This is a genomic window from bacterium, from assembly GCA_019912885.1.
Classification (GTDB): Bacteria; Lernaellota; Lernaellaia; order JACKCT01; family JACKCT01; genus JAIOHV01.
The window spans coordinates 1-57,428 of record JAIOHV010000090.1 but is presented as its reverse complement, the minus strand read 5'-3'; the positions used below and the strand labels follow the sequence as shown (position 1 = coordinate 57,428).

The following is a 57,428-nucleotide window of genomic DNA, read 5'->3' as shown; positions in this document are numbered from 1 at the left end:
TCCCAAATTCGTTCACGTTCCGATGGCGCTCGGGGTTCTGATGCCCCTTGTGGCCGGGGGTCTGCTTGTCGCCTGGTGGCGCGGATTTCTCCCCGCGCGCGCCTGGATCGTGGCGGTCGCGTTGCAGGCCACGCTTGTGGCGTCCAGCGTCGCGGCGATGAAAACCGGCGAGCGCGAGGAGGACCGCGTCGAGCGCGTGGTCGCCGAGCGCGTGATCGAGGCGCACGAAGAGGCGGCGGAGATATTCGTCTGGAGCGGCGCGGCGGTGTTTGGCGTGATGCTGCTAGGCTTTGCATTGTCGGCGACGCGCGGCGGGCTTCCGGTTGCGGCTTTGGCGCTTGCGGGAACAATCGTGGTTCTCGGGCTCGGTTACCGCGTCGGTCAGGCGGGCGGCGAACTCGTCTACAAACACGGCGCGGCGAGCGCCTATGCCGGCGCGATCGCGCCCGGCGGCGGTTACCACGACGAAGATGATTAAACGGCGGGCCGCGGCGGTCGCGCGGGGAAAACGCCTCGCCGATCAGTCCGCGGCCTTCAGCCTTGGCGTGAAAAGCGCCCGGTAAACGTGCGACGGGATGCAGATGTGCGTCACGCTGACGAGAGCCGCGACCGAGGCGAGTACGGTGCCGAGCGCGTATCCAGCCGTCATCGCGCCGGCCGAAAACGCGGCGCCGGTCGCGATCAGCCAGACCGTCGCGATCGCGCAGGCGAACCGTCGCGGCGCGCCGTGCGGCGGAAGCGGGCGCGTACCGGTCAAATGCCGGAAACCGAAGTTGTACAGCCAGTCGAAAGGGTGGCTTGGCAAGATCGCGCCCACGAACGCGGTCGCCGCCAGGGTCCAGAGAATCGCGGGCGACGCCAGGGCGGTACCGGCGATCATGAACACCGTGCAGAACGCGGGCGACCAGCGGATCCACGGGCCGAGTTCGGCAAGCGTGGAGTCGTCCAGATCGCCGTACCCTTGGATTTCCAGACGATTCCGGACCTGTTCGGGCGTGGGCATGACACGCTCCGTAGACAAACGGTTGCGGCTCCATGCATTTTATAGCGAGATCCGCGCAACACGATCTGTGAGGGGCACCCATGTCTTTATTCGATGCGTACATCATGGTCGACTGGTCCGCCACGAATAAACCGCGTGGGGGCAAGGCGGATTGCATATGGATCGCGCATGGGAAAAGCGGAGATGAATCGCCGGCCTGCTACAGTCCGAACACGAGAGACTTGGCGACGACGAAAATCGGCGAAGAGTTGGAGAAATACCTAGCGTCATGCATTGGCCGAATTCTTCTCTGCTTTGATTTTCCGTACGGATATCCGGCGGGATTCGCGTCCTTCTTGCGCACGGACGTGGACGCCGGCAAACCCGCGTGGCGCATCGTCTGGGATGCAATTGAAGACGAGCTGGACGACGACATTGGCACGCTTCCGGGCCGTATTGCGACGAATCGAAGCAATCGATTTGCGGTCGCATCGAACTTCAATGCGCGCGTCGCGCGAGGAAATTCGACGGGGCCGTTCTGGTGTCAGGCCAACAAGGGCGAATTCACGAACATTCCCCAGTGCCGTCCCGATCCGCCGTTCGCGGCGCAAAGCCGCGAAACGAAGGACGGCCTGCGGTTGACGGACCGGCGCGCCGAGAGCACCTCGCCATTTCGACTGTTCGGCACGGGTAGCGTGGGAAGTCAGATTCTCACCGGCATCCCGCGCCTCGCGGCGCTTCGATTTGACGAGGGACTTGCCAAATGCTCGTCCGTCTGGCCGTTCGAAACCGGTTGGGCGGCTGGAGAAGATTGGCCCGGCCGGGATATCCGTATCGTGCACGCGGAGATCTATCCGACGATCCGGGAGCAAGACGACGATCTGAACAAGCTGTCATGCGGCGAACCCGGTGAGAAACCGATCAAGGACCGCCGGCAGGTTCGAACGATGTGGCACTGGGCGAAGAGACTCGATAGCGACAACAAGCTCTGGCGCGAGTTCGCGATTCCGCACGGCATCGCACCCGGCTCGCGTGAGGACGAAGCCATCCGCTCCGAAGAGGGCTGGATTCTCGGCTGTCCGCCGCTCGACAGCGATCACCGGTAGCACCGGCGGCTTCGTGGCGCCAACCTCGGCAATCCGTTTATTCCACGATTTCATAAGGTTAACTTGACGCACGCCGGCAATATCCAATAGTGTCCGTAATGTCCCTTACGACCTCTTTGACCGGTGGTGGCGATGGTTTCGTCCTTATCCAGCCCGCGAAAAATGCCTGGCGAGCGCCTGCTTACGACCGGTGACGCGGCGAAATACTGCCGCGTCGATCGCCGGACGATACTTCGCTGGGTCACCGCCGGGCGCCTGCCGGGCCACAAGACCGGCGGGGGACGCACGCGCATCCGCGAGCAGGACCTGATCGACTTCATGAGCGAGTGCGGCATTCCAATGCCGCGCGTCACGGCGCTTCTCGCGCGAAACACCCCGCGCGTCGGCATCGTCGATGACGATCCGCGTGTCGTTCGGGCGCTGGCGAAACTCATCGCACGCCGGTTTCCCGGCGTCGAAATCCGCACCGCCGGTGACGGCTTTGGCGCCGGGATCATGGCCACCACCTTTCAGCCGCACCTGCTGATTCTCGATATCGTCATGCCCGGCCTCGACGGCGAAGATGCCTGCCGGCTGATTCGCTCCAACGAAGCCATGCGTGACATCGCGATCTTCGTCTTGTCCGGACACCTCGACGAAGATCGCCGCGAGCGGCTGATCCGCGCCGGTGTCGATCGTGTCGTCGAAAAGCCGGTCGAGTCGGCGGTTCTCTACGAGGCCGTCGCCACGCTCGCCGTCGCCCGCGCGGGACCGGCCCCCGTGTCCGAAGCGGCAGCGCCCCCCTTCACTGGGCGGCGTTCATGACTTCGGGCGACGCCGAGGCCAGGTTCCGCTCGGTATTCGAGGGTGCGCTTGACGCGATGCTCATCGTCGACGACGACGCCCGCATCGTGGACGGAAACGCATCGGCCCTGTCGCTTCTCGACGTCGGGCGCGAGGGCCTGTTGTCGATGACGGTCGGCGATCTGGCGCCGCCGGAATTTCAGTCCGACCTGGACGCATGGTGGAACAAATTCCTGCTTGACGGGCGCATGGAGGGGCAGTTCGCGCTACAGCGCGCCGGCGGCGAAACGCGCGCGATCGATTTTCGCGCGACCGCGCGCATCATGCCCGGCCGCCACCTTTCGGTCCTGCGGGACATCACCAAGCGCGTGCGGGCGGAAAAGGCGCATCAGGCGGCGCAGCGCGACGCCGAAAAAGCCCGTTCGCAACTGGCCGCCGTGCTTGAGAACATCCCCGATTACGTCGTCGCCGTCGATGCGAGCGGAACGATCCAGTTCGTCAATCGCGCCGTGCCGTTTAACGCCGGAAAGCAGGCGATCGGATCGAACTGGCTCGATTTGTTCCCCACGGAACAGCACCCGGTGATGACGGCCGCGCTCGAAGCCGTGCTGGCCGGCGGAAGCCCGACGAAATTCGAAACGTGCCTGACCGCCCCCGATGGATCGTCGATCTGGTTTGAATGCGGCATCGGCGCGGAACGGCGGGGCGACGAGATCGTCGGCGCGGTGATCATCGCGCGTGACGTCGCCGAAAAAAAACGAACCGAAACGCGCCTTGCCATGACCGACCGCCTGGTCTCCGTGGGCACGCTTGCCGCGGGTGTCGCGCACGAAATCAACAATCCGCTCACGACCGTCATCGCGAATCTCGATTTGATGGCGCAGGACCTCGCGCGGCTTGCGCTCCCGGCTTATAAAAAACGCACTCGCGGCGCCGCCGATTCGCTGATCGCCGAATTTCGCGAATCCCTGGACGACACCCGTGCGGCGGCTTGGCGCATATGCCATATCGTTAGGGATCTGAAGGTGTTTTCGCGGCCCGACGAGAGGCGGCGCGGGCCGGTCGATATCAATCGCGTCATGGAATCCACCTTGCGCATGGCCGCCAACGAAATCCGGCATCGCGCGCGGCTTGTGAAGGAATACGGCGACGTCCCGCCGGTTGACGGCAGCGAATCAAAGTTCGGGCAGGTGTGCCTGAACCTGATCGTCAATGCCGCGCAGGCGATCCGCGAAGGCGACGCCGCCCACAACACGATCCGCGTCGCGACGCGCGTCGACGGCGACGGCCGCGTGGCCATCGAGGTCTCCGACACCGGCGCCGGAATTCCCGCTCGCGCCCTCGCGCGCATCTTCGAGCCGTTTTACACCACCAAGCCCGTCGGCGTCGGAATGGGCCTTGGTCTTGCCATCTGTCACGGCATCGTCGCCGGGCTCGGCGGCGAGATTCAGGTCGAAAGCGTGGTGGGCGCCGGGAGCACCTTCCGCGTGTTGCTGCCGCCGGCGGACCTTTCCCAAGTCGTCGAACCGAACGCGCCGGCGCCGGTCGCGCGGTGCTGTCGGCGCGCGCGCGTTTGCGTCATCGATGACGAGCCGTCGATTTGCGTATTGCTTCGCCGCGCCCTGGCCGAGGAGCACGAGGTCGTCACGGCGAACGAAGCCGGCGAGGCTCTCGCACGCATACGCGGCGGCGAGGTTTTCGACGTCATCCTCTGCGACTTATTGATGCCGCAGATGACAGGCATGGAATTCCACGACGAGCTGCGCCGCCTGGACCCGCTCCAGGCCGCGCGCATCGTCTTTCTCACCGGCGGCGCGTTCACACCGGCGGCACGCTCGTTTCTCGAGGCCATGCCGCATCCGCATATCGAAAAACCCTTCGACCCGCGTCAAATACTCGCACTCGTCAACGGCCGCATTCGTTAGCAAGCCAACATTGATGATCGTCGCGGCATCAAGTCGATGGCGTCCTGATGCACCAATCGTGGTAAAAAGGCACCTTCTATTTTTGGTTCGGAACGGGGCTGCCTTGGGTTGACCCACTTGGCGCGGGTTATGGGAGTGACGGATTGAGGGACGGTATTGGAGCGGCGAATTCATTTTTGCTCGCGATCATTGGCCTTGTCTGGTGGGCGATCGCGTGCGAACCGGGCGCGGGAAATGACGGCGACGATACGGGCGAGCCGGCCGCCGAACCGATTTTCCCGCTCGATTCCGTTGCGGGCTGGCATGAAGGCCGCCCCTGCGGTTTCACGCACGAGCACGAGCTTCGGTACATCCGCGTGGTCACCAATGAAGCGGCGACCACGCCGTATCGCGAGTTGAACGCGGATCACCGCTACGCCATCGGAGCGACGCTCGTGAAGCTCGAATACGAGGACGAAAACTGCACCGAACTGCTTGAGTACACGGCCATGCGGAAGATGGAATCCGGCTACTCGGAATTCGGCAACGACTGGCGTTGGCAGCGCGTGGCGATCGACGGCACGGTGCTCAAGGACGGTGAAATCAAGTCGTGCATCGACTGCCATGCGCATCATTGCACATGGCCGGAGTGCGGTTACGAGGACTGCGGTTTCGATCTCACCTGCGGAATTGAGGAAACGAAATGAACGATCCACGAGTTTCGATCGCCGGTGGCAGACATCTGTTTTGGCTGGTCGCCTTCCTGGCCGCCGCGTTTCTGATCGCGGTCGCCGGCTGCGGCGGCGATGACGACGACGATGACGACGGGGGCGACGGCGACGCCGGTAGCTGCGATCCCGCGGTCGCCTTGTGCACCTGGGCCGGCAACGGCCTGGCCGGTTTCGACGGCGACGGGCATCCGCTCGCCGAGTCGATGCTCTACTGGCCCATCGACGTGACGTTTATGTCAAACGGCGACGCGTATATCGTCGATTGGAACAACCACGCGATCCGCAAGGTCGAGGAAGACGGCACATTGCGCACCGTCATCGGCTCCGGCTTTGTCGGCGACGGCCCCGAGGATCTTTCCGACACGCAGGCCCCCGGCGCGCCCGGGACGAGCGTCGCGCTCAATCACCCGACGCAGTTCGTCGAGAATCCGAACGACGACACAATCGTGCTTGTCTCGTGGCACAATCACAAACTGCGCGCGTTCGATCCGGCAACGGAGATGGTTTCGATAACCTGCGGGAGCAATCCGGGCTACGCCGGCGACGGCGGACCCGCGGGCAAGGCGCTTTTGAACCAGCCGACGCAGGTCGCCTTCTCGCCCGGCGGCAGTGAGTTCATTCTCGATATGCGCAATCAGGTGATCCGCTCCATTTCGCCCGACGGCGTCATCGAGACCGTGGCCGGCACGCCCGCGACACAGGGTTACGATGGTGACGGTGGCACGCCGCTTGAAGCGACGTTCAATTTCCCCGCGGGGTCGAATCCCCCTCCGGGCGGCGCGCTGGCGTTCGACCAGGACGGCCGCCTTTACGTTTCGGACACGCTCAACAACGTCATTCGCCGCATCGATTTCGAAAACGACCTCATCCAGACAATCGCCGGCACGGGCGAAGCCGGATTCGGCGGCGACGACGGGCCCGCGACGGCCGCGATGTTGAACAATCCGCGCGACCTGGAGATGTCATCCGATGGCCGCAATCTTTATATCGCCGATGAGAAAAACCACCGCGTGCGGGCTATCGATCTCGAAACGGGCGTCATCCGCACGGCCGCGGGTAACGGGGACGCGGGCTACGGCGGCGAGGGCTTCTCGCCGACGGAAACCGCGCTGAATCGCCCGGGCGGAGTCGCGTTCGACCTTTCAGGCAGGCTCTACATTGCGGATACGTACAACCATCGCATCCGCGCGTTCACGCCGGGAGATTGAAGATGCTGAAATTCCCGAATTTCCGCGTCATGGTTTTCGCCGCGCTCGCGGCGCTCGCGTTTTGCTTGCCGATCGCGTGCGAATCGGGCGGCGGCGGCGATGACGACGCCAGTGTTTGCGAGGCCGCGCCCGGCGTCATTTGCACGTTCGCGGGCAACGGCGTCGCCGCGCTCGGCGCGGACGGCGTTCCGCCGGAAAAGGTGAGCCTGTATTTGCCGATGGACATGACGTGGGGGCCCGACGGCCTCGCGTATATCATCGACTGGAACAACCACCGCATCCGCCGCATCGTGGGCGGCGAGGTGGAAACCTACATCGGCACGGGCGAGCTCGGCGACGCGCCCGACGGCCCCGCGCTCGAAACGAGCCTCAACCATCCGACGCACATCCGGTTCTCGCCGCAGGGCACGGTGATCCTGTCGGCGTGGCACAATTCCAAGGTGATGGAAATGGACACCGCCACCGGCGCGATGGAAGCAATCTGCGGCGACGGGCAGCGCGCCTTCGCGGGCGAGGGTGTGCCCGCGATCGAGGCGCTCGTCGATCTGCCGGTGTCGACGGCATTCGACGGCCAGGGGCGCATGTACATCATGGATCAGGCGAACCAGCGCATCCGCCGCGTCGATCAGAACGGAGTTATCGACACCGTGGTCGGCCCGGTCGGCACGTTCGTCCCGGACGGCTACGTCGAGGTGTGTGAACCCGTCGAGGGCGGCGGCGAGGAATGCCGCGTCTGCCGCGAGGAGTCGGCCGACGATCCGAACTGCACGCGCGCGCCGTCGAGGCCCCAGGGCTTTCGCGGGGACGCCGTTCCCGGCGCGGAAGTTTACATGAATCAGCCGGTCAGCCAGTCGGCCGCGCCGTCCGCCGGCATGGAGATGGGGCCGGACGACGTGCTGTATTTCACCGACACCGGCAATCATCTCGTTCGCGCGCTCGATCCCGACGGCACCGTACGCACCGTCGCGGGCGTCAATCCCGCGCCCTACGACGCGACGGAACTCGACGAAGGCGCCCCCAAGGGCGCCTTTTCCGGCGACGGCGGCCCGGCGACCGAGGCGCGGTTCTATCAGCCGCGCGATGTCGCGATCGCGCCGGACGGCACGATCTTCGTGGCGGACAAGGAGAATAGCTGCGTCCGGCGGATCGGCCCCGACGGCGTCGTCGACACGTACGCGGGATTGTGTGGAGACGCGGGCGACGAAGGCGACGGCGGCCCGGCGATCGACGCGCGGCTCAGCCGCCCCTACGGCGTCGAACTCGATCCGGCCGGCAACCTCTATATTGCCGACACCTACAATCACCGCATCCGCGTCGTGTACGCGGCTGAATGAGCGCGGCGCGCGCGCCGATGCCAAAAAACCGTCCGGAGATATATGTCGCGGTGTTGCGGGGCATCAACGTCGGCGGCAAACATCGCCTCGCCATGAAGGATCTTGCGGCGATGTTCGAAGACGCCGGCGCAATCGACGTTCGCACGTACATCCAAAGCGGCAACGTCGTCTTTCGCGCGAGCGAAGGCGTGGCCGCGTCTCTTCCCGCCCGCGTCGCCGCGATGATCGAGGAGCGCCTTGGCTTTCGCGCTCCCGTGGTAACGCGCACCGCCGGGGAAATCGACCGCATCGCCAAATCCAATCCGTACCGGGCGGCGGGCGCCGATCCGAAATCCCTGCACGTCGTTTTTCTCGCCGGCAAGCCGGACGCCTCGCGCGTCCGCGCACTCGACCCCGATCGCTCGCCGGGCGACGAATACACCGTCGCGGGAAGCGTGATCTACCTGCTCTGCCCGCACGGCGTCGCGCGTACGAAGCTCACCACCGACTATTTCGACGCAAAGCTTCAGACCACGAGCACGACGCGCAACTGGAACACCGTCCTCAAATTGCGCGAACTCGCGAAGGAATAACGCCCCCCTCCCGCAACGCACGCACGCGGACGGGACGCGGGTTTCGCGCGCGTGTTTACGCGTTGGGGCGGGCGGTCCGATCGGTTTCGATGTGGTCGGCGAGTCCCTTGACGCCGACCTCGCGCGCGCAATTCGAGCAGCAGAAAAGGCGATCGCCCGCCTGCACGCCGTGGCCGACGATGCGCACGCCGCACGCTTCGCATATCGGCGCGAGTCGGTGGATGGCGCATTCGAAGCTGTCGAAATGGAAGGACTCCCCGTTCCACTTCACCTGGAATCCGCCGCCGTATTCGTTTCCGCAGGTATCGCAACGAGCCATGATGGCCTCCTTGATCGTGTTCCCGACGCCCGCGAATCATGACACGGGCGCGCGCCGGCGACGCCCGAATGCCGCCGATCCGTGGGCGCGGGCACACCTTGCGCGCGATCCGGCCGCCGAACGTCTTTGACCGCGCGCGAAAAACGCGCGATGAACGGGGATATGGCAATCCCGGCGCCGAACGGAACGCGTTCGATCTTCACCGCGCAGATCGTTTCCTACCTGCTTGTCATTTTTGCGCTTGCGTCGATCTTCAGCTTTTTCTTTTTCTCGACGGCGCGCGATCACCTGGAGGACGAGGTCGCCCGCAAACTGCGCGACATCGCGAGTATCGCCGCGCGCAACGTGCCCGTCGAGCGGATCGAGTTGATTCGCGCGAGCGACGATGAGTCGCGCATGGTCCGCCGCCTGCTGGAAAAACTCGACGAAATCCGCGAGGCGACGGGCGTGGAGTCGATCGTCGTGTTCCGTCCCGACCTCACCGCGCTTTTGCCGGCGCCAGGGGCGAAAATCGGCGACCGCATCGCCCCGCGCCGCTTCGACGAGGGCGCCTTGGCGAGCCTGTCGGCCGGCCACTCCGTCAGCACCGGCACGTTTCGCGGCACGGGGGGAAACCTCTATATGTCGGTCTGGGCGCCGATCACGACACCGGCGGGCGCCCTGGTGGCCATCGTCGGCGTCAACGCCGGCACGCGCGAGGTGGAGGTGATCGAGTCGATGCGCGCGCGGCTCTACCTCGTCACCGCGCTCGGCGCGATGTTCGGCGTGCTGCTCGCGATCGTTTTGGCGCGCACGCTGACGCGGCCCATCCGCAGCATGGCCGACACGGCCCGCCGCATCGGCCGCGGCGAATACGACGCGCGCGTGCCGCCGCCCGCGGCGTCCGAACTGCGCGTCCTGGCCGAATCGATCAACGGCATGGCCGAGCAGGTGCGCCGGCGTGACGATAGCCTCAAGGAGATCTCCGCGTCCGTCGCGCACGAGATCCGCAATCCCCTCAATTCCATCAAGCTTCTCGTGACGCTTCTCGGTGAGGAACTGCGAGAGAGCGGCGCGCCTCCGTCCCGGACGATCGAAACGCTTCATCGCGAGGTTGGCAAGCTGAATCGGTTCCTCACCGAGTTCCTGACCTATTCGCGCCCGATCCGGCTTTCAGCGCGTCAGGCCGACCCGGGGGATATCGCGCGCGCGGCCGCGGAGATGGCCGCCGGAGAGGCCGAGAGCGCGGGTGTCGCGATCGACCTGCTCGTCGAGGAAGGATTGCCGGGCCTTCGCGCCGATCGCGACCGGTTGGAACAATCCTTGCTCAATATCCTTTTGAACGCCGTTCAGGCGAGCCCGGAGGGCGGGCGCGTCGCGGTTTTGGTGCGCCGCGCGCACGGGGAGGAAGATTTCGTGGAATTCGTCATCGACGACACGGGCCCGGGAATCCCGAAGGACGTGCAAGACAAATTGTTCGATCCCTTCTTCACGACCCGCGAGGCGGGTACCGGCCTTGGCCTTTCGAACGCGGACAAGATCGTTCGCGGCCACGGCGGGTCGATCGCCGGCGAAAACCGCGCGGGCGGCGGGGCGCGATTTGTCGTCCGGATCCCGGCCGCGGGCGGCGAGGCGGAGGCATGAAATGGCAAACTTCCTGATCGTCGACGACAACCGCTCGTCCGCCGATGTCCTGTGCCAGCTCGTCGCCCGGCGCGGGCACAACGCCCGCGCGGCCTACGACGGCCGGAAGGCGCTTCGGGCCATGGAGGACAGCGCCGCGGACGTCCTGGTGACGGATCTGCGCATGCCGGCCATGGACGGCATGGCCCTTTTGTCGAGCGTCCGCGAGCGATGGCCCGAAACCGTCGTCATCGTCGTGACCGCGCATGGCAGCGTCGAGGCCGCCGTCGAGGCAATGAAGCGCGGCGCGTTCGATTTCGTCACGAAACCGCTCGACATGGCCGAGTTGCAGGTCAAGTTCGAAAAGGCGGTCGCCGTGCGCGAGATGTCCGCCCGCATGGAACGCCTGTCCGCGCGCGTCGAAACGTTCGAGGCGGACGACGCTTCGCGTCACGGAAGCGGGGAAATCATCGGCGACAGCGAGCCGATACGCCGCGTATTCGAGATGATCGACAAGGTCGCGCCCTCGGATTCGACGGTTATGATCTTCGGCGAAAGCGGTACGGGCAAGGAGTTGGTCGCGCGCGCCCTGCACCAGAAAAGCGCGCGCGCCAAAGGGCCCTTTGTGAGCGTTCATTGCGCGGCGTACGCCGAGGGCGTGCTCGAATCCGAGCTGTTCGGCCACGAGCGCGGGGCTTTCACCGGCGCCGTCGCGCGCAAGATCGGCCGCTTCGAGCTGGCCGATGGGGGCACGCTGTTTCTCGACGAGGTCGCCGACATCCCCGCCGGCGTTCAGACCAAGCTGTTGCGCGTCATTCAGGAGCGCGAATTCGAGCGCGTGGGCGGCACGCGCACCATCAAGGTGAACATCCGCATTGTGGCGGCGACGAACAAGAATCTCCACGAGGCCGTGCGCGCCGGGCGTTTTCGCGAGGATCTGCTCTACCGGCTCAACGTCTTCGGCATCGAAATGCCGCCCCTGCGCGCGCGCAAAGACGACATCCCGCGGCTTGTCGAGGTGTTCATCCGCCGCGAATCGGCGCGCCTGGGACATCCGGTCAAGGCGCCGGACGCCTCGGCCGTCGCCACGCTCATGGAACACGACTGGCCGGGCAACGTGCGCGAGCTCAAGAACGTCATCGAACACGCGGCGGTGCTTGCCGGATCGGAGCCGATCGCCGCCGCGCACCTGCCGTCGTCGCTGTCGTCGCGCGGATCGTCGTACGTGGCGCTGCCCGACGAGGACGTCGATTTTGACGGCGCCATGGAAAACTTCGAGCGCCGGCTGATCCTGCACGCGTATGAACGATCGGGCCGCGTCAAGGCGCGCGCCGCCAAGGCGCTCGGCATCGACCGCAACCGCTTTCGCTACAAGCTCGAAAAATTCGGAATCGAGGACTGATGCCGCCCCCGCGACGCCAACCACTTGCCGCCGCCGCGATGATCCTCGCGGTGCTCGCGGCGCTGGGAGCGCACGCGGCCGATCCGGATTTGGCCCCCGCCGCGTGGAAAAGCTGGACGAGCATCGACGCGGCGATCGCCATTCGGGAACTGGACGGGCCAGAGGATATCATCGAAAAAGCGGAGATCATCGAGGATCGCGTGGACGCGCTCGCCCGGGAACGGGAGCGCGTAAAGGCCGAGGAAACGGAAATCGCGGAGCGCACGGCCTCGCTGCGCGAGCAGCGTCAGGCGTTGCGCGAAATCGCGGACTTGCAGTTCGGCGGCGACGTGCGCGCGCGGCAGCGCTTGCGCGACCTGGCCGAGCGTATCCGCGGCGGGGAAGCCGCCGTCGCGGCACGCCGCGCGTCGGCCGCCGAGATCGAAACCGAACGGAGCCGGCTGGCCGCGCTTGCGGAAGAATACCGCCGGAAGGCCGAAACCCTAAGGAAGCGCGAGGGGAAACGATGAAACGCGCGGCCATACGAATCCTTGAATGGCTTGCGATCCCGCTTTTTGCGTGCGTGCTGCTTCCGGCGCGCGCGCCGGCGCAGGACGGCACGGAAGGCCCGTTCTCCGGAGCGGTCGGCATCGCCGCGAAATACGATTCCAATGTCGATCTGGGAAGCGGGAGCGCGCCGCCCGGCGCCGAGGAAGACGACGAAATCGAGGATGCGTGGATCGCCGAATTGACCGCGCTCCTCGCGTACGTATCGCCGTGGGATTCCCCCTGGCACCTGGACCTTGACGCTTCGGCGCTGGTCGACGTTTTCGTGCGCGACGCGGACGACACGTGGCTCATCGGGCGCGGCCGCGCGGATCTCGGCTACACCTTCGGCGACAATTCGATCGGCCTTCAGGACGAAATCGAACACTACACCGAGCCCGACGACACGGAATTCGATTACGTCCGCAACACCGCGGCGCTCGATTACGCCCGCGTGATCTCGGCGCTGTGGCAGGCGCGCGTGCGTTACGAGAACATCGTCCACGCGTATCCGGACGCCGGATTTTACGACTACGTCATGCACGGCGGTTTCGCGCAGATTCGCAACACCTGGACGCCGGCGCTTTTGACGTACTACCTGTACGGCTATCAGTTCTATCTTGGCCAATGGGCCTCGGATGAAAGCGATCCGCGAAGCTCGCCCGAAAAGGGCGCCCGCCACACCGGCGAGATCGGCGTGGAGGCGATCGTCGCGCGCCGAAGCTCGATCATCGCGGCCTACGTGTTTCAACTCGACCAGGCCACCGGCGGCGGCGCAAGCGAAATCGGTGAGATCCGGGGCGAGGACGAAAATCTGGAGTCGGACGCCGAGTTCAACTTCCTGAAACACAAGGGCCTGGTGCTGTTCACGCACAAGTTCGACAAACGTTTCGTCGCGTCGTTTTACGGCGAAGTGATCTACAAGCGATTTTTCGAACGCGACGACTCCATCACCGACGAGGACGCGGAGCGCACGGATCTGCTCTACCTCGTCTCGGCGGGTGCGTCCGTGCGCCTTGTCGGCGAGCTTTGGGCGAAGGCGCGATACGTTTATCGGGCCAACGAATCGACCGCTCCGTTCCAGGATTTCCGGAATCATATTGCGCTGGCCGGGTTGGAATTCCGCTTCTGACACGGGCGCGCGCGGTGCGCTGAAAAATCATCAGTGCTGAAAAACTCGCGCGAGAAAACGCGCGAATCATGCCATTGGGTGCCCCTTTCGGTCGAAAATTCGCGCCGAATGACGGCACGCGGATTGCGGTCGTTATCGGCATGAAACGGGACAAACGTCCCCGAGGAGGATTTGACCATGAACCGACAGCTCCCATTTTTGATGGCTCTGTTTCTGATCCTTGTCGTTTCGGCGGCGTATGGCCTGGGATGCGGCGACGACGACGATGACGACGACGATGCGGGCGACGATGACGACGATGACGACGACGACGACGACGGCGAATGCCCGACGCCGAATCTCGATCTGGCCGTGTGCGCCCCGGAAAATGGGCCGTTCACGACCGATATCGATAACGACTTCCTGCCTTTCCAGGTCGGCATGTTGCTGGTTCTTGAGGGAGAGGACGACGGCGAGTCGATTCGCGTCGAGGTCGAGGTTCTCGATGAAACCGAGGAGGTCGCGGGCGTGACCACCCGCGTCGTGACCGAGACGGAATACGAGGACGGCGAGCTCGTCGAGATCTCGTTCAACTTTTTCGCGCAGGCTCCCGACGGCACGGTCTGCTATTTCGGCGAGGACGTGGACGACTACGAGGACGGCGAGATCGTAGGCCACGAAGGCGCATGGCGCGCCGGCGAGGCCGATTACGAGGCCGGCATCCTCATGCCCGGCACGCCCGAAATCGGCCAGGCGTTCTACCAGGAATACGCGCCCGGCACCGCGGAGGATAGCTCCGAAATCACCGCGTTCGGCGAATCGGTCTCCACGCCCGCCGGAGATTTCGACGATACGCTGACGGCGATGGACTACGACCCGCTCGACGGCGAATGCGAAGGCGAGCGCAAGGTGTACGCGCGCGGCATCGGCAATATCGTCGATGAGGCGGCGGTGCTGGTCGAATTCACCGTCAAGTAATAATACAATCGAGTTCAAGGAAAAGGCCGGCCCGCGCCGGCTTTTTCCGTCTGTACACGGGTGCGGAATTGTTGTAATGCGTCTTACAACTCAAAAAGCTGCTGTGAGGGAATCGAGGAACCCTTTGTTCGTTCCAAGGAGGAATGGTTCATGAACAAGCCGATTGCGATCCTGTTTGCGCTGCTTTTCGTATTCGCCGTGTTTGCGGCTAACGGCTGCGGTTGTGGAGACGATGACGACGACGACGTGGACGTTGACGACGACGATGATGACGACGATGACGATGACGCCGACGATGACGCCGACGACGACGCCGGCGATGACGACGATGACGACGACTGCCGTGTCCCCACGATCGATCTGTCCGTGTGCGATCCCTCGAACGGTCCGTTCACGCTCGACATCGACCACGATTTCTTTCCGCTTCCGGTCGGCCTGCAACTGATTCTCGAGGGCTTCGACGGCGACGATGAGATCCGCATCGAGATCGACGTGCTCGACCAGACCGAGGAGGTCTCCGGCGTGACGGCCCGCGTCGTTACGGAAGCCGAGTACGAGAACGGCGAACTCGCCGAGATTTCGTACAATTTCTTCGCTCAAGCGCCGGACGGCACGGTCTGCTACTTCGGCGAGGATGTCGAATTCTACGAAGACGGTGACGTTGTGGGTGACGAAGACGTCTGGCGCGCCGGTGAAAATGGATACCAGGCGGGCATCGTCATGCCGGCGAATCCCGGAGTCGGTGACGTGTTTTATCAGGTGTACGCTCCCGGCGTGGTCCACGATCTGTCCGAAGTCCAGAGCTTCGGCGGCTGGTGGGGTCTGCCGGCGGGTGAATTTGAAGACACCCTCAACGCCGCGGATTTTGAATTTGGTGGCGCCGATTGCCTCGGCGAGATCAAGATCTACGCCCGCGGCATCGGGTTGATCTCGGACGAAGAGGTGTATCTCGTCGAATATACCGTTCCTTGACGTAATCGGGCTGATCGCAAAGAAAAGGCCGGCCCGCGCCGGCCTTTTTCGCGTTTGGCGGCACGGCCTTTTCGCGGCGCCGCGATTTGTGCTAACCAGACCCCGCGCCGCGACATTTTCGCGCGGTCGCCAACCGCGGATACCCGATGACGGCACCAACCGGCAAGGAAGCCCTCGCCGAACTCCTGCGCACGCTGACGCTCGAACCGATCGAGGAGACCATCTTCCGGGGGGAGAGCATCGACCTGGGTTTCGGCAACCTGTTCGGCGGGCATGTGCTGGGGCAGTCGCTTTCGGCCGCGATACGCACCGTACCGGCCGATCGCCACGTCCACAGCCTGCACGGATATTTCCTGCGCCCCGGCGATCCGTCGCGCCCCATCGTCTATCAGGTCGATTGCATCCGGAACGGCAAAAGCTTCACCACGCGCCGCGTCGTCGCGATCCAGAAAGGCCAGGCGATCTTCTCGATGTCCGCGTCGTTCCAGGTCGACGAGCCGGGTTTTGAGCATCAGGACGAGGCGCCCGAGGTGCCCGGCCCCGAGGGCATCCCGAACGAACACGACCTCGTGCAGACGATCGCGCACAAGATTCCGGAGGGCGTGCGAACGAAACTGACGGCGGAGCGCCCGGTCGAGATTCGCCCCATCAATCCGATGAACCCTTTCGCGCCGGAAAAGCGCGAGCCCGTGCGTTACGCGTGGCTGCGCACGGCGGACCGCCTGCCCGACGATCCCATCGTGCATCGCTACATGCTCGCCTACGCGTCGGACTTCGGCCTCTTGCAGGCTTCGCTGAATCCCCACGGACACAGCTTCTTCGAGCCGCAGATGCAGGTGGCGAGCCTGGATCACTCGATCTGGTTTCACCGCGATTTCCGCATCGACGAATGGTTGCTCCATGTGATGCGCAGCCCCAGCGCCGCCGGCGCGCGCGGCCTGAATTTCGGCAGCTTCTACGACACGAAGGGGCGGCTTGTCGCCTCCGTCGCGCAGGAGGGGCTCATCCGCCACCGGGGATTGAAATAGCGGCGCGCGATCAGTCCTCGATCGGTTTGTACCAGAGACCGCCGAGCCTCTTCTCGCCCGGACCCGTCTTGAAAACGAAACGATATTGAAGCGCCGGACCCTTTTCGCGCTTCAGGTCCACGAACGCCGTGTCGTGCGAACCCTCGCGCAGCCATCCCGAAAATTTCCAAGAATCGATTTTGCCGTACTTGGCAAGGTCCTGTTCTTCCAGCGCCTGCATTTGACTTGCCGGAAGACCGGCGCGCATTTTGTCGTCAAAGTCGCGGCGCGCCGCCTCGTAGTTCTTCGCCTCGTACGACTCGAAGAAATGCTTCACCACAGGCTCCGCCTTCGCCTTGATCTCCGCAACGAAATCGTCGCCGGCGACGGCCACGTTCGCAAAGACGCACAACACCACGCCAAGCACCATGATCGATTTCATCGTGTTCCCCCTTGCGGCAGTCGTTGGCGGCGTTTCGCCGCAGAAGTAACAGGTTCGAAGCGCCGCGATCAACCGGCGACGGCGAGCCGATAGGCGGTGCCGAGCACGGAGCACCCGGCGAGCGTCGGCAGCATGCCGATCCGGAATCGCAACAACGCGACGAAAGCGGTGACGGAAAGCGCGAGCGCGGCCGCATCGAGCGTCGCGAAATCGGGAGTAAGGATGCGCGCGGCGCCGAGGCGCGTTTCGCTCACCGATCCGAACAACGTGTGCAGCGCGAACCATACGGCCAGATTCAGGATGACGCCGACGACCGCCGCCGTGATCGACGAGAGCGCGGCCGAAAGCCACGCGCGCCCGCGAAGCGCCTCGATATACGGCGCGCCGAGGAAGATCCACAGAAAGCATGGAACGAATGTCACCCAGACCGTGACGAACGAGCCGATGATCCCGGCGAGAAGCGGATCGAGATCGCCCGCGTGCCGAAACGCGCCCATGAATCCGACGAACTGCAAGACCATGATGAGCGGGCCGGGCGTCGTTTCGGCAAGGCCGAGGCCGTCGAGCATCTCGCCGGGCTGCAACCAGCCGTATACCTCGACCGCTTGCTGCGCGATGTACGCAAGCACGGCGTACGCGCCGCCGAACGTCACAACGGCCGCCTTGCTGAAAAAGATCGCCTCGGCCGCGAAAACGTGATCGCGCCCGGCCCAAAGCACAAGCGCGGCGACCGGCAAAAGCCACAACGCGCCGAAAACGGCAATGACGCGCATCGCACGCGGTCGCGAGGGCAGGGTGTGCGCGGGTGGATGCCGATCGAGCGCGTCGGCGACCGGGCTCGGCGCGACGGGGCGCGAAGTCTCTCCCACCGGCCCCTTGACGATCTCGAAGGTTGACGGGCTCAAGCGGTCTCCGGCAAGTCCGACGATGGCCGCGCCGAGGATGATGGCGGGGAAGGGCACTTCGAAAACAAAAATTCCGGCGAAGGCGCCAAGCGCGATCGCCAGCATGACGCCGTTTTTCAGCACACGTCGCCCGATGCGGATAACGGCCTCGACGACGACCGCGAGCACCGCCGCCTTCAGGCCGAAAAACAGCGCGTCGACAATGCCGACGGATTTGAAAAGGGCGTAAACGATCGACAGCGCGAGGATGGCGACAAAGCCTGGCAGCACGAAAAGCAGTCCCGCGACAAGGCCGCCGCGATAGCCGTGCAAAAGCCAGCCGATGTACGTCGCGAGTTGCTGCGCCTCCGGTCCCGGCAACAGCATGCAGTAGTTCAGCGCGTGCAGGAATCGGCGTTCGCTTACCCAGCGCATCTCGTCGACCAGAATGCGGTGCATCACCGCGATCTGCCCCGCGGGGCCGCCGAAACTCTGCAAGCCCACGCGCACCCACACGCGCACCGCGTCGGCGAACGGAACGCCGTGCGAATGATATCGCGCGCTGTCTGCCGCCATGCCGCGCGTTTTCGTTGTTTCCGGATTCAACCGGCTCACGCTACCCGCGCGCGGGAGCCGAAGAAAGGGGGGATGGCGCGCGCGCCACCCCCCATGCTTTGTTCAGCAAACGAATTCGTATTCGACGCACTCGTCGACGCTCCCGTCGCAATCCGTGTCGGCTTCCATGGTCACGGGGTACCCCTCGTCGTCAAAGGTAAAATCGTAGCAGACATCACCCGCGCCCTCGCCGTCGCAAAGCACGTCGTAGAATGAGACGTAAAGGTTGCCGGACGGGTCGGAATCGTAGTCGAAGCAATAGTCGCCGGCGTTCGCTGTCTGGTCGCACCCGACATCGTATTCCCAGTGGATGAGGTTGCCATCCTCGTCGTAGGTGTACGTACCGCAGCGGTCGTCGGTATCGTCGCAATCCTCATCGATGTTCACCGCCGACTCCTTGCCGTCCTCCGTATACGTGTACGTCGTGCATTCGTCGATGACGCTGTCGCATCCGTAGTCGGTTTCGCCGGAAATGCGCTGATTGTCTTCGTTGTATTCGCTCGTCGAGCAGTAGCTGGGCGTCCCGTCGCAATCGGAGTCGTAGGTGTAGGACACGGGGTTGCCATATCCGTCAAAGGTGTACTCCCCGCAGCCGTCCACGCTTTCGTCGCAGCCGTCGCTATCCTCGAATCCGAGGAGCCACCCCGCCTCGTTGTACAGGTAGGTGCGGCAGCTGTCGTTCGGCGTCACGCCGTCGCACCCCGCGTCGAAATGCTCCATCGCCATGTCGCCGTTCTCATTGTACGTCACGATGTAGCACTGCGTGTCGGTTTCGTCGCAACCCTCGTCGTACATGATCTCGGAAATCATGCACATCGGCTCGTCGTCATCGTCCCCCGTATCGTCGTCATCCGTGTCGTCATCGACATCGTCATCGTCCGCATCATCGTCCGCATCATCGTCGTCATCGTCATCGCTGACATCGTCGTCGTCGTCGCCGACATCGTCATCGTCGTCGTCGTCGTCGCCGCACGAACAACCGGCGGCGAAAGAAATCGCCAGCAAAATCCCGATAAGAATTCCGATCCAACGTTTGGTCATCGAACACCTCCGTGAAATGAAAACGCCGATTGCCCCGCACCCGGAGCCAAATCGCGCGAGACCGTGGATTTTTTCGTCACCGGCGACGGCGCATCGGAATGACGGCGATATCATCCGGCCCGCCCGAACGCCCGCACAACCCGAAAGTCCGCAAACCGTCGTTTTCCGCACGAATGATCTTCAAACGCCGCCGCGGGTCAGCGCAGGCGTTCGTTGACGATTTCGCGAAGCACCTGCGGGCGGAAAGGCTTGTCGAGGCGCGCGTTCGGCACGGTTTCGAGAAACTTTCGCGCCTTTGCCGTGTAGGCGCCGCCGGTGATGAAAACCATGCGGTCGGCCTGCTCGGGCGCCTGCCGGCGCAACTCGGCGTGAAAATCCATGCCGCTCATTCGCGGCATCATCATGTCGCAAACGATGACATCGAATCGCTCGCCCGCGGCGATTCGTTTCATGGCTTCAGCGGCGTCCGTCAGCGAAACAACCTCGTGCTCCGCCGTCAACACGCGAGCCATGATCGTCGTCACCATCGGGTCGTCGTCGACCACCAGAATCCGCCCCCGGCGCGGCGGCCCGTTCGGCGCGGGCGATGCGGGCGCGTCCCGGGCGGCGGTTTCGTCGGCCGCGGGCAGCGTGACGCGAAAGGTCGTTCCGCGTCCCGGCGCGGACTCGAACGTGATCTCGCCGCCAAGCGCGGTCACGATGCGATGGCAAATCGCCAGGCCCAATCCCGTGCCCACGCCCGCCGGCTTTGTTGTGAAGAACGGCGTGAACAATTGCGCCGCGTGATGTGGCGCGATGCCGGCGCCCGTGTCGGAAACCTCAAGCACGATGCGTTTCCGGCCGTCGCTTGCCCGGGTTCGAACGCGGATTTCATTTTCCGCGGCGGCGCCCTCCGGGATGGCCTGCGCCGCGTTGAGGATGAGATTCAAAATCACCTGCCCGACCTGCGATTCGTTCGCCTGCACGCGCGGCACGTCGCCATATTCCGTCACGACACGCGCCCGGTGACGGATTTCGTTTTGCGCGATCCTGAGCGAGGAATCGACGACGCGATGGATGTCGAAGATGTCGCGCGTGACGTCCTGCACGCGCGAGAACATCCGGATGTCGTCAACGATACGCGCGACGCGTTCCGAGGCGCCGAGCGCGTCCCGAATTTCGGACGCGATCTCCGTCAGATCCGCATTGTTCGGAACAAGCGCGCTCACGCGCGCAAGCCGGCTTGCCGCCAGATCCAGGTTTCCCGTCACCGCGGACAGGGGATTGTTGATCTCGTGCGCGACGCCCGCGGCCAGCGTGCCGAGCGACGCCATGCGATCGGCCACCATGAGCTGGGCCTGTGCGTGCACGCGTTCGGTCACGTCGCGGCCGACGACGAGCATCATCGGCGCGCCTTCGAACTCGAGCTCGGACCGCGAAAATTCCTTGAGCACGACCGAACCGTCGTGGCGGCGAATGGGAATCGGGATCGACGGTGCCGGCCCGCGCAGGATGCTTTCCGCGATCGTCGCCGGATCCCCCGCGTTCGGGTCGATGAACTTGGCAAGGGGACGCCCGACAAGGTCGTCCGGCTCGCAACCCAACAGCTCGGCCGCTCGCCGGTTCGCCTCGCGAATCGTTCCGTCGGGCGAGAGGATCGCCACGAAATCGTGCGCGTTCGTCATGACGGTGCGGTATTTCCGCTCCGATTCGGCCAGCCGCTGAAACGAATGGGCCAGCTCCAGTGAAAGCGCGAGCTGGTTTCCCATCGCGCGCGCGAATGCGACGGTATCTTCATTGGAGACGTCGGTCGTGATCGCGCCGAGAAGGATGATGCCGACGCAACGGCTCTCGGAAACCAGTGGCACGAGTTGGATTGAATCGACCCCCGCCGCCTTCAGAATCGCGGCGTTCCGCTCGTCCTCGTCCTTGAGCGACAGGGACAACGTCGCACGCCGGTCGAAAACGACGGCCAGGAGATCCGGCCGCGCGACGATACGATCGAGCCCGTCGAGTTCCCTTTCCGAAAATCCTATTCCCAGGCGAAGCTTCACAGGGCCGTCGTCCTCACGAAAAAACAGCGCCCCCTTGGAGATCCCCGCGGCGTCGAGCGTGGCCGCGAGCACATCCCGCAACGCGAGGTCCGTGTTGAGGTTGCTCGTCAGCGCGTCCGTGATGCCGGAAAGAAGCGCGATCTGTGCCGCCTGCAACGTGCAGCGGCGCGCCAGTCCCGACAGGGTTTCCAGGCGGCGCTCGAGATGGGCGATCACCGTCTGGGCGTGATCGAGCTTAAGCCTGTCGTCGCCCTCGTCCGCGGGGACGGCCGCGCTTGCGCCCGCCGCGAGCGCCTCGCGGATCGCGCGGGTGGCGATGTCGAGATCCGGCGTCCGCGCCGCCAGCATCGTCGCGCCGACGCGGCGCGCCAGCTCGCGGTCGGACTCCGACTCGTACCACGCCGACAACAGCACGACGGGAATGCCCTTGAGAACCTCGTCGCGCCGGATCGCCAGGCAAAACTGGAATCCGTCCATGTTCGGCATGAACACGTCGCTCACGATGATGTCCGGCGGCTTCTCGCGCGCGGCGCGCAAGGCGGTGGCCGCGCTGTTGGCGACAACCACCTCGAATCCCAGGTCCGCGAACTGAAGGCGCGTCACCTTGAGCTGAATCGGGTCGTCGTCGACAAGGAGCATCCGGCGATTTTTTCCGAAGGCCGGCGCCGTTCGTTCGCGCGTCGGCACCCGCTCCTGCAAGACCGCAAGCAGGCGGTCGGGTTCGATCGGTTTCAGCAGCAGCGCCGCGAATCCGAACGCGTTGGCCCGCGTTTCCCCCATGCGGCCGACGAAACCGGACAACGCAAAAATCGGAAGATCCGGACCCCAGGGCAAGGCCCGAATCCGCTGCGCCAGTTCAAAGCCGTCCATGTCCGGCAAGATCAGGTCCTGCAGCACGGCGTCCGGCCGCGAATGGCCGATCGCGTCGAGCGCCGCCTTGGCCGTAGCCGTTTCGAAAACGGAATACCCGCCGGACTCGAGCGTGACGCGGAGCATCTTGCGCGTTTGCGGATTGTCCTCGACGACGACGATGACCGGCTTTTTCATGCGGGCGCTCCCGCGCCGCCGTGAGCGCGCAGATGGCGCTCCACCATGCGCGGCAACTCGTCCGTATCGATCGGCTTGGGCACGTAATCGTCGCACCCGGCCGCGAGCGCCTTGCGTTGATCGCCTTTCATCGCGTAGGCCGTCACCGCGATGACAACAACATCGTGCCAGGAAGGATCCGCCTTCAACCGCCGCGTCAGGGCGAGGCCGTCCATGCCGGGAAGCTGGATGTCCATCAGGATGAGGCGCGGGGAAAACGTCTGTAGGACGCGCAAGGCCTCCTCCGCGTCGCCGGCGGTCCGCACGTCGTACCCCTCGAGTTTCAGCAGCACGCTCGCCAGCTTGAGGTTCTGCGGATTGTCTTCGACGATGAGAATCGCTTCACCGGGCATCATCCGAATCCTCCGGTGGCGGGATGTAGGTGGCGATGCCGGTCGCGTCCCGGGGCAGAATGGCCGAAAAGGTGCTCCCTTCGCCGAGCTTGCTTCGCAATTCCACGCGGCCGCCGTGCGCCTCGACGATCTGCTTGGTCAGCGCCAGCCCCAGTCCCGACCCCGAATATCGCTTGCCGGAGCTGGCGTCGAGTTGGTGAAACGCCACGAACAGCCGCCGGAAATCCGTTTCGGCGATGCCGATGCCGGTGTCTTCGACGTCGATGCGAAACAGATCCGGCCCTTGGGCCGCGACGCGGATCGACACGCGTCCGTTATCCGGCGTGAATTTGATGGCGTTCGACACGTAGTTGTAGAGCACCTGCTTGACGCGGCCCGGATCGATGATCGCGCTTGGCACGTCGACCTGCGTCTCGAGCTTGAGCCGCTTGGCGGCGGCGAGCCCGCGCACCACGTCGCGCACCTCGGCGACCAGGCGCTCCAGATTCACAGGTACCGGTTGAAACTCCATCTTGCCGGATTCGACCTTCGCCAGGTCCAGTACGTCGTTGATGAGATTCAGCAGGTGCGTTGAACTCGTCAGGATGTCGCCGACGTACTCCTTGTGCGTGTCCGACATCGGGCCGACCTTGCCTTTGTGCAAAAGCTGCGCGAAACCGATGATCGCGTTCAGCGGCGTACGCAGCTCATGTGACATATTCGCGAGAAATTCGCCCTTGAGCCGGTTCGCCTCCTGCGTTCGTTCCTCGAGCCGCTTGCGTTCGGTGATGTCGCGGATCGCCGCGGAAACGAGCGTGCCTTCCTCGGTGTGCAACGGCGAAAGGCTGATCTCGACCGGAAATTCCGACCCGTCCTTGCGCAGGCCGAATAGCTCGAAACCCGATCCCATCGGGCGCACGCGCGGCTCCATGAAGTATCCCGCGCGGTGTTCCGGGTGCGAGCGCCGAAAGCGTTCGGGCATGAGATTTTCGACCCGCCGGCCAATGAGATCCTCGCGTTCGTACCCGAAGAGTTTTTCCGTCTGCGCGTTGATCAGAAGGATCTCGCCGCGATTGTTCACGATCACCATCGCGTCGGGCGCGGATTCGAGAAGGTCGCGGAACTTCGTTTCCGCGCGTTTCCGCTGCGTGACATCGCGAATGGCCGCCATGACCAGAATTCCCGATGACGTTTGCGTCGGCGCGAGACTGATCTCCGCGGGAAATTCCGAGCCATCCTTGCGTATCGCGAACAAGTCCAGCCCCGCACCCATCGGGCGGGTGCGCGGGTCCGAGAAATACCGGCCGCGGTGTTCCGGGTGCAGGGCGCGATATCGCGGAGGCACCAGAACCTCCACCGGCTGCCCGATCAGCTCCGCGCGTTCGTATCCGAACAGGTGCTCCGTCTGCGAATTGATGAAGCGGATCAGCCCGTTGGCGCCGACCATGACCATCGCGTCGGGCGCCGCGTCGAGCAGCCCGCGAAATTTCGCCTCGTAGAGCATTTCATCCACGAGGCGGCGCTGCTCGGAAATATCGCGATCGACGACGACAATGAACGACGCGGTGCTATCCGAGTCGATGCGGCGAAGGGTGGACTTGACCTCCTCGAGCTTGCCGTCGCGGCGCCGCCGAAACGTATCTACGTGCGCCGCCCCATTTTCGATGGCTTCCGCCAGCGATTGCGCCATCGCCTCGCGTTGCGCTTCGGGGACGAGGATGTCCTCGAATCGGCCGCCGACGACCTCATCCGCCGGATAGCCGTACACGCGCTCGGCCGCGGGGGTCCACCAGGAGATCCGTCCGTCGAGGGAAACGGTCAAAAGCGCATCCGCGGATTCGTCAATGAGAACCTCCGCGAGCGCTGCCCTGACGCGATCGTTGGATTCGCCGGACGTCATATTTTTTCTCGCCACCGCGTCGCGGGTGCATCACCGCGCCGAAGCTTTAGAAATCGTCGCCTTCCCAATCCTATACACGCATGAGCGTGGAAAATGAATTCGAAAATTTCCGTCGTGAGATAAATTACAATGCCCAAATACGCGGTATCGCATGGTTTTTGGCGATCGTCTCGTCACGCCATTAACGAAAAATAACTTGAAAACGGGGAGGGGCGCCGGCCCCGTCCCCGTTGCTCGATCCGGCGTCGCTTGACGGTGGGGGTCACGGGACCGTCTGCACGGTGTCCGATCCCTGGAACGCGAATCCGTTTGTCGTCTCTCCCTTCAGGACGCCCTCGGTATCTCCCGCGACGAACGCGGCATCCTCGACGGAAAATTTGCAGACCAGGTCGGCGAGGCCATCGCCGTTCGCGTCCTTCACTTTGCATTTCGCGTCGCCGTTGCCTTCGTGGACAAGCGAATCCTCGTCGCCCATATGTCCGAACGTCAGCGATTCGGCGTCGGTGCGCGCAGGCGCGTCGTAAGATTCGGTCGAAAGCAGCGCGACGTCGATCGTGCCGTTGCTTGTGGGATTGATTTTGTTTTGCGCGTTGCCGGGCTTGATATCCACCGGCAACGGCAGCACGAACGACGGCCCGCCCGGCTCGAAGATCTCGCCATTGACCGCCAGGTCGTGATCGCCCCGGAAGCCGTCCACGAAACGCAGCGTCAGGTGATCGGGAAACGTCAGGAAGACGCCGGTCGCGCCGTCGAAGTTGAAATCGTACCAGTGATCGAACGGATCAAACGGCGTCGGACCGTATTTGAACCAAGCGTCCACCATGACGCCCGCCGGCATCCATACGTTCACCAGGGCGGGCGAGACGCCGACGATGGTGAAGGTGAAAAATCCCACCGGAAATTCGGCGCCCGGCGGCATGTCGCCGGGGGAGGGATTCGGCATCGTATCGACATCTTCGAGAAGGGCGCCTTCGGGCGCCTCGATGGTTACGGTTTCGCCGGTCACGTCGTTGGGAATCGAAGCCACGTGCGGCTGCCACTTGTCGGGAATGCCGTCGCCGTTGCCGTCGCCGTCGTTGGGCGCCTGATCCTCCAGAAACCCGTTCACACCGTCGCCGTCGTCCGGCGGCGGGTATTCGAATGAGCCGATGTCGCAGCGCGGGATGCCGTTCACATCGCCGTCCAGCGGACGGGGAACGCCGCGCTGGTCGGTTGCGTTGCAAGCAAAAATGTCCGGCGGCACGGCGGTCGTACCCGCGTCGATGGCCGGGCTGCCCGCCAGCAGATTGTGCGTGCGCGTCGGGCCGCCGTTTGAGCCGAGCGAACCGATCATCGGGTCGATCGGGTCGTTGTCGTCGCCGATCATCGCGAAGATGCCGCCAAGGACGTTGCAGCCGTCGCCGCTTCCGAGAATCGTCGCGAAATCGGCCGTGAAATCGCCGACGCAGTCATGCCCGCCGGGGCCGAAAGTGTTGGTCGCGTTGGTCGCGACGATGGTATTCCAGGCTTGCACCGTCCCGTCCAGATTACGGACGCCGCCGCCCAGGTCCTGGTCGGCCGTATTGTTGGCGATCGTCGAACTCGCGAGGTGCGTCACACCGCTTTGCAGGATGCCGCCGCCGGAGAACTCGGCGAAGTTGCCGCTGACGGTGCTGTCCTCGAGCCGTAACACGCCGTCGATGCTGCGGATGCCGCCGCCCTGGTTCGCGGTATTGCCCGCGATCGTCGTGCGGTAGAGCTTCAGCACGCTGCTGCCCACGTTGTCGATGCCGCCGCCGCGCGCCGCCGTGGTGTTGTCGCGTACCTCGCAGTCGTGCATCTCGAGCCGCGCGTCGTTCGTGTTGATGATGCCGCCGCCCTGGCTGAACGCGAAGCTGTCGCGCACGATCACGCGGTACATCTGTACGAAGCCGCCGTCGTTCGCCAGACCCCCGCCGTGGCTCTGATCCCCGTTCTGGATCGTCACGTCGAGGATGTTGACAATGAAGTCCTCGTCGGCCGGGTCCTTGATCTGGATTGCGCGGCTTGCACCCTGCGGATCGATCACCGTCAGGCTCGCGCCGGCGCCTTTGAGGTCGAGCGGGACGAGGATGTCGAGGTCGCCGTTCGCATCCGTCTCGCCGCTGGGCGCGATCGAAAGGTTGTAGGTGCCCGCCGGCACGTTGATCGTGTTGGAACTGTGGTCGAGCGCGTTCGCCTCCATGATCGCCGCGCGCAGGCTGCATACGTTGACCGCCGTCGCGCACACGCCGTCGCCGGGATTGGCGTCCACCGCGTCGAGCACCGAGTCCACATTGAAAGTCGCGCCCAGGGCGCCGGCGGCCGTTCCGAACACCGCGGCCGCGACGGCAAGCCCGATGAAAAGGACGCGTTCCGGGCGGCTGCTACCTCGAATCGCCATGATATTCCCCCTTCTTTATGTCGCGATTTGTCGGAAGGCCGGTGCGTCGCCCGCCCGCGCCTTGCTTACTTCCATACTCCAGTCCGCCGGGTCTGGCGCCGGCATCTGGAGGAATTGTTAGAGGTTGGCCGTTTTTTTGCCGCTCCGAATCTGGACGAAGGGCCGCGCCGCGCCCAGGGGGCTCCGTAGCCCGGGGAATCGCGAAAATGGTCGACTCGACCGGCGGCCTTGCCGCGGGAATTTGATTAGAACCGCGACCGTCAGGAAGCGGGTATGACCAGGCGCGCCGGTACGAGTTTGAGAACGGAAAAGCAGCGAACCGACACCGGACGGGGCGGTCCCGGCCCGGGCGGTGGCCCAAAAAGCTCCGAAATCGTTGAATTTTGCGATTCTTAGCGGTGGCATCGCGCTTGCTCATTCCCTTGAACGGGACGAGTACGAGGAGTGTGCGATGCAGCGATTCCAGGCGAAAAAACGGCGGATACGGCAGGCTCTGGTCTCGTTCGCCGTCCTTGTCGCCCTGGGTGCCCTGTGTCCCGCGCCGGCGGATGCGGTCGAGTATTACGGCTCCTCCCGGACAATCCCCTACGCCTTCCAGTCGTATTACGACGGCGACGGCGACCGCCACATCGCCCTATACGAATTCGCGGACATTCACGCCCAGAGTATCGGGTCAACCGGCCTGACGATGCATTTCGGCGGCTGGGCGCGCGGAGACTTGGCCGAGCCCGAAAATCCGGATCAAGAAGGTCCCGGCGACGCCGATCTGACCTATTTTTACGTTCGCTGGGACGCCTTCGAAGATCTGCTGACCGTGTACGCGGGCCGGCACTTCGTGGTCGCCGGCGTCACGGCGGAGAACATCGACGGCATCGACCTCGTTTGCCGCCCATTCGGCGGATTCGCGCTCCGCGCCTTCGGCGGTATCCCCGTTTTCTCGAAGATCGGCCTGCGCGACGAAGATTACGGCTACGGCGGACGCGCCTCGTATGCGTGGCGGAACTACCTTGAGATCGGTGCGTCCTACCATGCGTTCTACGAGGAAGGCGAGGCGGACCGGGACGCCCTCGGCGCGGACCTCTACATCGCGCCGGATCCGCACGTCGACCTGATCGGACACGCGTCGTATGACCTCATCTTCGAAGAGCTTTACGACGCCACGGGCAACCTGAACGTCTACCCCCTGACCGATCTTCGGCTCTCGGGGTTTTATCGATACATCGTCCCGACCGCGTTTCTGGGCCGGACGAGCTACTTCACCGTCTTCTCCGCCGAAACCATCAACGAAATCGACGGAGAACTATCCTACCTGCTCGCACGGCGCGTGCGCGTCATCGGGTCCGTCGGCCAATATGTGTACGACGAAGCCGATGATGCGACTCGCGCCGGCGGGGGGGTCGAGATTCTCTGGGGCGAGACCCGTGACAACGTTTTCGGCCTGCGCGGCGCCCGGCTGGATCGCGACGACAACGGATACGACGAGGCCCGCGCCTACGTATACCAAAAGTTCCTGACCGACTGGCACGTCGCGGCCAACGCCACGGCCGCGTTCCTGGACCGGTCGATCTACGAAGTCGACACGGCGTTTGACGGCGATCTGTCGCTTGGCTGGCGCTTCTGGTCCCATTGGGACGTCCAGGCCACGAGCATCTTCCGGTCCGGCCCGTATTACGACGCCGAGTACCAGGGCCTGCTTCGCCTTGGCTTCAACATGGAGCGGCCGATATGAACGCTCTCACCAAAGAGCGCGCCCGGTCGCGCGCCCGAAGAGACCGCCGCTTCCTGTTCATCGCGTTCGTGGTGATCCTGATCCTGCAACTCGCGCTGACCGCGAAAACTGGTGAATCCGCTGACAAGGGCGTCGCGCCCGAAAAGGTGCACGGGATCCATCTCGTCCCCGACTTCGGCATGGAATGCGCGAACTGCCACACCGGCATCGCCGCGGACAGCGGCGTAATGACAAAGCCCGTCAGCACGGCCGTCTGCGCCGAATGCCACGACGACGCCAAAAGCGTGGGATTCGTCGAACGAAAAAGCGAACGGCGCGACATCCTCTTTTCGCACGCGGCACATATGGAGGTCGATCTCGAATGCTCGGCCTGCCACGCGGGCGAAACGCCGACGGCGATCAAGATGCCGAATCACGCCTCCTGCAAGGACTGCCACGCCGAAGACCTCGACAAAATGCTGTGCCGTAAGTGCCACATCGGCATGGAGCCGATGGGCCTGAAAAAACTCGCGTCCTTCGAGCACGCGAACGACTTCCTCTCGCGGCATCCCGAATACGCGCGCAAGTCCGCCGTATCGTGCGCGCAATGCCACACCGAGTCGTATTGCCTGGACTGTCACAGCAAGAAGGAAGATTTGAAACCGTCGCTGAAATACCCGGAGAAGGTCCGCGCGGGCCTCATCCACCGGGGCGACTGGCAGACGACGCATCGCTTCGAGGCCAAGGTCGACGCAAGCGACTGCATGAAGTGCCACGGCATCAGCGAGTGCAATAGCTGCCACGCGCAAAGCGGCGTCGGCGCTCGCGGCGACAAAACACACTACAAGCACCCCGCCGGGTGGATGAGCGAGGGCTCGCCGAACTTCCACGGGAAAAAGGCGCGTACCGAAATCGTGAACTGCGCAAGCTGCCACGATCGCGGCGGCCCGGGCGACTGCCGCACCTGCCATCGCGAGTCGCTCGGCCTCAATCCGCACCCCAAAAACTGGGATCCGGGGCGCATGGATCGCTCGGATCGCATGTGCGCCGAATGTCACGGGCGATAGGGGGCTTGCGATGAAACGCAACACGCAAAAACGCACGAAACGCCGGCCCCGCCGGGCAAGCCTCCTGTTCCTCCTGTTCGCGGCGGTCGCGTTCGCGGCCGAATGGGGTTGCGCGTCGCCGAACGCCGACGCGCCCACGGACATGGCCGACGATCACGCGATCTCGGGCGACGCCTATCCGCACCCCGCCGGCTGGAGCAACCCGAAGGTCCACGGCCTGGCCGCGATCGAGACCGGGACCGAGGACTGCGCCGAGTGTCATGGGCACGACTGGGAAGGCGGTTGGTCGCAGGTGTCGTGTTTTGTCTGCCACAAGACCTACCCGCACGCCGACGCGTGGGAGGAGATCGAAAACCACGGCCTCACCGCGCTTCCGACCGGGGGCGAAACGTGCGCCACGGCCTGCCACGGCGAGGACTACGAAGGTGGCGACTCGGGCGTCTCGTGTTATACGTGCCACGATCTCTATCCGCACGAAACCGGCTGGGCCGCGCCCGACGCGCACGGCGTGTACGACGCGAACAACGGCCGCGACGAAAACTGCGCCACGGCCTGCCACGGCGAACAGCTTGGCGGCGGGATGGCGGACGTTTCGTGCACGCAGTGCCACGCGCTCTACCCGCACGCGGATGACTGGTCGGAAAAGGACGAACACGGCCGTCACGTCCTCGACGAAGGAAAGGGCGGCTGCGCGACGAACTGTCACGGCGAGGATCTGAACGGCGGCGGCAGCGACGTGTCGTGCCAACAGTGCCACACGACCTACCCGCATCCGGGCGGCTATGCGAATCCGACCGAGCACGGCGCGGATGTCATCGAGGCGGGCGGGCCGGCCTCCTGCGCGGCTTGCCACGGGCAGGACTTCGCGGGCGAAAACACAAACGTCTCTTGCTTCACATGCCACGATTTGTATCCTCACGATACAAACTGGACGAACGACGGGCATGGCGACCGGGTTCTCGCAAACGGCGACGACTCCTGCGCCACGCGTTGTCACGGCGAACAACTGCGAGGCGGTGATACCGGCGTCGCCTGCAATGATTGTCACGCCTACCCGGGACTTTGACGGAACGCGGCGCCAGGGCGGCCGCCGCGAGCCGCGAAACATGGAACCTCAACCCGCCCGGAAGGAAGGTGTTCAGTGAAAAAGTTTGTGACGCTCTTCATTGTGTCCGTCGCGGCGCTGGCGCTCGTCAGCATCGTGATCGCGGCTTCCGACACACCGCCGGACAAGCCGGTGAAGATTACGATCGACGGCCAGGCGACCAAGCCGCCGGTGACGTTCGATCACCCGAAGCACCTGGAGTACGCGAAGAAGGATTGCCAGGCCTGCCACCATGCCGACGCCAAGGGCACGGGCACGAAGTGCTCCGAGTGCCACACGAAAGACGGCAAGGAAAACGCCTGGCAGGGCAAAAAAGCCATGCCGGCGAAAAAGGCCTTCCATGATGGTTGCGTGAAATGCCACAAGGAACAGGGAAAGGGCCCCGTCTTCCCGAAACCGGCCGACTGCACGAAGTGCCACAATAGCTGACCGAAACGCCCGGAAAAAAATAGACGGCCCGCGCCTGATCGCGCGGGCTGTTTTTTTTGACCGTCTCCCACATGGCGATCGCAACCGCTCTTGCGGCCTCCTTCTCACCACGTTAGCGGTCCAGGCCGCTTGACAAGGCAACGTCGCTCCGCTAAATAATCAAATGTTCGTTTGATTATACGAGGAATGACATGCCGACGGCCCGCGAATTCAAGAATACGGTTTTCGACCAGCTCGCGCGCCTCGGAAAGGCGATCGCGAGCGGTCCACGCCTGGAATTGCTCGATCTGCTTTGCCAGGGGCCGCGTTCGGTGGAAGACCTCTCCCGGCACGCCGGTCAATCGGTAGCCAATACCTCCCACCACCTTCAGGTGTTGCGGCGGGCGCGGCTCGTCGAGACCGAAAAGCAGGGCGTACACGTCACCTACCGGCTCGCCGGCGACGAGGTGGGCGAATTTTTCCGCGCTTTTCGCGAACTCGCGGACGCGAGGCTCCTCGAAATCCGCGATGTCACCCGGCAATTCCTGGAAGATCGCGGGGTGATGGAACCCGTCGATCGCCGCGCGCTGATCGAGCGCGTGCGGCGCGGCGAGGTTTCCGTACTCGACGTTCGCCCCGCGGAAGAATACCGGGCCGGCCACATCCCGGGCGCGCTATCGATTCCCGTCGGGGAACTTACGCGGCGCCTTGCCGAATTGCCGCGCGACCGCGAGATCGTCGCGTATTGCCGCGGCCCCTATTGCGTCCTTTCCGTCGAGGCCGTCGCGCTGTTGCGGGCGAGCGGATATCGCGCGTTGCGCATGGAAGACGGCGTTCTTGACTGGCAATCCCTTGGATTCCCCGTAAGCCGGGAGGTGAACGAATGACGGCGACACTGATCATCCTGAACGATCCCCCGTACGGAACCGAACGCAGCTACAACGGCCTGAGACTCGCGGGTTCGCTTGCGCGGCGCGACGGCGAGTTGGTCCGCGTCTTTCTCATGGGCGACGCGGCCAGTTGCGCCAAATCCGGGCAGAAGGTGCCGGCGGGCTTCTATAACGTCGAACTGATGCTGAAGGCGGTCACGCGGCACGGCGGCCAGATCGGCGTCTGCGGGACGTGCATGGACGCGCGTGGCCTGACCGAAGGCGAGCTCGCGGACGGCGCAAGGCGAAGCACGCTCGATGAGCTGACCGATTGGACGCAGTCGGCCAATCGCGTGCTGGTGTTTTGAACGATCGCTTTGGTGGAGACATGGGAGGAGAAGCCATGAACCAGACCATCCTTGTGCTCGGAGGCGGCGTGGGCGGCGTCGTCACCGCGGTGGAACTTCGCAAAAAGCTGCCCGCCGGCCACCGCGTCGTTTTGGTCGAGCGCGAGGAGCGCCACGTCTTCGCTCCGTCGCTTCTCTGGCTGATGACGGGCGATCGGCGCGCCGAGCAGATTTCGCGCCCGATCGATCGCCTGAAAACGCGGGGCGTCGAGGTCGTGCGCGGCGATATCGCGTCCATTGAACCCGCGAACCGTCGCGTCTGGGTCGGCGAAAGCACGTTAGACGCGGACCACATCGTTATCGCTCTCGGCGCCGACTTCGCGCCCGAATTGATTCCTGGCCTTGCCGACGCCGGTCACAATTTCTGCACGCTGGCCGGCGCCGAGAGCCTTCGCAACGCGCTCCGGGATTTTCGCGCAGGGCGGCTTGTCGTGATGACCGCGGCGCCCGCGTACAAATGCCCGGCCGCGCCCTATGAGGCCGCCATGCTCCTCGAACACGACTGCCGGCGGCGCGGCGTGCGCGACAACGTATCGATTGACCTTTACACCGCGGAGCCCGGCCCGATGGGCGTCGCGGGTCCGGAGGTGTCCGCCCTGGTCCGCGGGATGGTCGAGTCGAAAGGCGTCTTCTATCACCCCGAGCATCAGGTCACGAGCGTGGACGCCGCCGCGCGGCGAATATCGTTCTCAAACGGCGCGACGGCGGAATTCGATCTGCTTGTCCATGTTCCGCCGATCCGCGCGCCGAAGGTCGTCCGCGACGCGGGGCTCGTGGCGGAAAACGGATGGATTCCGGTGGACCGCCACACGATGGAAACGCGATTCCCCCGCGTTTACGCGATCGGCGACGTGACCGGCATCCCGCTGATGCTCGGCAAACCGCTGCCCAAGGCCGGCGTTTTCGCGCACGCGCAGGCGTCGGTCGTGGCCCGCAACATTGCGCGGATCATCACGGGTGCCGGAAAGCCCGCCGCGTTTGAAGGGCACGGCGAATGTTTTATCGAGGTCGGAAACGGCCGTGCGGGTTTTGGCAAGGGCAACTTCTACGCCGAACCCGTGCCGGTCATAAAGATGCGCGCGCCCGGACGGCGGTGGCACTGGGGCAAGGTGGCGTTCGAAAAGGAATGGCTGCGGCGCTGGTTTTGACGGAGATCCAATATGAGTTCGGAATCCCCCATCTACCTGGATCACAACGCCACGACGCCGGTATTGCCGGCGGTCGTCGAGGCGATGCTCCCGCATCTTCGCGAGCACTTCGGCAATCCGTCGAGCGGCCACGTTTACGGCCAACGGGCGAAAGCGGCTGTCGAGCGGGCGCGCGAGCAGGTCGCGGCGCTTGTCGGCGCGGCGCCGGACGAAATCGTGTTCACCTCCGGCGGGACGGAGGCGAACAACCTTGCCATACGCGGCGCCGCGGCGGCGACGCCGGCAAGGCGCGTTGTCGTCACGTCAACGATCGAACATCCGGCGACGGAACGGCCTTGCCGTTTTCTCGAACGCCAGGGGTGGACGCTTATCCGCGCGGGCGTGGACGGCGACGGTTGCGTCCGGCTCGATGCGATCGAGGCCGCGCTGCGGAGCGGCGCCGCGCTTGTCTCGATCATGCACGCGAACAACGAAACGGGTGCGATCCAGCCGCTTCGCGAGATCAGCGCGATCGCGAAGGCACACGGCGCGCTCGTCCATTCCGATGCGGCGCAGTCCGCGGGCAAGATTCCCGTTCAGGTCGATGAGCTTGGCATCGATCTCCTGTCGATCGCGGGCCACAAGCTCTACGCGCCCAAAGGGATCGGAGCGCTCTACATCCGGCGCGGCACGCCGATCGAGGCGCTGCTGCTTGGCGCGTCGCACGAGCGCGGCCTGCGTCCGGGAACCGAAAACGTCGCGTCAATCGCGGGCCTCGGCGCCGCGTGCGAAATCGCGCGCGAGACGATGCTCGACGAGGCGGCGCGCGTGCGCGTTTTGCGCGATCGGTTGTGGACGCAATTGTGTGAAGGCGTGCCTGGTATTGTCCTGAATGGTCCTTCCGACGCGCGGCTTCCGAACACGCTCAGCGTTCGGTTTCCCGGCGTGCGGGCAAGCCAGGTTCTGGCGAGAGCACCCGAGATCGCGGCGTCAACCGGATCCGCCTGCCACGAGGGCGGCGAAACCGCATCCGCCGTCATCACCGCGATGGGCGTCGCCGCCGATGAGGCGCTCGGCACGGTGCGTCTTTCGCTTGGGCGCGGCACCACGGCCGGCGACATCGAACGCGCCGCGTCGGTCCTCGGGACCGCCTGGCGGCGTCTGTCCGAAAACGAAGTTTGATTGCGCGCGGCGCTGGACAAATCGCGCCGCCCGCGCGGGCGCTCGCTTGACGCGAATTGCAAGGGCGTCATTCGCCCGTTTGGCGCCTGTACGCGATGATGTGCACGTTTTCCACCATGATCATGCCTTCGGTCACCAGGTCGTCCACGACGGACAGGAACGCCTGAATGCGGTCGGGCCGATCGACAATCTCGACGATGACCGGGAGATCCTCCGAAAGCCGCAGCACGCGCGTGGTGTGGATGCGGCTGTGCGCGCCGTAGCCCGCAAGGCCCCGCAAGACGGTGGCGCCCGCGAGTCCGTGTTCCAGCGCCGCCGCGACAAGGAGCTCGTAAACGGGCTTGCCGTCCCGGCGATCGCCCTCGCCGACGAAGATTCGCAGAAGCTTGCCGTCGCCTTCGACTTTCATGGCGTCATCCTTTCCCTTGCCCGTGCCCTCGCCCATGCCCGTGCCCGTGCCCGTAAGCGAACGCATCGCCATCCGGCGGTACACGGAGAACACGGCGGAGACACGGAGCGCACGGTGTTTCATTTCCGGTCAAACGATTCCCTGCGACATCCGTGGCTTCGCTGTACCTTCGGTGTACGACCTCACCGTATCGCCGCCAACGCCAGCCACCGCCCGGAAGCCACGGCGACAAGCCCGAGCGCGACGCTCAATGCAACATTCGCCGCGGCCGAGGCCAGGCTTCCCGCGCGCACGAGCGCGATCGATTCCCAGCCGAACGTCGAAAAGGTGGTGAACGAGCCCAGAAGGCCGATCACGAGAAACTCGCGTTGCGCCTGCGAAAGAGCCTGGCGATCCTCGACCAGCGTCATCAGCACGCCGATCGCGAGGCACCCCAGCACGTTCACGACCATCGTCCCGTACGGAAACCACGATCCGGTGAATCGGTGCACGGCGCCGGAGAGCCCGTAGCGCGCGATGGCGCCGGCGAATCCGCCCGCGCCGATGATGGCGAGCGTCATCAATTTCGGCATGCCTCGACGTTAAATCGGCCAGGCCGCGCCCGCAAGCGACCGGAAGCGGTCCGACACGGGCGGGCCAATCTTGCCATCGTCAATCTTCATTGCTCGATCTTCCCCAAAATGAAATCGGGGACTCGGCCGCCCCGAGCCCCCGACATCGACGCGCGTCCGCTACTCCGAAGGCGTCACGTCCGGTTTGGGCGGAGCCTTGGATTTCGCGGCCTCGGCGGCGGCGCGTTCGCGAATCACACGCTCGTATTCGAGCGGGAAATGATGCTTCAACTCGTCTTCGGTCATGCCGCCGTTTCCGAGCCACCACGTCGCCATGGGGGCGACGTCCGCGCGGAAGATGACGAAGTAGAAATGCCAGATGATGATCGCGAGCGTCGCGAGAATCGCTTCCATCAGGTGGATCGTCGTGGCCACGTCAAACGACCAGAACGGGAACCAGATCGAGACCCAATCCTTGAACCACAGGAACAGGCCCGTCGCGATCATGATGAGCGACCCCCAGAGCAGCGCGAGGTACTCCATCTTTTCCGGGTACCCGAACCGAGCGAACCTCGGCTTGTCCTTCGCCCGTCCGACGCTGTACGACAGCGCTTTTTTCAGGTCCAGCGCGTCTTTCATCTTCGGGATCATGTCGATCATCCAGCCGCGGCCGCGTTTGGTGCCGATGAGGTACCAGGCATGCCAGAGGGCCCAGGCCATGAATCCGACCGCCGCGACGCGATGCGCGTCCGAGCGCACGCCCTCGGCCATCTCGCCGGAGACGAACGGAACCGGCACCTTGAAGACGAGCATGAATCCGGTGAAAGCCAGGCCGAAGAAACTGGCGATCAGCAGGTAGTGCATCCCGCGCTCCATGCGGTTGAGGCGGGTGTAGAACGCCGGTTTCGGGCGGCGCCGCAAAAGGTGCATCACGCGCCGGCGCCAGTCGAGGAAGTTGTGCACGATCATGAAGCCGATGACGCCGATGATGAGCCAGAGATAGACCCACCAGACGATGTCGTTGATGCGCGCGCCGATGCTGCCTTCCGGATCGCCGTGCACCATGCCGACCACGCCCGAGGCATCGAACTTCGGATGGCACGATCCGCAGGTCTGCTGGATGTTTTCCGGATGGATCGTGCTTCGCGCGTCGGAGCTCGGATAAATGTCGTGGATGCCGTGGCACGACGCGCAGTTCGCGACCGTCGCGTCGCCAAGCCCGGCGGCCAGGCCGTGGAAGCTGTCGGAATACGACTGAATCCGTCCGCCGGCGATGCCGAAATCCTGCGTCAGCCGCTCGCGATCATGGCAGGCGTTGCACGATTTTTGCGCGACGCTGGACGGCGCGACGCGGCTGAGCGGATCGTCCGTCGGCACCACGGTGTGCTCGCCGTGGCAGTCGTTGCACGTCGGCGATTCGAAGATGCCGCGTGCAAGCGCGACGCCGTGAACCGACGTGTCGTATTGCGCCGCTTCCGACTTGTGGCACTGCCCGCACGTCGTGGAAACGTTGATCTTGTAGATGGACGAATCCGGATCGACCATCGGGCGCAGGTCGTGGCTGCGGTGGCAGTCGTTGCACGTCGCCGCGTTGAGATTGCCGCGTATGATGGCCTTGGCGTGGATGCTCTCGCGATACATCGTCACCACGTCGTGCCCGTTGCCGCCTCGGCGGCCCGCCAGCTCCACGTCCTCGTGGTGGCACTTGGCGCACGTCGCCGCCACGTTCGACTTGGCAACGCGGTTTTCCGGGTCCGCCATCGGCCGGATGTCATGCGTGCCGTGGCAGTCCGCGCACAACGCGGCCTTGCTGTCGCCGTTGCCGTTGGCGACCGAAACCGCGTGGACGCTGTTTTCATACTTCGCGCTCGCGTCTTCATGGCACGCGGCGCAACCGACCGCGTCGAGCTTCGCCGCATGGGGAAGCTCGCCCACGTCCGCGTGGCAATCGGTGCACGCGAACTCGCCGTGGATGCTCGCCGCGAATTTTTTCGCGTCGATCGTCAGCGACGGCTTTTCGGTCCGCGCGTGCCGCTTGGGCGCGGGATGAAAGCCCTCCGGCGCCGGAACAACCATTTCCGCGAGGTCATCCGGCGACATGCCGTCAAGCGTGCCGTCGTGGCAGGCGAGGCAATCGGCGTTTGTCGCCGCAAGGGCGGCCGGCGCCGCGGTTATGAGAAAGATGCCGAGCGCAAGCGATGCAAACCGGACCGGGCAAATTTTTTTCAAGGAGTACATGAAAGCCCTTTCGATCCGAGCGTTTCTCCCGCATCGGGAAAGAGCATTTCTCGTGCCGATACGCCGCCGTTTCTGAACGACCGTTCATTTTATTGGAACCGCGGATTCACGCGGCGCGCGACGCACGCAACTTACCGGAATCGCGGCCATTTTGACGCACTGCGTTAAGACGCCGCCGGGGAGTTTCGGGCGTAGCCATTTCCAATCTCCCCGGACGAGGCGCTTTCGCGCCGTTCTTGAATCGAGAAAACAGAGACTCGATGTTCTCAATCCGAGAACGACGTAGCCTCAAACTTCGCGAATTTCGTAAGGTTTTCGATAGCACGCGCGCGCAAAGGGGGCGCGTTTGTTGAACAAATCCCTCGATTTGATCCGGGTCACGTGACGCACCGCGTCGGCATCCGAATTGCTCTTTCCCAAAACGAAGGAGCGCACGCCGTGGAAAACAATCAGGACGAACTGGTCTCGCCTACCCCAAAAACGAGGAAATGGACGCCGCGGCGCATCGCGGTCGTCTTCGTGATCGCGGCGGCCGCGTTTTTCGCGTTCAGCGGCATCATGCTCGAGGTCACAAGCAAGCCCGAGTTTTGCGGGTCCTGCCACAACATGACGCCGTACATCGAGTCCTGGCGTGCCAGCTCGCACAACACCGTCAATTGCGCCCAGTGCCACTACGAGCCGGGCTTTTACAACTACCTCAAGGGCAAGATCACCGACGGCCAGGCGCACCTGGTCATCTTCATCACCGGCAAGGCGCGCGGGAAATATCACGCGGAAATCCCTGACGCGAGCTGCAAGGAATGCCATCCCACCGATCAGCTCACCGGCGAAAAGGAGTTCCAGGGCGTCACCTTTTCGCATCCGAACCACTTGAACGAGATGCGCCGCGGCAAGAAGCTGCGGTGCGTCACCTGCCACGGGCAGATCGTCCAGGGCGAGCATCTCACCGTCGATCCGCGCGATTGTTTCATCTGCCACTTCAAGGCCGACGAGAACGGCAAGCGCGATCCCGTCCTGTCCGATTGCCGCACCTGCCACACCGAAGTGCCGATGCAGATTCAGACCAACGGCCGCATGTTCGAACACGGCCGCTATTTCGACGAAGGGTCGGACTGCCGCACCTGTCACGTCGATATCGTCGCGGGCCAGGGCGAGGTGGACTACGACCGCTGCGTCGAATGCCATTCCGAACGCGAAAAAACGCTGCGCGAAATCGTTACGACGCAGTACACCTCCGAGACCTACCACAAGAACCACGTGACCGATCACAAGGTCGAGTGCTGGCGATGCCATAGCCGCATCGAGCACGAGATCGTTCGCAACCCGACAAGCGAACATTTCGGCGAAAATTGCACCGTCTGCCATGCGGACCAGCAGCATTTCGGCCCGCGCGAGTTGTATCGCGGCGTCGGCGGCGTGGGCGTGCCGGAGATGCCCTCCAAGATGTATCGGGCGAACGTCGATTGCGCGTCCTGCCACGTGAAATCGTCGACCGGCAAATACGGGACGCTCGCCACGGATGTCGCCTATCTCTCGATGGGCGCGGCCTGCGACAAGTGCCACGGCGAAGGTTACGCCGACATGCTCCATCACTGGCAGGACATCATGCGCACGCAGGAGAACGCGGCGGCCGAGCGTCTCTCCGCGACCGAAAAAGCCCTGCTGGATGCCAAGAAAAAGGTTTCAATTCGGACATACGAGAAGGCGGCGGCGCTCATCGGCGACGCGGCGCACAACATTCGCCTGGTCCGCGTCGGCCGCGGTCACCACAACATGGAGTATGCGCTGAAGCTCCTCGAGGCCGCGAACGTCATGGGCGAGCAGGCCAGGGAGCTGCTGATCGAGGATTACGAGCCCGAGAAGGTGCAACCGTTCGAGATGACGTGCACGAACCTGTGCCACAGCGAGATGAGCACGCGAAAGGTGACGCTCGGCAGCGTGAACTATCCGCACAAGACGCATATCGACGAGATGGGCTTTGCCTGCACGGAATGCCACGGCGGCATGGACAAGCACGGCGAGAACCACTTCACCAACTGCGCCGACTGCCACCACGGTGAAGGGCAGGGCAAGGTGACCTGCGCCGACTGCCACCAGGACATCGCGGGCCTGGTCGCGGGGACGGCGGGCGTCGGCGCGAAAAGCGAGCCCGACGAGATGAACGCGCAGCTCGAGTGCGTCAACTGCCACACGCAGATCGCCGAGGGCTCGGAGACGACATCCGAGGTCATTCTCGCGACGTGCGTCGAATGTCACGAGGAAGGCTACGACAAGAAGGCGGCCGAGTGGACGCAGTCGATCCGGAAGGGCCTCGCCGGGCAGAAACCGAAGCTCGAACAGTTGCGCAAGGACGTGGATATCCGAAAGGCGAACGGCGCGAACATCACCAAACTCGCGAACCTCCTCCTTCGCATCGAGTCCAACAACGAGCTCATCGAGGGCGAGCGCGGCCAGCACAACCTGCCGCACGCCATGAATCTTTTGAAAGCCAACGACACGATGTTTGACCGCGCGCGCGAACTGATCAAGGACGAGCACGGCCCGGCCAAGCCGATCGATACCATTGCCGAGGGAAATCCTCATGACGAGTGATGCGGAAAAGAACCCGCCCGGCCACGGCGCGCGTGCCGATTACCGGCACATCTACCGTTTTTTGGCGGTCATCGGCGGTGCGCTCGCCGTCGCGCTTTTGCTCAAGGGGTTGATGGTGCCCGAAACGTTCGGCGACATCGGGCACTATCGCGCCGCGGCGGTTCCGCTCAATGAAAACCTCCGCGAGCCGATGTTTCAGGGCAAGCAAAGCTGCGACACGTGCCACGACGAGATCGTCGCGCAGCACGCCAAAGACGTCCATCAAAATGTCGAGTGCGAAAATTGCCACGGCCCGGCCAACAAGCACGTGCTCTGGGGCGACGGCGAGCTCGAGGGCGACGGCCCGTTCATCGATGTCCCCAAATCGAAGGAGACCTGCCTGGGTTGCCATCAGCGCCTCTACGCGCGCCCGGCGGCGTTCCCCCAGGTCGATCCGGAAGAGCATTACCGCGTGCGCGAGGTCAACGATCCCGAAACGCCGTGCTTCTCGTGCCATAGCCCGCATGAGCCGCTGTTCCTTGAGACGAGCCTTTCCGAATCGCGCAAGCACCCGATGATCTATCAGTGCGCGAACTGCCACCGCGACGAGGTGAAGGAAACGGCGCCGCTGCCGACGCCGCATCCCACGGTGTTTGACTGCGGCTACTGCCACGAACAGGTGCAGGCGGACTTTGAGCAACGCCCCCACGCGGAACTCGGGTGCGGTACGTGCCACCAGTTCTACGTCGAGTCGGAGCAAGCCGGCCGCATCGTCAAGCACACCGATCCGCGATTCTGCCTGCTGTGCCACGAGGATCGCGCGTTCGTCACATCCGACAACAAGCCGGTCATCACGTGGCCGGAACACCGTGAGGAAATGTCCGGCGGCGAGGATGTCGGAGACAAGACCTGCGCCGATTGCCACCGCGACGCCTTCCATCACGAGTTCACGCGCACGAGGACGGATGCCCTGGCGCCGGAGGAGATGCCATGACGGCTCCGGATGAGAAAAAACCGACGGCGCCCGATCGGCGCGAGTTTCTCGCCCGGTGCGGGCAGGTCGCCCTCGGCGGTCTGTTCGTCATCAAGTGCACGCCCGCGCTCGCCGATCTGGTCGCGTCCGACGGCGCGGACGATATTCCCGAGTGGGCGTACGCCGTCGATACCACCAAGTGCATCGGCTGCGGCGCCTGCATGCGCGCGTGTCGCGCGGAAAACAACGTCCCCGAAAGCCAGTTCCGCACGTGGGTCGAGCGGTACGAAATCCGCGGAGACCATGCCGTGCGCATCGACATCGCCTCGGACGAAAACAACGCGACGTTCCTTTCGAACGCCACGCCCGCCGCGGAAGCGAAAGACGGCCGGGTCAAGGCGTTTTTCGTTCCGAAGCTCTGCAATCACTGCGAAACGTCCGTGTGCGTTCAGGTCTGCCCGGTCGGCGCGACGTTCCGCACGAAAGACGGCGTCGTTCTCGTGGATCCGGAACACTGCGTTGGCTGCGGATATTGCGTGCAAGCCTGCCCGTATTCAACGCGTTTCATCAACAAGGAAACGCACACCGCCGACAAATGCACGCTCTGCTACCACCGCATCACCAAGGGCTTGCTGCCGGCGTGCGTGCAATCGTGCCCGGTCGGCGCCCGGATCTTCGGTAACGTCAAGGATCCGGATAGCGAAATCTCGCGTGTGCTTCGCGAACGCCGCTACACCTTGCTCAAGCCGGAGCTCGGAACGAATCCGCGCTGCTACTACATCGGCCTGGACATGGAGGTCGTCTGATGTTCGAGTTCGTCTTCCCGAACGATCTGAACGTCACCTGGTCGGTGATGATCGTTCTGTATCCCTACATCACGGGCCTCGTGGCGGGTGCGTTCATCGTCTCGTCGCTCTACCACCTGTTCGGACAGGAGGCGTTGAAGCCGGTCGCGCGTTTCTCGCTCGCGTCGGCGTTCGTCTTTCTGATCTTCGCGCCGCTGCCGCTGCTCATCCACCTGGGGCATCCCGAGCGCGCGTTCAACATCATGATCACGCCGAACTTCCAGTCCGCGATGGCCGGTTTCGGATACATCTACACCGCTTACCTGATCGTCGTTGCGATCGAGGTCTGGCTTGTCGTACGCGAGGACCTGATCGCTCGCGCCAGGGGGACCGGGCCAATCGCGCTCTTGTGCCGTGCGGCGCTGCTTTTCAATGTGCGTTCCACCGAAGCGACGCGGGCGGCCGATCACCGTGCGGCGAAGTTTCTGGCGGGCCTCGGCATCCCCATGGCGTGCCTGCTGCACGGCTACGTCGGGTTCCTGTTCGGATCGCTGAAGGCGAACCCCTGGTGGTCCACGCCCCTCATGCTGATCATTTTCATCTTCTCGGCGATCGTGTCGGGCATCTCGATCCTCGTTTTCCACTACATGACGATCTCGCGCATCAACGGCTGGAAGCTCGACCGCCCGTGCGTGCGCACGATGGGGAAGTTCCTGTGGGGCTTCATGATCATCGCCGTCTCGCTCGAATTGCTCGAGGTCATGTCGGTCGCCTACAAGCAGACGGAGGAATGGGAGATCATCGGCAAGCTCATCGGCGACAAGCTGTTCTGGTCTTACATCGTCCTGCAGTACCTCGTCTTCTCGCTGATTCCGTTTTTCCTTCTGGCGGCGAACGCCCTGTTCAAGCTCAGGCTGAAGGTCTCGAACACCGTCGTCTTCATCGCGGCGTCGATGCTGCTCGTTCAGGTCATCCTGATGCGCTGGAACGTCATCATCGGCGGACAGATGCTTTCCAAGAGCGGCCGCGGCTTCACAAGCTATGTTCCGGGCATCTTTGAAAAGGAAGGCCTCATCACGGCGGCGATCATCTTCACCGCGCCGTTTCTGATCCTTTACCTCTTCCATCGCGTCGTGCCGCTTTTCCCCGTGGAGGCGATGCAGAAAAAGACCGCGTAGCGACCGCTCCCGCCGCTCGCCGTTTTGATCGCGGCTTCGCCCCGTTGGACGCGATGCGTCAAACATGCTAGCGAATCCGCATGACGACAACCCGCGCCATCACCGGCTTTCAGGATATTCTCCCCGAGCGCGCCGAGCTGTTCTGGCGGCTTGAAACCGCCGCGCGCGAGGTGTTCCGCCGCTATGGCTTTCGCGAAGTCCGTCTGCCCGAGATGGAATACACGGAACTGTTCGCGCGCGGCATCGGGCAGACGACGGATATCGTCGAAAAGGAGATGTTCACGCTCGCCGACTCGAAGGGGCGCGCGATGAGCTTGCGTCCGGAGGGGACCGCGGGCGTCGTGCGCGCGTACATCGAAAACGGCCAGCACGCCACGGCGCCGCAGGCGCGCTGGTTCTACGGCGGCGCGATGTTCCGGCACGAACGCCCGCAGAAGGGACGGTTCCGCCAGTTCCACCAGATCGGCGTGGAGGCGTTCGGCTCGGAAGACCCGATGCTCGACGCGGAGATTATCGCGCTGCTCATGGACATCTTCGCCTCGGTGAACGTCGCCGGGACGCTCGAGATCAACAGCATCGGCGACCTCGAAAGCCGCGCGGCGTACAAACAATCGCTCGTCAAATATTTTGGCGTGCGCGAGGCCGAGCTTTGCGACGATTGCAAGCGGCGCCTGCGCACGAACCCGATGCGGATTCTGGATTGCAAAAATCCGACGGATCGACAGATCGCTTACGACGCGCCGTCGATCCTTGATCACCTGAACGATGCGAGCGCGGAGCACTTCGCGCGCGTCAAGGCGTATCTCGACGCGGCGGGCGTGGCGTACGCGGTCAATCCGCGCATCGTTCGCGGGCTCGACTATTACACACGCACCGCGTTCGAGGTGACGACCGACCGCCTCGGCGCCCAGAACGCCATCGCCGGCGGCGGGCGCTACGACGGCCTTGTCGAGGCGCTGGGCGGACCGGCGATCGCGGGCATCGGATTCGCGATCGGCATCGAGCGCGTGGTCGAGTTGATGTCGATGGAAGCGCGGGGCGCCACAAACGACGCGGACGTGATGCTCGTGCCGATGGGCGAGGCGGCGCGCGTCGCGGCATTTCGGCTAGCCCGTCGCCTGCGCGAGGAAGGCGTCTCGTGCCTTGTCGGGCTGGACGGGCGCGGGCCGAAGGCACAACTCAAACGCGCGGACCGCGCGGGATGCCGCTTCGCGCTTGTCATCGGCGACAACGAACTGGCCGGCGGCGCGATCGAGGTGAAGGACCTGGGCGATGAGCGCACGGCCGCGCCGGACGTCAACGCGGTACGTCTGGCGAAAGCCTTTGCGGAAACGGTCGCGGAAGGGAAGAAGGCATGAAGGCGATTCGGCTGCACGCGCACGGCGGCGTGGAGAACATCCGCGTCGACGATATCGACGATCCGCCTGCGCCGGCAGCGGGCGAGATTCAGGTGGCGATCAAGGCGGGCGCGCTCAATCACCTGGACATCTGGGTTCGCAACGGCCTGCCGGGCCTGTCGCCCGAACTGCCGATGGTGATGGGCTCGGACGCCGCGGGCGAGGTGGTCGCCGTGGGCGAGGGCGTCGATTTCGCGTCCGGCGAGCGCGTCGTGCTTTCGGCCATCGACAATTGCGGGCGCTGCGACATGTGTCTTTCCGGCGAGCAGAGCCAGTGCCGCCAGTTCCGCATGCGCGGCGAACACGTGAACGGATTTTTCGCCGGCCGCGTCAACGTCCCGGCCCTGGCGGCGCGGCGCATCGCGGACGATCTGTCGTACGAGGACGCCGCCGCGGGGTTCCTCACGTTTCTCACCGCGTGGCGCATGCTCATCACGCGCGGGCGTCTTCGCCCCGGCGAGACCGTGCTGATCCACGGCATTGGCGGAGGACTCGCGCTTGCGGCGCTGAACATCGCGACGCTGTTCGCGGCGCGGGTCATCGTCACCTCGTCCGATGACGGCAAGCTCGAAAAGGCGCGCGGATTCGGCGCGGCCGATGCGATCAATTACAAGACCGAAGATGTCGCGCGCCGGGCGTACAAACTGACGGCCGGGCGCGGCGTGGATGTCGTGGTTGATTCCGCCGGCGGCGACGCATACAGCGCGTCGTTAAAGGCCCTGCGCCCCGGCGGACGCCTGGTCACGTGCGGGGCGACGGCGGGCGCGAATCCGCCCGCGGACATCACGCGCATCTTCGCCAAGCAGATCGACGTGCTCGGCAGCACCATGGGCAACGCGCGGGAGACGGACGAGGTCGTCGGCCTGATGAATCGCGGCAAGCTGCGCGCATCCATCGACCGCGTGTTCGACGCGGCCCGGATCCGCGAGGCGCACGCGTACCTCGAATCCGCCGAACAGTTCGGCAAGGTGGTCTTGACTCTTTGATGGCCGCGAGCGAATCGCCGAAGGACGGGGAATGCGATCTTGTCACCGGCGCGTGCGGATTCACCGGCGCGCACCTGACGCGCATCCTTCTGGCGCAAGGCCGGCGCGTCATCGCGGCCGATCTTCCCCGCGCCATCGAGCATCCCAAGACGCGCTTTGTCGCCCACCGAATCGGTCTTGACCGCGAGCACCCGAATCTTGTCGCCGCGCCAAGCGACCTGACAAAACCGGAAACGCTCGCGCCGATCTTCGAGAAAAACGTGGCGCGCGTGTTCCATACCGCGTCGCTGTACGACTACTCCGCGGGCCTGGAGATTCTGAGGAGAATCAACATCGACGGCACGCGCAACCTGCTTGACGCCATGCGCGGAAAGCCGGTGCGGCACTTTGTCCACTGGAGCACGTGCGGCGTGTTCGGAAAGCCGTATACGGCCGCACAAGGCTGGGCGAACGTGCCGTTCACCGAGGAAAGCCCGTCGCCCAAAACCACGCCAATCGGAGCGACGCGGCCCGCCGGAACGCCCATCGTCAACGACTATTCGCAAACGAAGTTTGAACAGGAACAGATGGTGTGGGCCGAACATCGCGAGCGCGGATTGCCGCTCACGGTCGTGCGTCCCGCGCCGGTGTACGGCCCGGGCAGCGACTACGGCCACGGCGGCATCGTTATCGCCATCGCGCGCGGGTTCTTGCCGGTGATTCCGGTCGACGCACGCCATTACATTACGACCTCCGTGCACGTCGAGGATGTCGCGGGATTCGCGGCGTGGATCGCCGATCGCGGCGAGGCGATCGGCGAGGACTACAACGTGGTGGACGACAGCGTCATTTCGTACGACGAATTCCTGCGCTACATCGCGCTATTGGTCGGGCGCAAGCCGCTTGCGCTTCCGTTCGTGCCGATGCCGGTCCTTCGCCCGCTCATGGTCGCGGCGGCGCGCATGCTGCGGGCGCTCGAGGAACGGTTTCGCCTGCCGCGTCCGCGCGTTTTCGAGGTCGGTTCCGCGACCTACGTCGCTTCGAGCTACTGGATCGCGAACGACAAGAGCAAGGCGGCGGGTTATACCTACAAATATCCCGACGTGAAGGCGGGCCTGCGCGACACGATCCGCTGGTTTCGCGATGCGGGATGGCTTGAACGCGATTATCGGCCCGCGGGAATCTGGCGGGAGAATTTGTAGCGCGGAAGATTATCAGACGACGTCGAGAAACATCGACGTCGGAAGGGCCGCGATCGAGCCGAGGCGCGCGAGCACGTTGCCGCGCATCAGCCAACCGCTTTGATCGCGCCGCCGCTCCAGTTCCGTCAACGGGACGATCCGGTACCCGTCGCTGACGAGTTCCCCGGCGATCTGTTCGAGCGCGCGCACCAGCGCGGCGTGCGAATCGTGAAAGAGAATCGCCCCGCCTTGCGTCGCGACAATCAGGTGACGCACCGTGGCCGCGATTTCCTCCGGCGCCGGCCAGCGCCAGTCCGAGGAATCGACTTGCCACATCACCAGCCGAAATCCGTGCTCGCGAAGAAACGAACGCACAATCCGGCGCGAGTGGCGATCCCCGCCGCGCATCCACGGAAGCCCGTACGGCGGGCGGAAATAGCGGTGCGGATACCCGTCGGGATAGCGGTCCTTGAGAATCTCATCGACGATGTTTTGCGTGCGAAGGATCTGGTCCCGCAGCACCTCGGGCGTCGGCTCCAGCAGCTTCGGATGGTCATACGTGTGGTTGCCGATGACGTGCCCGAGCTCGTCGAGCCTGCGCACGATCTCCGGGTATTTCTCGCAGCGTCGCCCCTGCACGAAAAACGCGCCGCGAATACCGAGCTCGCCGAGACAATTCGCCGTCTCTTCCGTGAAATGGCGGCGCGGACCGTCGTCGAACGTGAAGCACACGTTTCGCCCGAAATTGTCGTGCGTGAACACTCCGCCCGCGAGGTCGTCGCCCTCGATCCGATGGCGCACGAGCATCATCGACCGCTTGGTCTGGCGGGCGAGCAGGTTGCGGATATTTCGGGTTAGCCCATTCATCATAATGATTTTTACGTATCGGTTCCGCGCTGAAAACTCATGAGGAAAGCTGCCGCTTCCAAATATCCCCAATTCGCGAATTTTTCGCAACCGAAGTCGTAAAGGTTGAAATAATCGCCACACTCCACCACGAGCGATTCGGCCAGGCGCCGTATCTGTTGACGTGATTTTGAACGCGCGTTCAATCGGGGCAGGTCAAAACGGGAAAAACGTTCCGATCCGCCGGTGACGCCAGACCCAGAAAATAACTTCCGCCCCAGGCCGCCATGCCCGCGGAGACGCGCAACGAATGCCGCGCCTCGGCCGGCCGCGCGTCGGCATAAGCCGTCATCGCGCCGAGCGCCGCGGCCTTGGACGCGAGGAGAAAATCGATCGACAGATCGACAAGCCGCGCGTAATCGCCGGCGGTCAGGTTGTCGAGCGGGATCGTCTCCCACACCGCGCGCCCCTGCTCGACAAAAAAAGCCGCGTTCTCCGTCAGCGCGTTCATCGCCGACCATGCGTCGTTCAGCGGCAGGCGCAGCTTGATGATCGCGTCGTCGTATCGCGCAAGAAACGCCCACGGCAAATCCGGACCGACGCAATCGAGAAGTTGTCCCGGCACGCACGTGAGCGCGCCGGACGGCGGCTCGCTGCCCGCCGGCGGATGCTCGATGATCTGTTCCAGGTAGCCGAGGTTGTATGCATACAACGCGAGCATGACGCCGATCCGGCGGCGTGCCGATTCGATCGCGCCGGCGTCGCCCGCGCCCGCGGCGTCGTCCAGGCGGGCCGCGATCCACCCCGCCATCCAATCGAAAGGAAGGCGCAATCCGGCGAAAGGATCGCCGCCGCGCGCCTTTTGGCCCGGGCCGGCGAGCACGTCGCGCAGCCACAGGCCGCCGAAATAGCCGGAGATGTATAGATCGCCCATCAACGTCTCGGGCGTCGCGGGTGCGCCGGAATCGAACACGAGGTCAAACGAATCCATCGGAAGCGCGCCGAGGAAAAATTCCTGCGCATTCGTGTCGTCGCCGTGCGCCGCGCAATACGCCGTGGCGAGATCCTCCATGAACGTCTCGTCGATGACGAACGCATCGTTCGGCCAAAACGGGTAGGGCGGAAGGACGATATCCGCGCGCCCCGGAGCGTCGTCGTCATCATTGTCATCGTCGTCGTCCGGGCGGTCGTCGTCATCGAACGATGCGTCGTCGTCCGCCGCCGCGTCGTCGTCGTCGCCCGGGTCTGAGGTGTCGTCCGGTTCAGCGTCCGGGAGCGAGGAGTCGTCGACTTGATCGCCCGCTCGGACGGACACGTCGCCGCATCCGGCAAGCGCGACGACAAACGATAAAACCGTGATCGGGAAACACGCGAACGCGCGGCGAATGCTTCGCATGGGGAACCTCGCGGATGTCGATTCGATTATCCGCGTGCCCGTTGGCGCATGCAACGTCATGCACGCCGTTGCCCTCGATCCTCGATCCTCAATCCTCAATCCTCAATCCTCTTTCCTGGCTCCGCTTGAGACGCCGCGCGTCGGGCACTACACTCCCGCGCGTGACCACCTTCGCCCGCCACGTCTATGTCAGCGTCCGCCCGAAACACTGGGTGAAAAACCTGCTCGTGCTCGCGCCGCTGGTGTTCGCGCAGGAGCTGGGTTCGCCGCTTCCGCTTTTGAAATCGGCGGCGGCGTTTATCGTCTTTTGCCTTTTGGCGTCGGCGTCCTACCTATTCAACGACGTCATCGACGCGGTGGGCGACCGCGTGCATCCGCTCAAGGGCACGCGGCCGATCGCGATGCGGGAGCTTGGCGGCACGAGCGCGGTCGGCGTCGCGCTGATCTTGACGGCCGTGGGCCTTTGGGTCGCGTTCGCGCTCGATCGCACGTTCGGTTTCGTCGCGGCGGCGTTCGTCGCGACGCACGTCCTCTACAGCACGATCCTGACGCGAATCGTCATCGTCGATGTCTTCACGCTCGCGGCGAACTACGTGCTGCGCGTTGTCGCCGGAGCGGTCGTGATCGACGTGCCGATGAGCCCGTGGCTTCTCATCTGCACGATGCTGCTCTCCCTGTTCCTCGGGCTTTCGGCGCGCTCGCTGGATTTCAAACTGCTCGGCGAGGAGGCGGCGCGGCACCGGTCGAGCCTTGCGCACTACAATCCGTATCTGCTCGACCAGATGATCGCGGTCATCACGAGCGCGATTCTCATCGCCTACACGCTCTACACGATCTCTCCGGAGACGGTGGCCAAGTTCGGCACGAACAAGCTCGCGCTCACTGCGCCGTTCGTGCTCTACGGCATCTTCCGCTACCTCTACCTCATCCATCAGGGAGAGGCGCAAATGTCGATCGAGCGCGCTCTGTTTTCGGACCTGCCGATGCGTATCAACGCGTTTTTGTACGCGCTCGCGACCGTGGCGATCATTTATCTTTGATTGAAGATCGAAGATTGAAGATTGCCGATTGCTTCAGGCATCGCGTCCGGTTTCGTGAATCGAAATCAGGCGTGCGCCGAAACCCTCGCGTCGTCGACGGGACGCAACTGCCGCAATCTTCGATCCGCAATCGTCAATCTTCAATTTAAGGCCGCGTCGATCTCCCGCGCGAGCGCGCCGAGCAATTCGGCGCCGCGGGAGTTCGGCGCGTATTCCCAGATCGTGCGGCCCTGGCTTTGCGCCTCGTCGATCGTGACGTTGAAGCCGATCACCGTTTGCGAGACGCGTTCGGCGAAATGCTCGCGCAGTTTGGCGAGGATCGCATTCGCGAGCCGCGTATTGCGATAGAACACCGGCACCACCATCGAGATGCGCAGGTTGTGCTTGTTGTGGTTCGCCTTGACGGTCTCCACCGTCTCCACGATCTCGGCGCAGCCGTCGAGCGCGAGATACGTGAGGTTGACGGGGATGACGATCTCGTTCGCCGCGAGCATCACGTTCAGCGTCACGAGCCCGAGCGACGGCGGCGAATCGAACACGACGATGTCGTAGCCGCGCACGCCTTTCAGTTTATTGCGAAGCAGCTCGGCGCGATCCTGGCGCGGCGCGGCGCTCGTCGGGAAATCGGTCAGGTTCTTGTTGGCCACGATGATGTCGAGCCCTTCGATGCGCGTCGGCGCGGCGGCGTCCGGAACGCTCATCGCGTCGTCGAGCAGAAGCTCCGCGCTCGTGCGTTCGACGTTACGCACGTCGATCCCGAGGCTCTTGCCCGACTGCCCCTGCGGGTCGAGGTCGATAAGCAGCACGCGCCGCCCCTTGCCCGCGAACCACGCCGCCATGTTCACGGCCAGCGTCGTCTTGCAGGTGCCGCCCTTCTCGTTGACGAACGCGATCTTGCGCATCAGCGGCGGGCGTCTTTCGCGTCGATCGCGTGGGCGAGGCGCTCGACGCGCACCAGCATCTCGTCAAGCCGCTCCTCGATGCGTTCGATGGAGCGCGCGAGCGAGAGGGCGCTTGTCGCCAGGTGGTCGTAATCGTTCTTGCTCGGTATGCCCGCGGCGGACATGGCGAGCGACACGTTGCGGTCCCAGTGCCTCTTCGCGGTCGCGACGCGGTTGACCGCGCCGCCGAGCGTTTGGGCGACGCGCGGGTTGGTCAAAAGCTCGTGACGCAGTTCCGAAAGCCCGTTGTCGGAGAGTTCACGGATCGAAGCCGCGAGGGATTTGATGTCGATCATGAGCGGCATCGTCGGCAACTCCCCGATCGCCGTCAACCACTTGTCCGCGTGCCCGTGCCCGTGCCCAAAAAAAAGCTGTCAGCATTCAGCGATCAGCAATCAGCGTCGATTTCTTTCGTACCCGCTCCCTCACGGTCGCGGTTCCAAATCCTTAAGAGATCCTCCGTGTCCTCCGTACCTTCTCTGCGCCCTCGGTGTACCGCCGAATTGCGGTTCCGCGATTCATTCCGCACTCCGCACTCCGCACTCCGCACTCCGCACTCGGTATTCCTCATTGACACGGCCCCGCCTTGGCGCGACGCTTTGCCCATGCCCGCTCCCATTATTTTCCCCGGCCGCGTCGATCACGACAGCCTGGAAAACTTCGATCTCGATTTTGTGCGCCGCCTTATGCCGATCGTCCGGCCGGGCAAGTGGTATTTTCGCTCGCGGGTTTACGGTGTCGAGAAGATCCCGGAAGGCCGCGCGATCATCGTCGGCAACCACAACTCCGGCATCACGTTTTTCGACCCGTTCCTCATCGTCGAGCACTGGTACGGCCGGCCTGGAAACGTGGAGCCGATCTGGTTCATGGCGCACGAGGCGGTGCTGAAGCTGCCGGTGCTCGGCGCGTTGCTGCCGCGCCTGGGGGCGATTCGCGCAAGCCCCGAAAACGCGCACAAGATTCTCGCGCGCGGCGGCAAGTTCGGCGTTTATCCGGGAGGCGACTACGACGCGTTCAAGCCGTATCGCGACCGCCACCGGATCGACTTCGCGGGACGCAAGGGATTCGCGCGCATCGCTGTGGAAACGAAAACGCCGATCGTGCCGCTCGCGCACGTGGGCGGCCACGAAACGTTTTTCGTGCTGACGCGCGGCGAGACGCTCGCGAAAATCCTGCGCCTCGACAAGACGCTGCGCTCGAAGGTGTTTCCGATCTCCATCGCCGCGCCGTGGGGCCTCATGATCGGCCCGATGTTCCATCTGCCGCTGCCGGCCAGGGTCGTCGCGCGTTTTGGCGACCCGATCGACACCGCGAAAATCATTCGCGGCGCCCGCTCGTTCGACGCGAAGGTCGACCGCGTTTACAACGCCGTCACCGAAACGCTGCAAGGGATGATCGACGAGATCGTCGCGGATCGGAAAAGGTAAAAATTAATTGTAGGCGTCAATTCGGTAGTCTTGATTGTCATCGTAAACGCACGACGGCGTCCAATTGTTCCAGCAATATTGGCGTTGTTCACCGTCGCCGTAATTCGATGGGTTATACGAATCGGGCTGGCCTCGTTGCGCGATAAGCATACCAATTGTCATGCCAAGCCAAATTTCGTCATCAGCTAAGCGCAGGCAGGTCATCTTGTCCCAATCTTTATTTTTGGCACATATACGCCCCGCTCGTGTTCTAGCAAATGCAGCTTGCGCTCTTTTTTCTGCCGCTACTTGCCGCCTTCTTTCAGCTTCTTCTTTTCTTTTAAATGCTTCCATTTTTCGTTTTGTTGCTTCCTCCTGTCTCCTCAAGATGATTTCAATATATTTATCCGAGTCTTTGTAACCTGGATAAAATAGCAGGAGTGATTTGTCGAAGGATTTTTGATTGAAAAGAAGAATCGCTTTTTGGTAATCATCTTCTTTCTGTCTCTCTTTTTGTTTGCCCTCTTCCTCGGTGTATTTTCGATAAATTTCATGCTGAACCCGCGTTGATTTACATCCAGAATCGCCGCGTTTGAATACATTGTTTGGCAAGCAATAGACGCCGATTAACTCAAAACGATATATTTTTTCTTTCGGTGTATCAATAAGCGTGCTAAACTGCCCGTCGCTGTTTACCGAAATCGGTTTATCGTCAATATATATCCTTGGATAAATTTCTGACCTCCAGTCAGACATCTCAATCTTTGGCGTCAACCGTCCCGATAAAATGGTCCGTTCGGAAAATGAGACAGTGTTTTTGGCTGGCGAAATAACTTCAATTTCTGGCACTGGTAATATTGCCACCTGAGCCTCGAAGTTTCTTTTTGCTTTTTTTTTCGAGTACGGTTCGCAGACGTAATCAATTAAAGCGGAGACGCCGCTTAATATCAAAACGATAATGAGCACGGATTTCTTCATTTTTTATGCCCCTTTGTCGCGACAAATTTATTGTTAATGCTTGGTAACTTATAGTCGCAAATCGCCCCGCCGCCCGGTGCAAGAACCTGTACGCGCACGCGCGCCTCGATCCCGTATTGCGGGCGCTCGATCCATGCGAGAGCGACCTGGCCGTCGTCGTTTGACGCGAGCGCCGGGCCGGCCTGGCGGAAGGTCTCCATTGCGAACGATCGCGTGTCGCCGCGCGGAGAGCCGTCCGTGGCGAATGCGCGCCAGCGCATCGACGTGCGCGCCGTTGCCGGGTCGGTCGCCTCCCAGGCGACGACGAATCCGTCACCCGCGGACGCGATCGCCGGCGCGGCGTGCGTTCCGGGTTCGTCGCTGACTTCGATTGTTTCCGACTCGTCGCCTTGCGTGAGGCGAACCATCACACCGCGTTCGTCCGCAAAGACGCGCGCGCCGCGCCCGCCGGGAAGCTCGACGATCGCCGCGCGCGCGGCCGGCGCATCGAGACCGTTTGGGGCATCTTCGGCGACGCCTGCATTCGGAAACCAGCGCGCCCACGCGGCGTCGGCGCCTTCGATCCATCCGACCACGAATCCGCCAAGCGGCGCGGGCGCGATCGCCGCGCGCGCGTCCGGCGAAAGGTGCGCGAGCAGCACGTCCGCCGGGCAGCCCGGCTCGGCGAACGATTCGCCGGCCTGCGCGGGACGGCGGCGGCGATTCGTCGCCTCCTTCGTCTTGCCCGCGAGCGCCTCCTCGAGATCGCCGCCTTCGCCCTCGTCCTCGGGCATGGCAATGTCCTTGCCCTTCGCGCGGTTTTTGTCGTGGACGTTGAGCTGCCCCTTGCCCTGGATATTCGGGATCGCGCCCGTGCCGTCGCCCTTGGCGGACTCGTCGCCGATCTTCGTGCCCTGCGCGACCTTTTCACTTTGATCCGTCTCGGCGGTGTTCTCGAAGTGCATGTCCGCCTGTCCGTCGCCGGAGGCGCGGATGCCCATGCCGCCGCCTCCGCCTCCGGACGGCGAGGACGATTCCGACTCGCCACCACCCGATCCGCCACCGTCCTTGACGGTGATCGATGCGTTGCCGCCGCCCTCGATATCGAGCGTGCGCCCCGCGCCGCCGGCTGAAGATGACGACGACGAGCCGGTTTTCGATCCGCCGCTCGCGCCGCCCGCGCCCGACCCGAACGCGCGGCCGACGACGAAATTCTTTACCTTCTCCGGGTCCATGCCGAGTTTCATCAGCACCTTTTCGGGGTCGCCCTTGGCCTTAAAGTCCTTGTATTTCTCCGGGTTCTTTTCCATATCGTCCATGACCTTGCCGACCAGTTCCTTCCAGTTTTCCTTGTCGATGCCCTTTTTCGCGGCGATCGCCTCCGGGTCGATCGCGCGCAAGATCATCGCGCCGACAACGGCAAGCGCGAGCAGCGACGCGCCGCCGATGGCCAGCTTCACCGGCGTGAGGTTGTAGAAAAACGTGTGCTTTATCTTCTCCGCCCGCGCGGATTGCTCGTGCTCGGTGAGCACGTCGAGGATCGCGTTGTGCTGCGCCTCGGCCGCCGATCCGGGTCTTTCGGCGGGCGCCGCGTCGAAAACGGGCGGCGCCGGCGCGGGCGGGGAGTCGATATCCGCAACGGCCGCGCTCGTGAAAAGCAGGTTGATATCGCCCGCGCGGATCGTCGCGCCGTCATTCACCGGCGCGGTCGACGGCACGTGCCGGCCGTTGACGTAGGTCGGCGCGTTGGCGTCGTGATTGCGAAGATACGCGCGCCCTTCGCCGCGCACGAAGATCGTCGCGTGTTCGGCCATAACGCCGCCGTCCGGGATGACGATGTCGCAGGACGCGGCCGATCCGATCGAAACGGACGGCTTTGTCAGCTCGAAGGCCTGCCCGGTCTTCGCGCCGTTTTGCACGACGAGCGTCGCCATGGCCTCTCCCGGCGCGGGGTGACTTCCGCGCGCGCGATTCCTTGTCGAGGAGACGAAAGTTTATCGCCGCCGGCGCGTTGGGCGCAACCGCGGCGCGCGTTGACCCGCCGCCGCGCGGTTTGCTAGCGTTGACGCACGCCCAACTTTCCGAACGTCGGTTCAAAACGCACCCGGCCCGCGTGTTTTTTCACGCGCGCGCCGGGCCGCAAGGAGGCCGCCATGTTGACTTCGCGCCGCGCGCTTTTTCTGTTTACCGCCATTTGTCTTATTGCCGCGCCCGCGCTCGCCGAGGACGCGAATGTCGCGGGCGAATACAAGGGCACCGTTTCGATGAACGTGAAGATCCCGATGATGGAGCAAGACGTCACGAAAAACGGCACGGCAACGGTGAAGGTCACCCCCGTTGAAGGCAACCGGTACAAGGTCGAGATCGTCACCGAGCTGTCCGACCTGCCCGGCACGAACGAAACGAGCGAATACCTGCTCGAAGGCTCCACGCTCAAGATGAACGCAACCTCCGAAATGGGCGGAATGAAGATGGTTTCGAACGGCCGTTTCACGGTGTCCGGCTCATCGATGTCCGGCGAGGTCAGCACCGTCGGCTCGGACGAGGACAGCGGCGAGATGCAGACGTCGTCGAAGGCGACGTTTCAGCTTGGCAAGACCTGACGGGGCCGTTCCGCGCGCGCGCGTTTCGTGATATTCAACGCGCACTCCGAGCGGGGCTACGGCCTTTGCGGCACTCCGTCACGATCGCGAATCCATGCCGAATACCACGCCACACGCCACGCCGCCGCTTACAATATCGCGCGCCGTGGCCGGAACGCTCTTCCTGATCCTTTCCGTCGCGCTTGTCGCGGCCGCGGCCGACCTGTTTGCCGCCGTATCCGAACACGGACGCAAGCTCGCGGGCGCGCGGGCGGCCGGCGGCATGACGGTCACCGGCACACTCGCGCTTGCGTTTGCGTTGCTTGTCGTCCTTGTCAGCGCGCTCCTACCGGCGAAGATCGCGCGCGCCGCCCTGTCGGCCCGGGCGGTCGGCGGCGCCATCGCCGCGGCGACGATGGCGGTCGTCATCATTTATCCCGGCGTGCCGCCGCATCGCCTGACCGAACAGCCGACCATCCTTATCGCGGCGTTTTTCGCCGGCGTGGCCGCGTTTGCAGCGGGGTCGCGTCTTGGTTCCGATTCCTGGCGAAGCGGCTGGCGCGGAATGGTCCGCGCGCTCGTCGCGGCGTTTCCCATCGCCGCGATCGGCGCCGCTGCCGTGATGTTCGATGTGAAGGTGACGCGCTCGCAACCGGGCGCAATCGCCGGGATCGCGGCTTTCGCAACCGTCTTCGCCGCGCTGACCGCGTTTTTTCTCCGGCGGTTCGGGCCGCGCGTCGCGCTCGTGCCGGTGGCCGTTATTGCGATCCTCACCGGCCTTGGCGGCGCGCGCGAATTGCATCGGGGGCGCGCGTCGCTTGTCATTCCCGCGCCGAAAAACGCGCCGCCCAAGGGCGTGCGCCACGTGG

52 protein-coding genes (1 of these 52 running past the window's edge) are annotated in these 57,428 nt (G+C 64.0%); 34 read left to right on the top strand and 18 right to left on the bottom strand.

The window, feature by feature from the left end; translation table 11 throughout:
• Positions 1 to 478 carry the 3' portion of a hypothetical protein gene (locus tag K8I61_07685; protein MBZ0271904.1) on the top strand. 20 nt of this gene lie to the left of the window's left edge, so only the last 478 of its 498 coding nucleotides appear in the window; its start codon lies beyond the left edge, outside the window; the stop codon is at positions 476 to 478.
• 42 nt (positions 479 to 520) lie between these two features.
• On the opposite strand, the gene K8I61_07680 is transcribed toward K8I61_07685, so the two are convergent.
• Positions 521 to 1,003 (bottom strand): DUF4395 domain-containing protein, encoded by a 483-nt coding sequence (locus tag K8I61_07680; protein MBZ0271903.1) that lies wholly within the window; start codon positions 1,001 to 1,003, stop codon positions 521 to 523.
• A 335-nt stretch (positions 1,004 to 1,338) separates the two neighbouring features.
• Here K8I61_07680 and K8I61_07675 point away from each other — a divergent pair, with 335 nt between their 5' ends.
• The 7 genes from K8I61_07675 (at position 1,339) to K8I61_07645 (ending at position 8,620) form a co-directional block, all read left to right on the top strand.
• Positions 1,339 to 2,088, top strand: a complete 750-nt coding sequence (locus K8I61_07675) for a hypothetical protein (protein ID MBZ0271902.1) — start codon at positions 1,339 to 1,341, stop codon at positions 2,086 to 2,088.
• 162 nt (positions 2,089 to 2,250) lie between these two features.
• Positions 2,251 to 2,892, top strand: coding sequence for a response regulator (locus tag K8I61_07670; GenBank protein MBZ0271901.1), 642 nt, complete (start codon positions 2,251 to 2,253; stop codon positions 2,890 to 2,892).
• The gene (locus tag K8I61_07665) at positions 2,889 to 4,796 is read left to right on the top strand and encodes a PAS domain S-box protein (protein ID MBZ0271900.1); all 1,908 of its coding nucleotides are present in this window, start codon (positions 2,889 to 2,891) and stop codon (positions 4,794 to 4,796) included. The genes K8I61_07670 and K8I61_07665 overlap by 4 nt, the downstream gene beginning before the upstream one ends.
• Positions 4,797 to 4,972: 176 nt before the next feature.
• Positions 4,973 to 5,482, top strand: a complete 510-nt coding sequence (locus K8I61_07660; protein MBZ0271899.1) for a hypothetical protein — start codon at positions 4,973 to 4,975, stop codon at positions 5,480 to 5,482.
• Complete coding sequence (locus K8I61_07655; protein ID MBZ0271898.1) at positions 5,479 to 6,714, top strand: hypothetical protein; 1,236 nt, start codon at positions 5,479 to 5,481, stop codon at positions 6,712 to 6,714. Before K8I61_07660 ends, K8I61_07655 begins: the two co-directional genes overlap by 4 nt.
• A gap of 2 nt (positions 6,715 to 6,716) precedes the next feature.
• A complete protein-coding gene (locus K8I61_07650) occupies positions 6,717 to 8,048 on the top strand; it encodes a hypothetical protein (GenBank protein MBZ0271897.1) in 1,332 nt (443 codons plus the stop codon).
• A 17-nt stretch (positions 8,049 to 8,065) separates the two neighbouring features.
• A complete protein-coding gene (locus K8I61_07645) occupies positions 8,066 to 8,620 on the top strand; it encodes a DUF1697 domain-containing protein (protein MBZ0271896.1) in 555 nt (184 codons plus the stop codon).
• A gap of 55 nt (positions 8,621 to 8,675) precedes the next feature.
• Here the strand turns inward: K8I61_07645 and K8I61_07640 are convergent, their stop codons facing one another.
• Positions 8,676 to 8,939, bottom strand: a complete 264-nt coding sequence (locus K8I61_07640; protein ID MBZ0271895.1) for a hypothetical protein — start codon at positions 8,937 to 8,939, stop codon at positions 8,676 to 8,678.
• A gap of 162 nt (positions 8,940 to 9,101) precedes the next feature.
• Between K8I61_07640 and K8I61_07635 the strand changes: the two genes are divergently transcribed.
• The 7 genes from K8I61_07635 to tesB all read left to right on the top strand — a co-directional run bounded on the left by K8I61_07635 (position 9,102) and on the right by tesB (position 16,557).
• On the top strand, positions 9,102 to 10,562 hold the full coding sequence (locus tag K8I61_07635) for a HAMP domain-containing protein (GenBank protein ID MBZ0271894.1): 1,461 nt from the start codon (positions 9,102 to 9,104) through the stop codon (positions 10,560 to 10,562).
• Position 10,563: 1 nt separating this feature from the next.
• Positions 10,564 to 11,943: a sigma-54 dependent transcriptional regulator gene (locus K8I61_07630; GenBank protein MBZ0271893.1), complete on the top strand. Its 1,380-nt coding sequence runs from the start codon at positions 10,564 to 10,566 to the stop codon at positions 11,941 to 11,943.
• On the top strand, positions 11,943 to 12,452 hold the full coding sequence (locus K8I61_07625) for a hypothetical protein (protein MBZ0271892.1): 510 nt from the start codon (positions 11,943 to 11,945) through the stop codon (positions 12,450 to 12,452). Before K8I61_07630 ends, K8I61_07625 begins: the two co-directional genes overlap by 1 nt.
• Positions 12,449 to 13,600, top strand: coding sequence for a hypothetical protein (locus K8I61_07620; GenBank protein MBZ0271891.1), 1,152 nt, complete (start codon positions 12,449 to 12,451; stop codon positions 13,598 to 13,600). Before K8I61_07625 ends, K8I61_07620 begins: the two co-directional genes overlap by 4 nt.
• A gap of 177 nt (positions 13,601 to 13,777) precedes the next feature.
• Positions 13,778 to 14,557 (top strand): hypothetical protein, encoded by a 780-nt coding sequence (locus K8I61_07615; GenBank protein ID MBZ0271890.1) that lies wholly within the window; start codon positions 13,778 to 13,780, stop codon positions 14,555 to 14,557.
• A gap of 150 nt (positions 14,558 to 14,707) precedes the next feature.
• Positions 14,708 to 15,529, top strand: a complete 822-nt coding sequence (locus K8I61_07610; protein ID MBZ0271889.1) for a hypothetical protein — start codon at positions 14,708 to 14,710, stop codon at positions 15,527 to 15,529.
• A 146-nt stretch (positions 15,530 to 15,675) separates the two neighbouring features.
• A complete protein-coding gene (gene tesB / locus K8I61_07605; GenBank protein ID MBZ0271888.1) occupies positions 15,676 to 16,557 on the top strand; it encodes an acyl-CoA thioesterase II in 882 nt (293 codons plus the stop codon).
• A 10-nt stretch (positions 16,558 to 16,567) separates the two neighbouring features.
• Here the strand turns inward: tesB and K8I61_07600 are convergent, their stop codons facing one another.
• The 7 genes from K8I61_07600 to K8I61_07570 form a co-directional block, all read right to left on the bottom strand.
• Positions 16,568 to 16,978, bottom strand: a complete 411-nt coding sequence (locus K8I61_07600) for a DUF3887 domain-containing protein (GenBank protein ID MBZ0271887.1) — start codon at positions 16,976 to 16,978, stop codon at positions 16,568 to 16,570.
• A gap of 68 nt (positions 16,979 to 17,046) precedes the next feature.
• Positions 17,047 to 18,438 carry a chromate efflux transporter gene (gene chrA, locus K8I61_07595; protein MBZ0271886.1) on the bottom strand — a complete coding sequence of 464 codons (1,392 nt, stop codon included), beginning with the start codon at positions 18,436 to 18,438 and terminating at the stop codon, positions 17,047 to 17,049.
• A gap of 102 nt (positions 18,439 to 18,540) precedes the next feature.
• Positions 18,541 to 19,518, bottom strand: a complete 978-nt coding sequence (locus K8I61_07590) for a hypothetical protein (GenBank protein MBZ0271885.1) — start codon at positions 19,516 to 19,518, stop codon at positions 18,541 to 18,543.
• 197 nt (positions 19,519 to 19,715) lie between these two features.
• Entirely contained in the window at positions 19,716 to 22,598 is a 2,883-nt protein-coding gene (locus K8I61_07585; GenBank protein MBZ0271884.1) for a response regulator, read from the bottom strand.
• Positions 22,595 to 22,990, bottom strand: coding sequence for a response regulator (locus tag K8I61_07580; protein ID MBZ0271883.1), 396 nt, complete (start codon positions 22,988 to 22,990; stop codon positions 22,595 to 22,597). The genes K8I61_07585 and K8I61_07580 overlap by 4 nt, the downstream gene beginning before the upstream one ends.
• Positions 22,980 to 24,869: a PAS domain S-box protein gene (locus K8I61_07575; protein MBZ0271882.1), complete on the bottom strand. Its 1,890-nt coding sequence runs from the start codon at positions 24,867 to 24,869 to the stop codon at positions 22,980 to 22,982. Before K8I61_07575 ends, K8I61_07580 begins: the two co-directional genes overlap by 11 nt.
• 262 nt (positions 24,870 to 25,131) lie before the next feature.
• Positions 25,132 to 27,270, bottom strand: a complete 2,139-nt coding sequence (locus K8I61_07570) for a hypothetical protein (protein MBZ0271881.1) — start codon at positions 27,268 to 27,270, stop codon at positions 25,132 to 25,134.
• Between the two features lie 451 nt (positions 27,271 to 27,721).
• Between K8I61_07570 and K8I61_07565 the strand changes: the two genes are divergently transcribed.
• The 8 genes from K8I61_07565 to K8I61_07530 all read left to right on the top strand — a co-directional run bounded on the left by K8I61_07565 (position 27,722) and on the right by K8I61_07530 (position 35,143).
• Positions 27,722 to 28,999, top strand: coding sequence for a hypothetical protein (locus K8I61_07565; GenBank protein ID MBZ0271880.1), 1,278 nt, complete (start codon positions 27,722 to 27,724; stop codon positions 28,997 to 28,999).
• A complete protein-coding gene (locus K8I61_07560; GenBank protein MBZ0271879.1) occupies positions 28,996 to 30,045 on the top strand; it encodes a cytochrome c3 family protein in 1,050 nt (349 codons plus the stop codon). Before K8I61_07565 ends, K8I61_07560 begins: the two co-directional genes overlap by 4 nt.
• 10 nt (positions 30,046 to 30,055) lie before the next feature.
• Positions 30,056 to 31,111 carry a hypothetical protein gene (locus K8I61_07555; protein MBZ0271878.1) on the top strand — a complete coding sequence of 352 codons (1,056 nt, stop codon included), beginning with the start codon at positions 30,056 to 30,058 and terminating at the stop codon, positions 31,109 to 31,111.
• A gap of 75 nt (positions 31,112 to 31,186) precedes the next feature.
• A complete protein-coding gene (locus tag K8I61_07550) occupies positions 31,187 to 31,579 on the top strand; it encodes a cytochrome c family protein (GenBank protein ID MBZ0271877.1) in 393 nt (130 codons plus the stop codon).
• A 191-nt stretch (positions 31,580 to 31,770) separates the two neighbouring features.
• Entirely contained in the window at positions 31,771 to 32,445 is a 675-nt protein-coding gene (locus tag K8I61_07545; protein ID MBZ0271876.1) for a metalloregulator ArsR/SmtB family transcription factor, read from the top strand.
• Positions 32,442 to 32,795, top strand: a complete 354-nt coding sequence (locus K8I61_07540; protein MBZ0271875.1) for a DsrE family protein — start codon at positions 32,442 to 32,444, stop codon at positions 32,793 to 32,795. The genes K8I61_07545 and K8I61_07540 overlap by 4 nt, the downstream gene beginning before the upstream one ends.
• Before the next feature lie 35 nt (positions 32,796 to 32,830).
• Entirely contained in the window at positions 32,831 to 33,982 is a 1,152-nt protein-coding gene (locus tag K8I61_07535; GenBank protein ID MBZ0271874.1) for an NAD(P)/FAD-dependent oxidoreductase, read from the top strand.
• A 12-nt stretch (positions 33,983 to 33,994) separates the two neighbouring features.
• Positions 33,995 to 35,143 carry a cysteine desulfurase gene (locus K8I61_07530; protein MBZ0271873.1) on the top strand — a complete coding sequence of 383 codons (1,149 nt, stop codon included), beginning with the start codon at positions 33,995 to 33,997 and terminating at the stop codon, positions 35,141 to 35,143.
• Between the two features lie 67 nt (positions 35,144 to 35,210).
• Here the strand turns inward: K8I61_07530 and K8I61_07525 are convergent, their stop codons facing one another.
• The 3 genes from K8I61_07525 to K8I61_07515 form a co-directional block, all read right to left on the bottom strand.
• Positions 35,211 to 35,552, bottom strand: a complete 342-nt coding sequence (locus K8I61_07525; protein MBZ0271872.1) for a DUF190 domain-containing protein — start codon at positions 35,550 to 35,552, stop codon at positions 35,211 to 35,213.
• Between the two features lie 182 nt (positions 35,553 to 35,734).
• A complete protein-coding gene (crcB, locus tag K8I61_07520; protein ID MBZ0271871.1) occupies positions 35,735 to 36,124 on the bottom strand; it encodes a fluoride efflux transporter CrcB in 390 nt (129 codons plus the stop codon).
• Positions 36,125 to 36,283: 159 nt separating this feature from the next.
• Entirely contained in the window at positions 36,284 to 38,341 is a 2,058-nt protein-coding gene (locus K8I61_07515; protein ID MBZ0271870.1) for a cytochrome c3 family protein, read from the bottom strand.
• Between the two features lie 438 nt (positions 38,342 to 38,779).
• Here K8I61_07515 and K8I61_07510 point away from each other — a divergent pair, with 438 nt between their 5' ends.
• The 7 genes from K8I61_07510 to K8I61_07480 all read left to right on the top strand — a co-directional run bounded on the left by K8I61_07510 (position 38,780) and on the right by K8I61_07480 (position 47,412).
• A complete protein-coding gene (locus K8I61_07510) occupies positions 38,780 to 40,933 on the top strand; it encodes a NapC/NirT family cytochrome c (GenBank protein ID MBZ0271869.1) in 2,154 nt (717 codons plus the stop codon).
• Complete coding sequence (locus K8I61_07505) at positions 40,923 to 41,906, top strand: cytochrome c3 family protein (protein ID MBZ0271868.1); 984 nt, start codon at positions 40,923 to 40,925, stop codon at positions 41,904 to 41,906. Before K8I61_07510 ends, K8I61_07505 begins: the two co-directional genes overlap by 11 nt.
• Entirely contained in the window at positions 41,903 to 42,691 is a 789-nt protein-coding gene (locus tag K8I61_07500; protein MBZ0271867.1) for a 4Fe-4S dicluster domain-containing protein, read from the top strand. The genes K8I61_07505 and K8I61_07500 overlap by 4 nt, the downstream gene beginning before the upstream one ends.
• Positions 42,691 to 43,848 (top strand): polysulfide reductase NrfD, encoded by a 1,158-nt coding sequence (nrfD, locus tag K8I61_07495; GenBank protein ID MBZ0271866.1) that lies wholly within the window; start codon positions 42,691 to 42,693, stop codon positions 43,846 to 43,848. The genes K8I61_07500 and nrfD overlap by 1 nt, the downstream gene beginning before the upstream one ends.
• Before the next feature lie 80 nt (positions 43,849 to 43,928).
• Positions 43,929 to 45,206, top strand: coding sequence for a histidine--tRNA ligase (hisS, locus tag K8I61_07490; GenBank protein MBZ0271865.1), 1,278 nt, complete (start codon positions 43,929 to 43,931; stop codon positions 45,204 to 45,206).
• The gene (locus K8I61_07485) at positions 45,203 to 46,231 is read left to right on the top strand and encodes a zinc-binding dehydrogenase (GenBank protein MBZ0271864.1); all 1,029 of its coding nucleotides are present in this window, start codon (positions 45,203 to 45,205) and stop codon (positions 46,229 to 46,231) included. The genes hisS and K8I61_07485 overlap by 4 nt, the downstream gene beginning before the upstream one ends.
• A complete protein-coding gene (locus K8I61_07480; protein MBZ0271863.1) occupies positions 46,231 to 47,412 on the top strand; it encodes an NAD-dependent epimerase/dehydratase family protein in 1,182 nt (393 codons plus the stop codon). The genes K8I61_07485 and K8I61_07480 overlap by 1 nt, the downstream gene beginning before the upstream one ends.
• 12 nt (positions 47,413 to 47,424) lie before the next feature.
• Here K8I61_07480 and K8I61_07475 read toward each other — a convergent pair whose 3' ends face one another.
• Together K8I61_07475 and K8I61_07470 are read right to left on the bottom strand one after the other, a co-directional pair.
• Positions 47,425 to 48,261: a polysaccharide deacetylase family protein gene (locus K8I61_07475; GenBank protein MBZ0271862.1), complete on the bottom strand. Its 837-nt coding sequence runs from the start codon at positions 48,259 to 48,261 to the stop codon at positions 47,425 to 47,427.
• 178 nt (positions 48,262 to 48,439) lie between these two features.
• Positions 48,440 to 49,633 (bottom strand): hypothetical protein, encoded by a 1,194-nt coding sequence (locus K8I61_07470; protein MBZ0271861.1) that lies wholly within the window; start codon positions 49,631 to 49,633, stop codon positions 48,440 to 48,442.
• Between the two features lie 161 nt (positions 49,634 to 49,794).
• On the opposite strand from K8I61_07470, the gene K8I61_07465 reads away from it, so the two are divergent.
• Positions 49,795 to 50,673 (top strand): decaprenyl-phosphate phosphoribosyltransferase, encoded by an 879-nt coding sequence (locus tag K8I61_07465; protein ID MBZ0271860.1) that lies wholly within the window; start codon positions 49,795 to 49,797, stop codon positions 50,671 to 50,673.
• Positions 50,674 to 50,813: 140 nt separating this feature from the next.
• On the opposite strand, the gene K8I61_07460 is transcribed toward K8I61_07465, so the two are convergent.
• Positions 50,814 to 51,575, bottom strand: a complete 762-nt coding sequence (locus tag K8I61_07460) for a ParA family protein (protein MBZ0271859.1) — start codon at positions 51,573 to 51,575, stop codon at positions 50,814 to 50,816.
• Positions 51,575 to 51,919 carry a hypothetical protein gene (locus K8I61_07455; GenBank protein MBZ0271858.1) on the bottom strand — a complete coding sequence of 115 codons (345 nt, stop codon included), beginning with the start codon at positions 51,917 to 51,919 and terminating at the stop codon, positions 51,575 to 51,577. The genes K8I61_07460 and K8I61_07455 overlap by 1 nt, the downstream gene beginning before the upstream one ends.
• Positions 51,920 to 52,219: 300 nt before the next feature.
• Between K8I61_07455 and K8I61_07450 the strand changes: the two genes are divergently transcribed.
• The gene (locus K8I61_07450; protein ID MBZ0271857.1) at positions 52,220 to 53,041 is read left to right on the top strand and encodes an acyltransferase family protein; all 822 of its coding nucleotides are present in this window, start codon (positions 52,220 to 52,222) and stop codon (positions 53,039 to 53,041) included.
• 3 nt (positions 53,042 to 53,044) lie between these two features.
• On the opposite strand, the gene K8I61_07445 is transcribed toward K8I61_07450, so the two are convergent.
• Positions 53,045 to 53,998, bottom strand: coding sequence for a hypothetical protein (locus K8I61_07445; GenBank protein ID MBZ0271856.1), 954 nt, complete (start codon positions 53,996 to 53,998; stop codon positions 53,045 to 53,047).
• Positions 53,995 to 55,911, bottom strand: coding sequence for an FHA domain-containing protein (locus K8I61_07440; protein MBZ0271855.1), 1,917 nt, complete (start codon positions 55,909 to 55,911; stop codon positions 53,995 to 53,997). Before K8I61_07440 ends, K8I61_07445 begins: the two co-directional genes overlap by 4 nt.
• Positions 55,912 to 56,130: 219 nt before the next feature.
• Between K8I61_07440 and K8I61_07435 the strand changes: the two genes are divergently transcribed.
• Together K8I61_07435 and K8I61_07430 are read left to right on the top strand one after the other, a co-directional pair.
• Entirely contained in the window at positions 56,131 to 56,580 is a 450-nt protein-coding gene (locus K8I61_07435; protein MBZ0271854.1) for a hypothetical protein, read from the top strand.
• Between the two features lie 94 nt (positions 56,581 to 56,674).
• Positions 56,675 to 57,428, top strand: a 754-nt coding sequence (locus K8I61_07430; protein MBZ0271853.1) for a hypothetical protein, incomplete at its 3' end; no start/stop codon positions are given.

Excerpts from the sequence above, each read along its gene's own strand:
- K8I61_07680 (MBZ0271903.1), bottom strand. The coding sequence starts at position 1,003 with ATGCCCACGCCCGAACAGGTCCGGAATCGTCTGGAAATCCAAGGGTAC.
- K8I61_07670 (MBZ0271901.1), top strand. The coding sequence starts at position 2,251 with ATGCCTGGCGAGCGCCTGCTTACGACCGGTGACGCGGCGAAATACTGC.
- K8I61_07665 (MBZ0271900.1), top strand. The coding sequence starts at position 2,889 with ATGACTTCGGGCGACGCCGAGGCCAGGTTCCGCTCGGTATTCGAGGGT.
- K8I61_07655 (MBZ0271898.1), top strand. The coding sequence starts at position 5,479 with ATGAACGATCCACGAGTTTCGATCGCCGGTGGCAGACATCTGTTTTGG.
- K8I61_07650 (MBZ0271897.1), top strand. The coding sequence starts at position 6,717 with ATGCTGAAATTCCCGAATTTCCGCGTCATGGTTTTCGCCGCGCTCGCG.
- K8I61_07645 (MBZ0271896.1), top strand. The coding sequence starts at position 8,066 with ATGCCAAAAAACCGTCCGGAGATATATGTCGCGGTGTTGCGGGGCATC.
- K8I61_07640 (MBZ0271895.1), bottom strand. The coding sequence starts at position 8,939 with ATGGCTCGTTGCGATACCTGCGGAAACGAATACGGCGGCGGATTCCAG.
- K8I61_07635 (MBZ0271894.1), top strand. The coding sequence starts at position 9,102 with ATGGCAATCCCGGCGCCGAACGGAACGCGTTCGATCTTCACCGCGCAG.
- K8I61_07630 (MBZ0271893.1), top strand. The coding sequence starts at position 10,564 with ATGGCAAACTTCCTGATCGTCGACGACAACCGCTCGTCCGCCGATGTC.
- K8I61_07625 (MBZ0271892.1), top strand. The coding sequence starts at position 11,943 with ATGCCGCCCCCGCGACGCCAACCACTTGCCGCCGCCGCGATGATCCTC.
- K8I61_07620 (MBZ0271891.1), top strand. The coding sequence starts at position 12,449 with ATGAAACGCGCGGCCATACGAATCCTTGAATGGCTTGCGATCCCGCTT.
- K8I61_07615 (MBZ0271890.1), top strand. The coding sequence starts at position 13,778 with ATGAACCGACAGCTCCCATTTTTGATGGCTCTGTTTCTGATCCTTGTC.
- K8I61_07610 (MBZ0271889.1), top strand. The coding sequence starts at position 14,708 with ATGAACAAGCCGATTGCGATCCTGTTTGCGCTGCTTTTCGTATTCGCC.
- tesB (MBZ0271888.1), top strand. The coding sequence starts at position 15,676 with ATGACGGCACCAACCGGCAAGGAAGCCCTCGCCGAACTCCTGCGCACG.
- K8I61_07600 (MBZ0271887.1), bottom strand. The coding sequence starts at position 16,978 with ATGAAATCGATCATGGTGCTTGGCGTGGTGTTGTGCGTCTTTGCGAAC.
- chrA (MBZ0271886.1), bottom strand. The coding sequence starts at position 18,438 with ATGGCGGCAGACAGCGCGCGATATCATTCGCACGGCGTTCCGTTCGCC.
- K8I61_07590 (MBZ0271885.1), bottom strand. The coding sequence starts at position 19,518 with ATGACCAAACGTTGGATCGGAATTCTTATCGGGATTTTGCTGGCGATT.
- K8I61_07585 (MBZ0271884.1), bottom strand. The coding sequence starts at position 22,598 with ATGAAAAAGCCGGTCATCGTCGTCGTCGAGGACAATCCGCAAACGCGC.
- K8I61_07580 (MBZ0271883.1), bottom strand. The coding sequence starts at position 22,990 with ATGCCCGGTGAAGCGATTCTCATCGTCGAAGACAATCCGCAGAACCTC.
- K8I61_07575 (MBZ0271882.1), bottom strand. The coding sequence starts at position 24,869 with ATGACGTCCGGCGAATCCAACGATCGCGTCAGGGCAGCGCTCGCGGAG.
- K8I61_07570 (MBZ0271881.1), bottom strand. The coding sequence starts at position 27,270 with ATGGCGATTCGAGGTAGCAGCCGCCCGGAACGCGTCCTTTTCATCGGG.
- K8I61_07565 (MBZ0271880.1), top strand. The coding sequence starts at position 27,722 with ATGCAGCGATTCCAGGCGAAAAAACGGCGGATACGGCAGGCTCTGGTC.
- K8I61_07560 (MBZ0271879.1), top strand. The coding sequence starts at position 28,996 with ATGAACGCTCTCACCAAAGAGCGCGCCCGGTCGCGCGCCCGAAGAGAC.
- K8I61_07555 (MBZ0271878.1), top strand. The coding sequence starts at position 30,056 with ATGAAACGCAACACGCAAAAACGCACGAAACGCCGGCCCCGCCGGGCA.
- K8I61_07545 (MBZ0271876.1), top strand. The coding sequence starts at position 31,771 with ATGCCGACGGCCCGCGAATTCAAGAATACGGTTTTCGACCAGCTCGCG.
- K8I61_07540 (MBZ0271875.1), top strand. The coding sequence starts at position 32,442 with ATGACGGCGACACTGATCATCCTGAACGATCCCCCGTACGGAACCGAA.
- K8I61_07535 (MBZ0271874.1), top strand. The coding sequence starts at position 32,831 with ATGAACCAGACCATCCTTGTGCTCGGAGGCGGCGTGGGCGGCGTCGTC.
- K8I61_07530 (MBZ0271873.1), top strand. The coding sequence starts at position 33,995 with ATGAGTTCGGAATCCCCCATCTACCTGGATCACAACGCCACGACGCCG.
- K8I61_07525 (MBZ0271872.1), bottom strand. The coding sequence starts at position 35,552 with ATGAAAGTCGAAGGCGACGGCAAGCTTCTGCGAATCTTCGTCGGCGAG.
- crcB (MBZ0271871.1), bottom strand. The coding sequence starts at position 36,124 with ATGCCGAAATTGATGACGCTCGCCATCATCGGCGCGGGCGGATTCGCC.
- K8I61_07515 (MBZ0271870.1), bottom strand. The coding sequence starts at position 38,341 with ATGTACTCCTTGAAAAAAATTTGCCCGGTCCGGTTTGCATCGCTTGCG.
- K8I61_07505 (MBZ0271868.1), top strand. The coding sequence starts at position 40,923 with ATGACGAGTGATGCGGAAAAGAACCCGCCCGGCCACGGCGCGCGTGCC.
- K8I61_07500 (MBZ0271867.1), top strand. The coding sequence starts at position 41,903 with ATGACGGCTCCGGATGAGAAAAAACCGACGGCGCCCGATCGGCGCGAG.
- nrfD (MBZ0271866.1), top strand. The coding sequence starts at position 42,691 with ATGTTCGAGTTCGTCTTCCCGAACGATCTGAACGTCACCTGGTCGGTG.
- hisS (MBZ0271865.1), top strand. The coding sequence starts at position 43,929 with ATGACGACAACCCGCGCCATCACCGGCTTTCAGGATATTCTCCCCGAG.
- K8I61_07485 (MBZ0271864.1), top strand. The coding sequence starts at position 45,203 with ATGAAGGCGATTCGGCTGCACGCGCACGGCGGCGTGGAGAACATCCGC.
- K8I61_07480 (MBZ0271863.1), top strand. The coding sequence starts at position 46,231 with ATGGCCGCGAGCGAATCGCCGAAGGACGGGGAATGCGATCTTGTCACC.
- K8I61_07475 (MBZ0271862.1), bottom strand. The coding sequence starts at position 48,261 with ATGATGAATGGGCTAACCCGAAATATCCGCAACCTGCTCGCCCGCCAG.
- K8I61_07470 (MBZ0271861.1), bottom strand. The coding sequence starts at position 49,633 with ATGCGAAGCATTCGCCGCGCGTTCGCGTGTTTCCCGATCACGGTTTTA.
- K8I61_07460 (MBZ0271859.1), bottom strand. The coding sequence starts at position 51,575 with ATGCGCAAGATCGCGTTCGTCAACGAGAAGGGCGGCACCTGCAAGACG.
- K8I61_07455 (MBZ0271858.1), bottom strand. The coding sequence starts at position 51,919 with ATGCCGCTCATGATCGACATCAAATCCCTCGCGGCTTCGATCCGTGAA.
- K8I61_07450 (MBZ0271857.1), top strand. The coding sequence starts at position 52,220 with ATGCCCGCTCCCATTATTTTCCCCGGCCGCGTCGATCACGACAGCCTG.
- K8I61_07445 (MBZ0271856.1), bottom strand. The coding sequence starts at position 53,998 with ATGAAGAAATCCGTGCTCATTATCGTTTTGATATTAAGCGGCGTCTCC.
- K8I61_07440 (MBZ0271855.1), bottom strand. The coding sequence starts at position 55,911 with ATGGCGACGCTCGTCGTGCAAAACGGCGCGAAGACCGGGCAGGCCTTC.
- K8I61_07435 (MBZ0271854.1), top strand. The coding sequence starts at position 56,131 with ATGTTGACTTCGCGCCGCGCGCTTTTTCTGTTTACCGCCATTTGTCTT.